This is a genomic window from Larkinella rosea, from assembly GCF_003858635.1.
Lineage (GTDB): Bacteria > Bacteroidota > Bacteroidia > Cytophagales > Spirosomataceae > Larkinella > Larkinella rosea.
Genome location: NZ_RQJO01000016.1, coordinates 1 through 57,671, shown reverse-complemented (window position 1 = coordinate 57,671; position 57,671 = coordinate 1). Strand labels below are relative to the sequence as shown.

Sequence of the window (57,671 nt, the reverse complement as noted above, 5' to 3'; positions counted from 1 at the left end):
ATGAAAAGGCTGAAAACATGGCTGATGCTGGGATTGTGCTGCTTGGGAATTTTTCACCTTTTACGGGCTGCCGATACGCCCGCTCTGGTCATTAAATCTGAAAAAGTAGTTCGGCCCGATGTTCTTTTTGAACGGTTTACGAGCAACCGAAACGGGCTGCCCGATAATCGAATTCGCTCGATTTATCAGGACAGCAACGGTTTTTTATGGGTAGGTACCATGAACGGGTTGTGCAAATACGATGGGTATACCTTTAAAAAATATTATAAGTCAAAAAAAGCAAACAGCATTTCCGGGAATTGGGCGAATGCCATTTGCGAAGATGACGCGCATAACCTGTGGATTGGCACGCTGGAAGGACTTAACTATTTCGATACCAAACAGGAAAAATTCATCCCTTTTTCGTCACTTGTATCGGACCAATCGGTTGCTTTTTACCAGGAAATTCTCACGTTGTTAATCGATAAAACCGGTAAACTCTGGATTGGAACGAAAAAAGGGTTGGCAAGTTACGATCCCATTCGCAAGCAATTCAAAACGTTTCCCAACTATCCCTTCAATACGCACATTAGCCGGATTATTCAATCCGAAGGGGATGCTATCTGGATTGCCACCAATGATGGTGTTGTCCGGTATCATTATAAAACCGATCGGTATGAAAATTATAAACTGGATGTCAAACCCAATGCTTATGGTGAACGACTCTGGGCTTTACTGGAGCATAACCGGCATGTATACATTGCGACGGCTGCCAATGGATTATTGAAACTCAGTTATGATGCTGCTCAGCAGAGATACGGTGCTGTCAAGCCGGTGAATTTATTCAACCGGCAAACCGAGAACCTGAGCAATACCCAGATCTTTGACATCTGCCGCTCAAAAACCAACGATATCTGGCTGGCTACTGCGCGGGGGCTGGCAAAAATAGAACAGCCGGAAGGCGAGTTTCCTCAGCTCCTGTTTTACAAAAACAACCCGACGAACAGCCATAGTTTGAGCGAAAATATGGTTTTTAAAGTCTTTATCGATAAAACCGATGTGCTCTGGTGCGGCACCGAAATGGGGCTCAATAAACTGGATTTAAATACCCTGCCGTTCCATTATTATTCATTCACCAATTACCAGAACCAGGATCAAATCAGGAGCATTTATACACCGGATGGCAGGATGATTTATTTCGGAACGGCTAAATCCGGTTTTTATACGTACGATGCCCGTTCCAACCTCACCAAAAGTTATCAATACCAGCCCGAACATTCGCTGTTGAACGCAAATCGCTCCGTGTTTATCGATAACGGCATCGCCTGGATCGGAACGCTGGGCGGACTGATCCGGCTGACGGATAAACCCGAACTTGTTGAGGAATTAAGAGGAATGGCGGTTTTTGCTTTTTTAAAAGATTCGAAGGAAAACTTCTGGATCGGCACGAATAAAGGCTTGTTTTTAATTCAAAAAAATGGGTCAAAAAGCCGGTTTTTGCCCCAGAATAACCGGGTGGGCAGCATCCGCTCCCGATTCATCCGGTCGTTGTACGAGGATCATCAGGGCCGGATCTGGGTCGGTTTCGACGACAAAGGCATTACCTGTTTTGATCCCGCAATCGGTTTATTTACGGACTTGTTCGATACCAATACAACCACAAAATTTATCGGAAGCACGGTCCTTTCCATCACCGAATATCCCCGAAATACGCTCTGGGTCGGCTCGGAATCCGGCCTGAATAAACTGGTTTTGCAACGGAGCCGGAACGGACGGATTATCGGTGCGGTAAAAACGTACGTCGAAGAAGACGGATTGGCGGATAAATCCGTGAACGGAATCATTCGGGATGATGACGGTTTCTTGTGGCTGACAACGATTAAAGGTTTAGTGCGGTTCGACCCCCGGCGGGAGCAGTTTCATCATTTTTTAACCAGCCTCAATTTTAGCCCCAGCTGTTTTCATAAATTGCCTGATAACCAATTTGTGATTGGTGCTGCCGACGGTTTTGTCTGCTTCAATCCGAAAGCGATTTCCCGTGATAATTATCCGCCGGATGTGGTTTTAACGGACTTGAAATTGTTTAACAAAGACGTTACGATCAATACCGAATTCAATGCTGAAATTATTTTAAATCAATCGATTGCCAGTACGGAAGCCATAACCTTAGGCTATAAAAACAATGTTTTTACTTTTGGTTTTGCCGGTTTACATTATTCCGTGCCTGAGAATAACCGTTACGCCTATAAAATGGACGGATTTGATCAGGATTGGGTATATACCGGAGCCACAAACCGTTCGGCTACGTATACAAACCTGAATCCCGGAACGTACCTCTTCAAGGTTAAATCCGCCAATAGCTTTGGAAAATGGAACAACAGACCGCGAATTATCAAGGTAACAATTCTGCCTCCGCCCTGGAAAACCTGGTGGGCCATAACCGGTTATATCCTGGTTTTTAACCTGCTCTTATTCATCTTCATTCGCTACATTATTGTGCAGTCGAAGCAGAAACAGCAGATCCGGTTTCATCAGCTGGAGCGCGAACAACTGGAGACACTGAACAAAATGAAGCTGTCGTTCTTTACCGATATTTCCCACGAGTTTCGAACGCCTTTGTCACTGATTGTTGGTCCGGTCGAAGATTTATTAACCTATGGCCAGACTTCGCCTTCCGTTAAGCAGAAACTGCAACTGGTGTTTCGAAACTGTAAAAAAATGCTTTCGCTGGTCGATGAATTGATGACTTTCCAGAAACTGGATCAGGGAAAACTGAGACTGTCATTCGCGGAAATCAATACGGTGCCATTTATCGAAGAAATAACCGCCAATTTTAATGAGCTGGCCGATCATAAAAAGATCAATTTTCGGGTTTATTCTGAATCGGACAATTATCCGGTTGCGATCGATACGGGCAAAATGGAAATGGTTATGAATAATTTACTTTCCAATGCGTTCAAATTTACGCCGGTTGGCGGTAGCATTCGCGTTGTGATGGACACTGTTTCTGAATTGACCGGAGCGATGGTTCCGAATAAAAACGAGGACAATGGCTGGTTTCGGATTGCCATTAACGATAACGGAAAAGGTATGAATCAGCGGGAAATCGAGCATATTTTTGAGCGGTTTTTTCAAGCCGATCCCACCAGAACCGGGTCGGGCGTGGGCCTTTCGCTGTCGAAAAACATCGTGGAGTTACACGACGGAACCATTACCGTTGAAAGCGAACCGGATGTTTCAACCACCTTTACGATTTATTTGCCGCTGATGGATGGTTATCAACTGGCCGAAAAACCGGTAGATCAGTCGGGCAGTGAAAGCCAATTTGTGGTCGAAGAGCCGAAAAAGAGCGATCAGATGGTGACGGTTCCGTTGATGAACAAGCTACTGGACGAGGACGAAAACGAAAAGCCGACGCTGCTGCTGGTGGATGATAATTACGAAGTCCTGGAGTTTCTGGACTTGCTCTTCAGGGATGATTACCAGACGCTTAAAGCCGAAAATGGCGAGGAAGCGCTGGCCATTATCCGGAAACGGGAACCCGATCTGATCATCAGTGACGTGGTGATGCCCGTGATGGACGGCATTGAGCTGTGCCGGATCGTGAAAGGACAGGTGTCGACCCTGCACATTCCGGTTATTCTGCTGACGGCCCGATCAACGGTGGAGGATGCGATCAAGGGCATTGAGTGGGGCGCCGACGATTACGTGCCTAAGCCTTTCCGACCGGATTACCTCCGAATCCGGGTCGAAAAACTGATCGAAAAACAGCGGAAATTGCTGGAAAAACTGCGTTCAAACGCCATTCTGATGCCCGACGACCTGAGCCACAATCCGCTTGACGACGTGTTTCTGCAAAAAGTGATCGGCTGCATCAAACAGAACATGGGCAACGAAGAATTCAGTGTGGAAGAACTGGGGACGCAGGTCGGGATGAGCCGCAGCAACCTCTTCCGGCGGATCAAAGCCATTACGGGCCAGACGCCGGTGGAAATTGTCTGTTATGTCCGGCTGAAACATTCGATGGAACTACTGCTGGGCCGCAAATTGAACGTGTCCGAAATTGCGTACGAAGTCGGATTCAAAAGCTCTTCTTCGTTCAGCAAGTCGTTCAAGAAACAGTTTGGTAAATCGCCTTCGGATTACCTGAACGATATTTTGGCCAATAAACTGAATTAATCGAAACCGGTTTTATTTACAGCAGCAGATACAGCAGGTAGACCAGGATACCCGTCATGAGGGCGTAGGTAGCTCCCAGAATGGTCCAGTGTTTTACGCGTTTATTCGCCATTTTTTGTCTGGTAAATTCAATAGAAAATCAGTTTTCAATACGGTATAAAAATAGTGTAGCGCGTGTTTGGGCGTTATTCCCTACGTGTCAACGATGTGTCTATTTGTTGCAGAACCGGTTTTTACGTCAACCGCCTTCGCTAACCCCCCCTTCGCGCATAATTCTATACCAGCCAACCGGAATTCTGTAATGGCTATTCTTGTTCTATCGGTGATATTTGCCGTGTCAAATCACAGCAATAAACTCATGGAAAAGACCACTTTCAAAACCAATATCAAGTGCGCCAATTGCGTAGCCACCGTTACGCCTTACCTGAACAAAGCCGTCGGGGAAGCCAACTGGCAGGTCGATACGCTGACGCCGGATAAGCTGCTGACCGTTGAAGGTGCTTCGGTCGAACAGGTACAGGAAGCCCTCCGGGAAGCCGGTTACAAAGCCGAACCGGTATGAGTGCGCAACCCAACACCGCCGAACGACCCGCCCGGGCCGGAACCAAAACGGTTCGGAAAACTTACCCCGTTCTGGAAATGTCCTGCGCGGCCTGTGCGGTCAGTGTGGAGTCGATGCTGAAAACGACGCCGGGGGTTTCCGACGCGGGCGTCAACTACGCCAACCAGCAGGCCTGGGTCGAGTTCGATCCCAAAACCGTCTCGCAGCAGGAGTTGCAGACGGCCATTCGCTCCATCGGTTACGACCTGGTGATCGACGCGGAAGATCCACAGGCAGTTCAGGCAGAAGCGCAGCAGCGCCAGTACGAATCGCTGAAAAACCGCACGATCTGGGCGGCCGTTTTGTCGGTTCCGCTGGTCGTTATCGGCATGGTTTTCATGGCGATGCCGTATGCCAACGAAATCATGCTGGGGCTGTCGGCGCCGGTGGTTTTTGGGTTGGGCCGCACATTTTTCGTCAATGCCTGGAAACAGGCCCGGCACGGCAAAACCAGCATGGATACGCTGGTGGCTTTGTCGACCGGTATTGCATTTCTGTTCAGTGCGTTCAATACGCTCAATCCGGAATTCTGGCACCAGCGCGGCATTCACCCGCACGTGTATTTCGAAACCGCTGCGGTGATCGTTACCTTTATTTTGCTGGGAAAACTGCTCGAAGAACGGGCCAAATCCAATACCTCGTCGGCGATTAAAAAGCTGATGGGTTTGCAGTCCAAAACCGTTCGCGTGGTGGAAAATGATGCGGAAATCGAAATTCCGGTGGCGTCGGTGCGGGTGGGGCAGGTGATTGTGGTGCGGCCCGGTGAGAAAATCCCGGTCGACGGCGTCGTGGTGGCCGGTTCGTCGTTCGTGGACGAGAGCATGATTTCGGGCGAACCGGTAGCGGTGGAGAAAAAACCGGATCAGGCGGTTTTTGCCGGAACGATCAACCAGAAAGGCAGCTTCCGGTTTCGGGCCGAAAAGGTGGGCGCGGATACGGTGCTGGCGCAAATTATTCGCATGGTGCAGGACGCGCAGGGCAGTAAGGCGCCGGTGCAGAAACTGGTCGATCGGATCGCCGGAATTTTTGTGCCGGTCGTGATCGCGGTGGCGCTGCTGACGTTTGCCGCCTGGATGATTTTCGGACCCGCCGAAAACGCGTTTGCGCAGGCGCTGTTGACTTCGGTCACGGTGCTGGTGATTGCCTGCCCGTGTGCGCTCGGGCTGGCCACGCCCACGGCGATTATGGTGGGCGTGGGCAAAGGCGCGGACAACCAGATTCTCATCAAGGATGCCGAAAGCCTGGAACTGGGTTACAAAGTCAATGCCGTAGTATTGGACAAAACCGGTACGATTACCGCCGGAAAACCCGCCGTCACGAATCTGGAATGGCAAGTAGCCGAAACCGTTCACTTGTCCTCCCTTTTATACGCCCTGGAAAGCCAGTCGGAACACCCGCTGGCCGATGCCGTGGTGGAGCACCTGAACGGTTTAGTGGTAAAAGGCGCGAAGCTGGAAACGTTCGAAAGCCTGACCGGGCGCGGTGTTTCGGGCCGTTACGAAGGGACAACGTACGTAGTGGGAAACCGCCGTTTGCTCGATGAACACGGGATTTCAATCTCTAAATCGGTGGAACAGCATGTTCAACAATGGCAGGAGGATGCGCAAACGGTGGTGTATTTTGCCGACGAAAAAGCCGTACTGGCCGTCCTGTCGATTGCGGATGTGATCAAGGAAACGTCGAAAACCGCCATTCAAACGCTGAAAAACCGAGGCATCGAGGTGTATATGCTGACCGGCGACAACCGGCAAACCGCCGGAGCCGTTGCCAAAGCCGTGGGGCTGACCGATTTCCGCGCTGAGGTCATGCCGTCCGATAAAGCGGCTTTCGTGCAGGAATTGCAAAACCGGGGCAAGGTGGTGGCCATGGTGGGCGATGGCATCAACGACTCCCAGGCGCTGGCGCAGGCCGACGTGAGCCTGGCGATGGGGCAGGGTTCCGACATTGCGATGGACGTGGCCCGGATGACGCTCATTACCTCCGACCTGAATCGGGTTCCGAAAGCGCTGGAATTGTCGCGCAAAACCGTGCAGGTCATTCGCCAGAATCTCTTCTGGGCGTTCATTTACAACCTGATCGGCATTCCGATTGCCGCCGGGGTTCTCTTTCCGATCAACGGTTTTCTGCTCAATCCGATGATGGCCGGGGCCGCGATGGCGCTCAGCTCGGTGTCGGTGGTCAGCAATAGCCTGCGACTGCGGAATGCGCGGTTGTAAGAATAAAAAAGTCGAAATCAACCCCTGGTTTTAACCGTGGGATTACGAAACATTTTCGCGAAATTATACAACCGTTTTAACGGTTTTGGTGATCAACCGAAACCGTTAAAACGGTTAAACACGACCAAGGGGTACGTTCAGGGCCCCACGGTTAAAACCGGGGGCTATCAACTAGTTGTTTTAACCCCCCACTGTTCTACAATCTTTCCCTGGCTCAGTCGGTATACGTCGTAAAACGTAACCGGTTTTTGATCGAGCTGCCCGTCGGCCTGAACAACTACAAAATTGCCTTCGCTGATAATTCGGAGCACATTCTGAACGACAAAACCGTCGCCTTTCTGTTGCCAATACTGTCGTAAACCGTCCGGTCCGTTGGCGATTTCCGGAATGTGCTGAACGAGATCCGACGCCACATAATCACTCAGAAACTCGATTTTCCGGTTTATCAAAATCCGCTCGTAAAACTCCGCAACGGTTTTTTTATTCGCTTCCGTTGCCGGTAAATCTTCGATTTCGACGGCTCCGTCCAGCATGGGATGGCCGTTCAACGTCGTTTCAGGCTGTTTCTGCATGGCGTCCCAATGCTCAACCACCTGCCCGTTTCGCAACCGGAACAGATCAATCACCGCCATCAACTGGCCGGCCATTTCAAAACTCATGTTGGTCACCACCAAATCATCTTCCGCAATGAGCCGCATGAACGGTTTGGTCGTAGAGGCTGGTTTGGGTAGTTGTTTCATGGCCGCCAGGGCCTCCAGCAAGCCCGCTTTCCCCGGTTTGACCATTGGGCTGTGCTGAATGTAGTCGTCGGCAATGATCTGGTTGGCGAATTCGAGATCGCCGTTGGCGACGGTGCGCCGGTAAAAATCACGAATGATCTGCTTGTTTTCTGCTATGGTTTGCATGGTGATGCGCTTTTGGGAAACGGTTTGCGAGTACGCAACGGTCGTCATGGAAACCGCGACGCACAGCAAAACCGGGATGAAACCGTTTGTTTTCATCGATAAAAAAGAAAGGAATGGAATGAATGGTCAGGCAATAAGAGCCTAAGGCCCCACTGAAACGTGGAGCGCAACTGAAAACAACCTACCGGTTTTCGGCGGGCGTTTTCGGAGAAGGTCGGTATGTGATGATTCGAATAAGCAGTGCGGCAAAGGTAAACGCTAATTCAATCGATTCCAACCGGATCGTGCGAAGAGTGGCCGTCTTCAGAACTTACGGAGTTCCCTGGATAAGGGCAGCATCACTGCCGGAAGGGGGGCGACTGATGCGAAACGAACGCTCAAAAAAGCTCGCCGAAGCGACGGAAACGGTTTTTTGCGTCAGATCGCGGTCAAAGGGGCGGTTGAGGTTGTTCCCGGCCAGGTCTTCCAACCGTGCTTCGATCCGCAGGGTGTAACGCCCCGGTTTCCAGTTCTGCGCCGGTTTGAAGCGGGCGGTTTTTTCTTCGTCACCGATGTGCCACTTGCCCGTAATAGGTTTGCCATCATTCCCGATCACATGCAGCGTTTCGGTCAATAAACTGTAATCGAGCGGTTCGCCAAACGTTATGTCCAGCGGCTGGTTTCCGTCCGCTGCGGGCGGTTTGATCTGCCAGCGGTTGGGGTTGGGCGAAAGGCTATCGCGCGGAATGGTAACGAACGCCTTCGTGAACGCTTTTGCCAGTTTCGCACCCTGCTGATCGGGCCAAAGTGCCGATACAACGAGCTGATACTGAAGGGACTTTTGCAGGGGCGCACCGAGCCGTTTGTTGGGCTGCAAATCGCGTTTGATGCGGCCGGGATCAAGCCACAGCGTCAGCATCGTGCGGTCGGGGTTCCAGAGTTCGGGTTGCAGGTCGAGGAAAACACCGGGAACCGTGTCGGTGCGGTTTTTCAGTAAAGCCACGTATTTCGGCGATTGCCCTTCGCGCATGGGTCGCGAAAACCGCAGGTAGATTTTGAGTAAATTATCGGGCAAGGAATCCTGCGACGGATAGACCGCGAGCAGTTCGGGCGCGTCTTTCGGGTCGGCCAGCGGTATCTCAAAACCGTCGAGCCGTTGGTTTCTCAGCCAGACTTCGTACCGCAGACCGCGCGTAAACGGAATCAGCGGTTCAAAAATAACGGCGTTGTCCGCCAACTGGTACTCGCCCAGAATGGCGGGTTGCGCACCGGTTTTGGCCAGCCGAACGCTTAGCAATTGGCTTATTGAATCGAGCGAAAAAGAAGCGAGTCGATTTTGGGGAATGGCAATTCCGGTCGCACGGTTGTTGTTCCAGCGTACGGTAATTCCGGTTGTTTCGGCGGTTTTCTGGCAGGCGAAAAAACCGATAAACACAAAAAAGATCAGGCCCTGCATCATGCACAGCCTGATCCTGATTCGTTGATACGTCTTACAAATACCGGTCACTGGACGTCCACAGGTCAAGATTACCGTTCGATCGGCGTTGCAGCATCACCATTCGGGTGTCGTCGAGTTTGTCGAGTTGGATGACGTTGGTCACTGGCAACGAAACGAACTGGACGCCCGCCGTGGCAAAACTTTCTTCCACCGGCGTGGTCAGCGAGCCCTGATAACCTTCAATGTTTTTGTATTTCACTTTAAAAACCGGTCGGCTGGAATTGGCCATGACCAGAAACGAGTCGTCGCCTTTCTTCATCGTAACGATGTCGAGCGGGGAATTTCCGCTGCCCATTTCGGCCACCGTCCGGCCTTTCACGTGGTTGCCGGCTTTCAGCTCATCCATCGGGAACAGCACGAGGGGCGTGCAGGTATAACTGGCCACCAGGTACTTTTTGCCTTTGATTTCGGCCGTCGTGAAGGTTTTGATGGGCGACAGGGTTTCGTATTTGCCGTGGGCCGCGTGGTAAATCTCGAGCGATGCCTGATCCTGTTTGTCGGTAAACGGAAACGGAATGCTGCGGAACGTCGAGTTGAATTCCTGGCCCGACAAGCCGCTCACCAGCACTTTCCCATCGGCAAATCCCATGTCGGAAATGGCGGACACCCGGATCGATTCGCCCCGGCGGTCTTTGGCATCGGCCGACGGCAGGTTGTTCAGCGCGAGGCTCGAAAATTCGACGTTTTTGGTCGAAACCGGCTGAATTTTATCTCCTTCCACCCGGAGTAAAACCGGGGTGCCGTCGCTGTGCTGAACGGCGATGTAGGTTTTTTTAGAAACCGGATTGACGGCAATGTCCTGAATGGTAATGTTTTGCACTTCGGTACCCAGCAGGGCGGCAATCTTCTGATCGACGTTCTTGATTTCAACCGGAGCGGCCTGGCCGGTCACCGCGGCATCTTTGGTGTCGATGGCGAAGATGGAACCGCCTTTGGCATCCCCCACGAACAGAATTCCGTTCGGGCTAAACGTCAGCGCATTAATCGACTTGATTTCGGGCGTTCCAACCGTCAACCCATACGGTTTTTTCGTCCGCGTGGTGGTGGCCAGCAAAACGATTCCGGCAAAACCGACCGCCAGCAGAAAATACATTTTTTTCATGTCACGAAAAGGTTAGTGATTCGAACGATAGTGTCAATAGCACTCTGGTAGTAAGGGAGTTGTAAGTTACATAAAGTTTCGATACGATAAGTATGTCGGATCGGTTGCGTGGGAGTTGTGATCGGAACGCGGATTGAACGGATTTTCACGGATACAATCAGTTTTGATCCGTGAAAATCCGTTCAATCCGCGTTCCGGTCTAACGATGCGCCAGCCGATCGGCATCCACCGCCGTCAGCAACGAAGTCAGGCCGTTCTGTTCCGTAATTTTCCGGTGCGTTTCGGGATAGCGGATAAAAGCCGTCTGGTCGCGGAACATGAGCCGGAGCAGTTCACCGTAGAGGTGCATTTTGTTGTGATCGAAACCGTACCGTATCTGGACCTGCTGGGTGGCCTCAAACTCCTTGTTGCGGCCGCGAACCGCCCGGTCTTTGCCGCCGTAATTGCCCGTAATATCCAGCATCGATCCCGGAAACAGATCCATCAGCGCCCGTGTCCCGGCTTCGTCGACCAGCCCCCGGATCTCCGCCCGCGTCGGCACCCATTCGTGCAGGGTCACATCGCCCCGTTCGAACAAAAGCCGCATTTCCTGCCGATCCATCCGGCCTACCTGCGTAAAACCGTGGTAAAAGTTCACGAGCCGGTTTCCGTAGCGCACCGTTGCCTGCACCTGATCTTCGAGTTCGGTTCCGTCGCGGAGGCAGACCTGCGCGGCTTCCACCTGGCCTTCGCCCAGCCAGCCTGCAAACAGATCGAAGAAATGAACGCCGTGTTCAATGAAAATACCGCCACTCAGCTCGCGGTTCCAGAACCAGTGCTGGGGCGACAACCCTTCGTCGCCCGCGTAATTCTCGAAATAACCGTGCAGAAATTCGCCCAGTATTTTCTTGTCGATCAGCGTTTTAATACGATCAAACATCGGATTGTAACGCTGCATCAGGTTGGTCACCATCAGCAAACCCTTGCTTTCAGCAAATGCCACCATCTCGCGGCCCTGTTCAGCATTCATGGCCAGCGGTTTTTCACAAATCACGTGTTTTCCGGCTCGGAGGGCCTGCATCGACTGTTCGTAATGCAGAAAAGGCGGGGTGGCGATGTACACGATGTCGAGGTCTGGCTGGGCCAGCAACTCGTCGATGGTACTGAAGTTGGTGGCTCCAAACCGGTTGGCGGCCCGGACTGCTTCCTCGCGCTGGGAACCGGCGATGCCAATGAGCTTGACGTGAGGAGTTTGGAGGAAATGCTGAGTGGCAAAAAGGCCAAAACCGCCGAAACCAATGACGCCTAAACCGAGTTCTTTCAATTCACTCATACCGTTTCTAATTGGGGAAAATACAGGTTGTACCTAACTAACTACATTCGGGCGCAACTGTTGAAAGGATTTCGGAATGAAAAGCAGATAATGGGTTTTTCGTCAATTTTATCCAACCACCCGTGCCTTTCGGAATCGAATTTTGGCGGTTCATCATTTTTTTATCCTATATGATGAGGGGAAAGCCGACCTTTGCTGTCATTCAACAACTACAGTGAACCTACCTTTGTTTCTCAATACTGCAGCCAATCTATGAAACAGTTCTTACACTCTTTTTTTCTGATGATGCTGGCGTGTTCGGCCGTTCTGGCGCAGCCAGCGCCCGATGCGGTTTCGGCCAGCCGACGAACGAATGCCCAGGCGACGGTAAGTGGTTACATCAAGGATGCCGCCAACGGGGAAGGATTGATCGGCGTTTCGGTGTTCGTGAAAGAAACCGGCTCGGGTATCACCACCAATTCCTACGGCTATTATTCGCTGACCTTACCGCTCGGCACGTACAACTTGGTGTATACCTACGTCGGGTTTACCAAACAAAACCGCACGGTCGATCTGACCAGCCAGAACGTTCGGCTGGATATCGAACTGAAAGAAGAAGGCCGTGATTTGCAGGAAGTTACGGTTTCGACCAAGCGCGAAGACGATAATGTTAAAAACATCGAAATGAGCGTGAACCGGGTCGAAATGAAAACGATCCAGAAAATTCCGGCGCTGCTGGGCGAGGTCGACGTCATTCGGAGCATTCAACTGCTGCCGGGCGTTTCGACGGTCGGTGAGGGCGCAACGGGTTTCAACGTGCGGGGCGGTAACGTCGATCAGAATCTCGTGTTACTCGACGAAGCACCGGTTTACAACTCTTCCCACCTTTTCGGTTTTTTCTCGGTTTTCAATCCCGATGCGGTGAAAGACGTGAAGCTGGTGAAAGGCGGGATTCCGGCGGTGTACGGCGGGCGGATTTCGTCCATTCTCGACGTTCGGATGAAGGAAGGAAATTCCAAGAAAACCACAGTTTCGGGTGGAATTGGCCTTATTTTCAGTCGCTTAACCGTTGAGCAGCCGCTGTTCAAAAACAAGGAAGGAGAAGCACGGGGATCGTTTATTATTGCCGGTCGCCGGTCGTATGCCGACGTGCTGGCCAAACCGTTTCTGTCCGGCGACCTGAAAGGCTCCCGGTTTTATTTCTACGACCTGACGGCCAAAGCCAATTACCGCATCAACGCCAAAAACACCATTTATGCCTCGGGTTACCTCGGTCGCGACGTGTTCGGGGCCGATTTCGGGTTTAACTGGGGAAACACCACCACCAGTTTGCGCTGGAATCACGTGTTCAGCGACAAGCTGTTTCTGAACACCACGGCTTTCTACAGCAATTATGACTACCTGTTGGACAGCGACTTAAAACGCAAAGATCCCAAAGACTTTTTCAACTGGAAATCGGGCATTGTCAATTATAGCCTCAAGCCGGATTTTACGCTGTTCCTGAAAAACAACACACTGACGTTCGGTGGTCAGGCCATTGTCTACGATTTTCAGCCGGGAATTGCCAATGCCGCCAGCGGGGGTGAGGTGCGGACGTTCGGTCTGGAAAATAAATATGCGCTGGAAAGTGCATTGTACATCGGTAACGAACAACTGGTTTCCAAAAAACTGCAGCTGCAATACGGCCTGCGGTATTCGCTCTATAACTACATCGGCCCCGGCGAAGCGTACGAATTTCAGACTGGTGTTCCGGCCGGTCAGCGCCGGTTTCCGGTTTTAACTACGAAATACGACCGTGGTGAACCCATCAAAACGTACGGTAACTGGGAGCCCCGGTTTTCGGCCAAATATGAGCTGAATGACGTTAGTTCGCTGAAAGTGAGTTACAACCGGCTGGCGCAGTACATTCACCTCGTTTCGAACACCACGGCTTCGACCCCGCTGGACGTCTGGACGCCATCGACCAACAACATCAAACCGCAGATTGCCGACCAGATCGCCGGGGGGTATTTCCGGAATTTGGGCAAAACCGGTACGGAATACGAAGTGTCGGTTGAACTGTATTACAAATGGCTGCAAAATCAGGTCGATTACATCGATGGCGCGGATTTGCTGCTGAACAAATACCTCGAAGGCGACCTGCTGAACGGCAAAGGCCGGGCTTACGGAGCCGAATTTTTCGTGAAAAAGAACAAGGGCGATCTGACGGGCTGGGTGAGTTACACATTGGCCAAAACCGAACGGTTTGTGGACGGTATCAACAATAACCGCTGGTTTCCAACGCGTTTCGACAAACGGCATACCGTCAACGTTGTCGCGCTGTATGACCTCAACAAACGCTGGAGTTTCTCGGCCACGTTTGCGTTTGCGACCGGCACGCCCGGCACATTCCCGACCAACGGCTATATTTTCCAGGGCTATCTGGTGCCGCACAACGCTGAAAATTCGCGCAACAACTACCGGATTCCGCCGTACCACCGCTTAGACCTGGCTGCCACCTTGCAAAACCGCAAGAAAAAACCGACGCAGAAATGGGAGAGCAACTGGGTGTTCTCGGTCTATAATTCGTACGGTCGCAAGAATCCGTTCTCGGTTTTTTTCCGGCAGGCCGAAGACAAACGGACGGTGACGATGAACGGCGAGCAGGTTCAGATTCCGGTGGCCGAAGCCGTGCGATATTCCGTTTTTGCCACGCTGATTCCCTCCGCGACGTATAATTTCAAATTCTAAGCGCCATGAAAAACAATCATATATTCGGTTTTTCGGTCATTCACCTCATCCTGCTGGGCCTGCTCGTGCTGGGTCTGACGTCCTGCGAAGATCCGATCGACATCGATCTGCAAACCGGCCCGACACAACTCGCCGTCGATGGCTGGATCACCGATCAGCCCGGTCCGCAAACCATCAAACTGACGAAAACCACCGGTTATTTCGACGCGTCTCAACCGCCACCGGCTTTGGGGGCGACGGTTATTGTGGCTGATGAAGACAGCGTCATTCGCGAATTTATCGACGTAAAGAAGAATGGCAACTATGTCTGGACGCCCAAAAACGGTGAAGTTTTCGGGAAAATCGGGAAGAAATACCTGCTGGGCATTCGTTACGAAGGACAGGAATACATTTCGATTTCTCAAATGAACCCGGTTCCGGCCATCGATTCGCTGGTTTTTCGGGAAGAAAAACCCAATCCGTTTGAGAGCCGGACCGGTTTTCGGGCGGAGTTTTACGCGACGGATCTGCCGAAACAGACGGATTATTACTGGATTCGGTCGTACCAGAACGGCAAACGGCTCGATGGCACCCAGAACATCGTCGTTTCCTACGACGGTTCGTTCAACGGTTCGGCCAACACCGATGGTTTGCTGTTTATCCAGCCCATCCGGACATCGATCAACCCCGACAGTCTCTATAACATGAACGATTCGGTCAAAGTAGAAGTATTGTCCATCACACCGGAGGCATTCTACTTTTTCCTGCAGCTGAGCACCCAGATCAACAACGGCGGTTTGTTCGCGTCCCCACCTGCCAACGTTCCGACCAACGTCATCAACCGGGACGCCAAAGGCCCGAAAGCCGTCGGTTTCTTCGGCGTTTCGGCGGTGAGCAGCAAAACCGTTAAAGTGGAAAAAGCGAATATCCGGGCGAAGGAGGATTAGCCTGCGGTTTTTGCAAAAACCGCAGGCACCGGTTTGTGGTTAAGGCAACATGACGCCGACATCCTTCAACTGGGGCTATGCCTGTATTAATCTGAGCCTTCAGGCCCGCAAGATCACCACCAACCGGGGTATGATCAAAAAGACCTTTGCCGAAAAAGGCCTGGCGTATGCCTCCGAACTGGCGCTGAAAAACGTGCAGGACTTACTCGTGATCGTTGATTGGAACATTGAGCACGGTTTTAAGCTGTTCCGCATTTCGTCCGACCTGTTTCCGTGGGCGTCAGAATACCGCATTGCCGAGCTGCCGGATTTTGCCGAAATTCGGGCTACGCTGGAAGAAATTGGCCGTCGGCCCATTCGCCTGACCACGCATCCGGGGCCGTTCAACCAATTGGCTGGTCAGGGCAATGTGTTGACCAATACGCTGAAGGACCTGGAATACCAGTCGGAATTGTTCGACCTGATGGGGCTTACCCCTTCCCACTGGAACAAAATCAACATTCACGTAGGCGGAACTTACGGCGATAAAACCGCCACGCTGGCGCGGTTTGCGCGCAATTTTAGCCTGCTTTCGGCCAACCTGCGCGCCCGGCTGACGGTGGAAAACGATGATCGGCCCAGCCTTTATACCGTGTCCGACCTGCTGACGGTATACGAAGCCGTCGGCATCCCGATTGTTTTTGATTATTTCCACCATTCGCTGAACCCCGGTTACCAGACCGAAGAAGAAGCGTTCCTGACGGCCTACGCCACCTGGGATGTCCGACCGGTTTTTCATTATTCGGATTCGCGCCAGCATTGGGAGGACCCCCGCGCCCGCCGGGAAGCCCACGCCGACTGGCTCTATTCGTCCGTCAATACCTACGGGAAAGAAGTGGATATCGTCTTCGAATCGAAAATGAAGGAACTCGCGGTCCTGCGGTTGCGGGGTGAAGACCCGGACCTGCCGCCCGCCGTTCAGAAGCTGATGAAGCAGCAGGCGGAGTGAAAGCGGAAGTCAAAACCGCCACCGCACCTGCACTTTCACCTCGCTCTTGTGCGGTTTGGTGATTTCGTCCAGATCGGAACCGACGGTTTCCTGTTTCCGGAAATCGGTGCGGCTCCAGCGCAACCAGACGTCCAGGTGCTTGTTTAAGGTATACTGAACCAGCAGGTAATTGCGGATGCCCCGGTTGGCGTAGGCCGGAATCGAAAACGTCGATAACACATCCCGCTCGTAAACGTACTGTCGGCTGTCGTAATCCGCGGTACTGAACCACGCCAGCCGCCCGCTGAGGGACAATCGCCCGAAATCCGCCGTGGCGTCCTGCACAATCGCTATTCCTCTGGAGGGCGAAAAACCGGTGTATCGAAAACCGCCCCACTGAATCCGGGTCCGGAACGACCACACGCGCGAAGGGTTGTATTCGGCGTTGAGCGCGTAGTTTTTCCGAACGGTTTTAACGGTTTGTTTGGTTTTGCTGAGCGCCGTCGGCAGGTTTTTTTCCTTGTGTTCTTCGTGGTAAATCCCGTAAACCGACCATTTTTTGGTGGGCGACCAGGTGGCTTGCAGCAGGTAATCGTACCCCTGCGACGGGTTATCGACCAGGTATTTCCACCACGGAAACCGGTAATAATCAACAAAAGTGCCCAGTGTCAGTTTGCGGTAAATCACGTAGCGTAAACCGGTATAAATGCCGCGCTCGTTGCTGTTGCGCGTGTTTTCGCCGAAAGCGTTGGCGTAAAAACTGTGGAAATTCCGGGCGTAATACCGCCCCAGAAAAGCCGCATCCAGGCGTTTGGTCAGGCTGGCAACGGCACCCCCAACGGCGCCGATTCCGCCACTGGACGAACGGGCCGCTTCCCCGAAAAGGTTGATATTCTGATAGATATAACTGCCGTGCAGACCCAGAACGGTATTTTGTTTTCCCGTAAATTCGTACCGATTGTAGGGCAAATCACGTTTTTGCAGGGTTTTGTCGAAAACCGTATGCAAAACCGTCGCGCCCAGTTGCAGCCGCTGGTCGGTATGGTAGAGCACATGCAGGCCCAGATTCTGTTCCCGCAAACTGGCGCGGTCGGCGAGTTCGGCAGTGGTTCGGTGGAGGCCGCTGGTTTGCAATGAACTGATTTTATCTTCCTGATTTTCAGTATCGATTACTACATTTCCATCGCGTCGGTTGCGGGCGGCCAGGAGGGTAATGTCCCAGTTTTTGCTAAGGGCATACGTCGCGGTCAATCCGCGCAGAAAACCGTATTCACTCAGGGAAGAATACGGACGTCCGCCCAGCGACGGTCGGCGAATGCCCGCGACGGTTTCGGTTCCTTTGCCCAGCGAAAAACCGGACGCCAACACCAGTCCCTGACCAATTTGCAGTTGGTAATCACCCAGCAGGACGTTCCGCCAGCGACCCCGGTTCTGGATCTGGGCGTGAAACGAAATGTAGTCGATCCCGTACTGATAACTCCCCGGTTTCCAGCGCAGCGGCTCGCCGGGGTCCTGTTCCAGCGTCAGACCGAAACTGAAGGCGCGCGGGCGGCTGTAGCGATACCGGACATACCATTGCTGCCGGCTGCCGTCGTAGCGCCGGGGCGAATTGCCATTTTTGTCGGGTTCGCCCGGAGTGAATCCTTTTTGCGGTTCCAGCACACGTTCGACGCGCAGGATCAGGTAATGATCGGTTGGGTTGCGGACCGAAAGGGTGCGGTTTTGGGCGTCGACGGTTACAAACGGGAGCAGTCGGCGGATGGTTGGCAGGTCGAAATCCGGGACGGCCTGGAGTTCATAAATCGACAGAAAAGGACCGAAGGTCGTGCGGTAGTTAAACAGGCTGTTGAGCTGGCGTTCGGTCAGCAGGTAGGTGGCCGAAAGTTCGTCGCGGGTGGCGGTGTTGAGGTCGAGCGGATTGGCGTAGAGTTGGTACAGATTCTCGGAAACCGCCTGGTAATCAATGCCCTCGGTCTGAACCGGAAATAGATTCTGGATGAATGCGCTGAGGTTGGTTTCCTGCCGGCGGTATTCCTGCGCAGCGGCCACCCGATTCATCAGCAAAAAACCGGTGAGTAGCCAAACCGTAGAAGTAGATTTCAATTCGTCGTCGCGGTGGGAGAGGCTGCACAGATACCGGACAGCCCGTTTCGGCCGAAAGTCCTTCTTTCAGAACTTAGACGACAAACACCCCGCGAAGACACACTGCGGGAGCGGTTTTGACGAAAACCGCTCCCGATTATTCTTTTTTGATTACTTCAAGTAAATCCTGCAAACTTTTCTGTTGCCGTTTGTTCACCTTCGGGTACTCGATTTTCAGGGTTTTCAGTTCTTCGACCAGAATTTTGGCCACAATCAGCCGCATGTTTTTCTTGTCGTCGGCCGGAATGACGTACCAGGGCGCTTTTTTGCTGGCGGTTGCGTTGATGGCGTCTTCGTAGGCCTGCATGTACTGGTTCCAGAAACCGCGTTCCACGACGTCCTGATCGTCGAATTTCCAGTTTTTCGACGGGTCTTCGATGCGGTCGATGAGCCGGTCGGCCTGTTCTTTTTTCGAGACGTTCAGGAAAAACTTCAACACCGGAAAACCGTTGCGGTTCAGGTATGTTTCGAAATTGCCGATGTCCTTGTAGCGTTGTTTCCAGACTTTGTCAAGGTCGGCGGTGCGTTCGTCGGGTAGACGCTGGGTTTTGGTCAGGATTTCGGGATGCACTTTCACCACCAACACCTCTTCGTAATAGGAGCGGTTGAAAATACCGATGGTGCCGCGTTCGGGCAGTTTGATGAGATTGCGCCAGAGAAAATCGTGATCGAGCTCCTGGTCGGTGGGCCGTTTGAACGAATGAACCCGCAAACCGAGCGGATTGACACCCGAAAAGACGTGCTGAATGGTGCTGTCTTTTCCGGCAGCATCCATGGCCTGAAAAATCGTAACCAAACCGTAGCGGTTGTGAGCGTACATTTTCTCCTGCAACTCGTTGAGTTCGGTGGTCAGGCTGGCGAGCAGGGTTTCGTAGTGCTCCTTGTTTTCGTAGAGATCGTCGATTTTGGTGGGGAAATCGGAAATGGAAAAGGAACCGTTTTCCGAAGAACCGGCAAAACGAAATCGTTCGGTTTTTAGATGCAGGGGCTCGTTTGTATTATTCAAGGTCTTTTGTGTTAGTTTACGGTTTTATGTACCCACGGACTGGTAGTTCGTGTTCAGTTTCAGGATGAAAGATCAGGTGTAAGTGTACCTGGATTTTCACGGACTGGCAGTCCGTGGTACTATAACGAACCGTCTTAAACCGGATTCTGTTCAGTAAAAACCGCTGGACTGGTTCATTCGTATGTAGGGAACTCGCTTTTGTTATACCTGTGTAAAACTTTCTGCTTCGTACTATGTTCAAATCATCGAATTTAAAACGCCTGACAACCTGGCTGATGGCTTTGCTGCCACTGGTTCCGCTGTTGTCATGCGGTCAGTCAAAACAACAATCATCCGATCGAAAATCCAAAGTTATGAATACGAACAACCCCGCAACAACGCCCGCAGGAGCCGAAAAAGCAACCTTCGGTACCGGCTGCTTCTGGTGTACGGAAGCCATGTTTGAATCACTGGACGGCGTTTATGATGCCGTTTCGGGCTACGAAGGTGGCACCAAGACCAATCCGACGTACAAGGAAGTCTGTACCGGAAATACCGGCCACGCGGAATGCGTTGAAGTTACTTATGATCCGAAGAAAGTTACGTATGCCGAGCTGTTGCAAGCCTTTTTCCGGAGCCACGACCCGACCTCGCTGAACCGCCAGGGTGCCGACGTCGGAACGCAATACCGCTCGGTGATTTTTTACCACAACGACGCGCAGAAACAACTGGCCGAAACCGTGAAGAAAGAACTGAATGCGTCCGGTGCGTACGACAAACCGATCGTAACGGAAATCAGCCCGGCGTCGACGTTCTACGAAGCCGAAGCGTATCACCAGAGCTACTTCGCCAACAACCCCGAACAAGGCTATTGTTCGTTTGTGATTGCGCCGAAACTGGACAAATTCCGCAAGGTGTTCAAAGACAAGCTTAAAAGCAGCGACAAGGTGACGTCAAGTCACGAATAAAAAATAGTTCAAAAAAGGCCCCGAAAGGGGCTTTTTTCGTTATTCAACAGCTTATACGATCACCTGATACGGGCAGTATTGCGGAAGATGCGTTACGACCAGCGCCGGAAACTCCTGTTGAAGGTAAGTCGCCAGATTCCGGGCACCCCATTCCTCCGTGACGCCATGATTGACGGTAATCGTCGGGAAATCGAGTTCCTGGGCATGAACTCCCATCCGCACATGATTGTAATAGTCCTCCGTGATGATACCGACCTCCGCACCCAGCTCCCGAAGTTTGACAATGTTGGTCGTGACACCGGTGCCCGTTCCGATTCTGGTAATCACCCGTTCCGTGTCGCCGGAAACCAGTACGCCGTTTTGCCGGAGCGGTTTTATCTGTTTCAGGATGTGTCGGGCGAGGTCGCCGATGGTAAGAGGGGCTACCTTGGTTACATAAAAAGGGTACGCATCCGCGATGATGTTAGTACCGATATGCAGCGCTTTCTGCCAGCTCGCGCGCATGCCCAATCCCGGAAAGCTGTCCCAGAAGTCGTGGCAGCGATAGACCACGAGCCCCGCTTTCCGAATTAGTTCGAACTTAGGCATCTCCGTTGGCAGGGCAAACTCGATTTCGGGCTTCATCGAACTGTTATCCGCCTGAACACAAATCGACTCGTGGGAAATGAGTAAATCCGCCCCTATTGAAATGGCTTTCTGAACCGCATCAAGGCTGGCTTTCCAGGCTACCGCTACCTTGCGAACGGGCCGGGCCGGATCTCCCGCCTTGAACGTGTCCGTTGTTTTGTCCCAGTTTACCCGCCCGGCGGTATCCGTCTTTTTAAAATGATTGGCAATATCCGTACAGGTCAGGGGCCCATTTTTTGGAGCATGGGGGGCGGCTTCCGCCCGAAAGGGGAGAACCGCAGACAGCGTTGCTCCGGAGCCCAACAGCAGAAACGCTCTTCTCGACAACTCATTTTCCATCACAGTTTTCATAGGACAAGCGGTTTTTGAGCGGATTTGAGAATGCCAGTTAACCTGGCTTTTATGAAAAGACGCGTTTTTGACGAAACATACTCTTTGCATACGCCAGATTGTTTCCACCGGTAAAATACACTACTTTGGAGAGGTGTATCCGCTCCGGTGGAGCCTTTGAATTAATCTGCAGGTTCGTATTTTGCAGTTACTTTCCTTTTATCTGTTTTTGCGAACGCTCACGCTGCCCCTATGATTACTGGTTCCAACGCGCATTTGCTATTGGTTGAAGACGAGCCCAAGGTTGCAACATTTATCCGAAAAGGGCTACAGACGCAGGCTTACACGGTCGATGTGGCGTTAACGGGGGAGGAGGGAAAAGCATTTTTTGCCAAAACTGCCTACGACCTGATTATTCTGGACGTAAATCTGCCCGACATCAGTGGTCTGGATCTGGCCGAGCACATTCGTCAGCAAAACCGCCGGGTACCGATTTTGATGTTGACAGCCCTGGACACCACGGCCGATAAATTGCTGGGATTTGAAGCGGGCGCCGACGATTACCTGGCCAAACCGTTCGATTTTCTGGAATTGCTGGCCCGGCTGAAAGCCCTGCTGCGTCGGGCCGGTACGACGGAAGACGTGGATCGGGTGCTGCGCGTGGCCGATCTCGAATTGGATCTGGACGAACGTGTGGCCCGGCGCCAGGGGCAGACCATCGACCTGACCGCCCGCGAATATGCCCTGCTGGAGTACCTGATGCGGAACGCCGGGCGGGTGGTGTCGCGGGTGGACATTGCCGAGCAGGTCTGGGACATCGGCTTTGACACGGGGACGAACGTAATTGATGTGTACGTTAGCTATTTACGTGCGAAAATCGACAAAGATTATCCCACCAAACTGATCCATACGCTGATCGGAATGGGGTATGTGCTGAAAGAAAAATGAGCCTTCAAAACCGCCTGACCCTCTTATCGACCGCCATCGTTTCCGTTTTGCTGGCCCTGTTCTGCCTGTTTTTGTACCTGGTAGCGGAACAGTACCGGAAAAAAGAATTTCTGAACCGGCTGCGGGCCGAAGCGATCACGGCGGGGCATCTGCTGGTGGGCCGGGAAAAGCTGGGGCCGACGCTTTATAAATTGATCGATAAAAACCAGTTGACGGTTTTGCCGCAGGAAGAAATCATTATTTATAACGCGAATAATCAGTTGATTTACGAAAGCGGCACGGATTACCTGACCGTGACGCCGAAGATTCTGAGCCAGGTTCGGGAATTAAAAACGACCCAATGGCGGAATAAAAACCGGGAGGTCGTGGGAATTTTGTTCCGGGAAGGAACCGCCCCGTTCGTCATTTTTGCTTCGGCGGTCGACACCTACGGCGTGCGGACGATGGAAAATTTAGCCCGGCTGCTGGGCGGGGGCTGGTTCTTGATGACGGGTATTATGCTGGTGGCCGGCCGGTATTTTATGGGCCGCATTCTGGAACCCATCAGCCGGATCAATCACCGGATCGACGAGATTACGGCGTCGAACCTTTCGCTGCGACTGCCCGAAGGCGAAAATGCGGACGAGTTGACCCAACTGGCACAGCGGTTCAACCGGATGCTGAATCGGCTGGAAGAGGCTTTTCAACTGCAACGCTCGTTTGTGTCGCATGCTTCGCACGAACTTCGCACCCCGCTGACCGCCATTACCGGACAACTGGAAGTGTCGCTGCTGGCCGACGATGAACCCGATGAACTTCGCGCAACCCTCCGCTCGGTTCTGGATGACGTTCGGGGACTAAACCGCATGTCCAATGGGTTACTGGCGCTGGCCAGTGCCAGCATGGACTCGTCTGCCGTACCGATGGGGCCCGTGCAGATCGATGCGTTGCTGGAGAAGGTTCAGCAGGACGTTCAGCGACTGCAACCCGATTATACGGTTCACCTGCACATCGATGTCGGAAATATGGCGCCGACCGACTGGCAACTGACGGGCAGTGAACCGCTGCTGCGGACGGCTTTTTTCAATTTGCTGGATAATGGCGGGAAATTTTCGACCAATCACACGGTTACGGTTACGTTGTCGACACTGGGTAAATCGGTGGAAATCCGGGTTCATAATACCGGTTCCGTTATTCCGGCCGACCAGCTATCGGCCATTTTTGTCCCCTTTCAGCGGGGGCGTAATGCCAGCGGATTGCCGGGTTACGGAATCGGGCTTCCCCTGACGGACCGGATCGTCCGGCTGCACCGGGGCCAGCTTCAGGTCGAGTCTTCGGACGAATCCGGCACAACTTTTAGGGTTTCGCTCCCCCGCTAACTGCATTTCTAACCGCGTTCTAATGCCGCTCTAACACGAGCTTAACACCGGCTTTTCATCTTTGTAGTACCAATCGGAACGTCGATTCCCGGTGAATCTGAACTTGTACGGTTGCGTAGTTTAAACAGATAAAAAGCCATGAAAACATACATTTTTGCTCTTGCTCTCAGTGGATTAACGGTTTTGACGGTGGCGGCTCAGGATGACGTCAAATCCCGGAAGGATGTCACCTATTCGACGCATAATTACAAACACCCCAACAAGGCGGCTGCCGCCCGGAAATGGGCCGACCAGAAAGGAACCGGCATCACCACGCCCGGTTTCGACAACAAAACCGTAGCCAATTACAAGCAGCCGGTTCCCAACCCGGAGCCGGTTGACGGATTGCTCGTGCCGCATACCGCTGAGGAAAATCTGGCTGACCGGAATTATAAAATTCAACGTTTGAATGTGGCGGCTCCGACTGCCACACCAACGGAAGTGGCGGGTGATGTACGGCCAAAGAACCTTCCAGCCGAAAACGACTAACCCGAACCCAGCTGCCTGTCAGCCTGGCGGTTTGTAGCCTTTCCGTTAGGCTGACCAAGGCGGTTTTCTGTTTCAAGATGTAAAAACTTCACTTATTTGCCAATTGTCCAGGAGTCGTTCAGCTTGTTGAAGACTCCGTTTCGAAGTGGAAAACCTTCCGGTTTTAGCGCAGATTGCCCAGGCGGCATGGCGCTAAAATCAGAAGGTTTTCTTTTTGTTGATCAGAGCAGAATCTGGCTATGCTTTTGGGCCATTATCACCGCCGGTTTTTATCCCAATACGTTTAAATTTGCCCGTATTGTTCATGAAGTAAAGCGTTCAATCCAGGTATTCCGCCCGGCTTGCGGCAGATTAGTAACGTGGAGTCGGTCGTAGGCGAGGGAACCAGATTGTCATTCGGTTGCCGGTTTACGTAAAGTTCATTTTAGTGCGTTTGCGTAGAACTAATGACGTTTTGAACATGATTTCTTTATATTAGGGTTGAATTACGAGCCGTCTCCCTAAAATATGACTAATAATTCGATTACACTGCTTGAAAAGCACTTCGGACGCGTAGGTTGCGCGTTGTTGACCTGGGTTCGACGAGTGAGGGGAGTGGTGGTAAAAGAGCGTCGGGTGGACCAACCTTGCCGGAAAATTGTTTTTGTAAAATTCATTGAACAGGGTGCGCTGGTTCTTCACCAGAATACCTTCCGGGAAGCCGCCGATACCTATGGCGCGGCAAACGTTTATCTCTGTACGTTTGCGGCCAGTGCCCAATTGATCGATATTCTAAATGTTGTACCCCGCGAAAACCGGATTACCATTAACGAGAAAAGTCTGTGGTTATTTACCAAAGGGTTTGTGCAGGCCCTGATCCGGATTCGAAAGCAAAACATCGACACCGTCATCGATCTGGAGTTCTTTTCGTGCGCTACTGCCATTTTCTGCTACTTAACCGGTGCGACCAAACGGGCTGGTTACCACCGGTTTAAGGGCGCACAAAATTACCGGGGCGACCTGTTTACCCACCGGCTCAGTTATTCGCATTATGTTCACGTAACGGCCAGTAGCTGGTGTTTGCTGAAAAGCTTGGAACGACCGGTGGCAAGTTTGCCGGCTTTGGATGTTCCGGTCAGTACGCGGCAGACCGAAATCAGTTTTACGCCGAATCAGCAGGATTTGACACGATTCAGGACGTTGCTGGGCGAAGATGCCGAAAATCCGGCGCCAATCCTGATTGTCAATCCGAGTTTGAATGACGTGTTGCCGCTGCGCAAATGGCCCGCCGAAAACTTTGCCGCCTTTGTCAAAAAATTCCGGGAGCGGTTTCCGGAGCATGTGCTGGTTTTTACCGGCCGGGGCGATGAGCGCGAAAAAACCGATCGGTTTATTCACGAGTTAGGCGAGCCGCAAGCGATCAATTTGTGCGGAAAAACGGAGCTGAGGGACATTCTGACGCTGTATAGCCGCGCCCGGTTGCTGGTAACGACCGACAGCGGCCCCGCGCACTTTGCCGCCATGACTCCCGTGCATACGGTCGTGTTGTTCGGTCCGGAAACCCCGGCGCTGTATGCCCCCCTGTCGGAACGGACGCACGTTATGTACAACGCGTTGCCGTGCAGCCCCTGCTATAACGTCTACAACAACCGCGTGTCGACCTGCCCGCGCAACCTCTGCATGCAAACCATTTCGGTCGATCAGGTGATGCAAACCGCCACGAAGATTCTTGAGAAAGAACCGGAACCGGTTGAACGGTCCTGGAGTCATTCGCGGGAATGACTCCAATACCGATAGCTTACTTTTTTTTCCGAACGTAGACATTGTTGCTGATCGACTCCAGCCGCACGTCCGGCCCCCCGCCGTTGACGGTTCCTTCCAGCAAATAGCCCACGATCGGGTTCTGCTGTTTTTTGTTTTTGAAATCGATCGTTAAATCGGAATACACTTCGCCGGTGACGGTTTTCATCGACAGATTGGCTCCCTTGGTGCCGAGCCAGTTGAGGTCCACAAAACCGCTGATGGATTTGGCAAACACATCCTCACTGGCGCCCTCGATGTCGATGTTGCCGTTGATGGATTCGACGCGCAGTTTGGCTTTACGGGGCAGAAAAACCTGGTAGTTGATCGTGCTGCATACGTAGGTATTCGTTCCGTTGTAGTCGGTGCGCCAGACCGATTTTTTGTCGCCGGGACAATCTTCGGCCCGCCCTTGTTTGATCAACTCCCGGTCGAAGTCGGTTTTGAGTTTGATTTCACTGGGCGTCGATCCCGATTCCACCAGCAGCGCGTCGTTTAGCCGCCCGCCGTTGATGGTGACCGCAATCCGAACGGACACCTCCGCTTTGTCCCAATACCGGATCTGGATGCTGTCGGCAAATCTCAGGTTCAGATTAACGAGTTGATCCGGGGTGAACGGAAATTTTTTGTCAATGATTTTCTGGGCAAAGACGGGGCTGAAGACCAAAACCGTCAGGAGCAAAAAGAGAAGTTTTTTCACCGTCGTAGAAACGCGTTAAAACGCGTTTGTTTTTGGTTTAACGCGTTTATTTCTGCTTGCGGATGTAGATGTTGCTGCTGATGGTGTTGAGCTGCATTTCAACTCCGCCACCATTCGCCGTGCCCTCGATGTGGTTGCCACCGCCGACCCGGGCCATGCCGTCTTTGGAGCTTTTCAGGCCGAGATCAAAATCGGTATACATCTCGCCGTTGATCGATCGCAGCTTCATATTGGCTTTCGTACTGGCCGGTAGCGTGATGTCGACGGCTCCCGAAATGGTCGTGATCGAGGTCGGTTTTTCCTGACTCAGATTCGTGAACGTGATATTTACTTCGCCGTTGGTGGTGTTGGCCACCACGGGGCCGGTCACGCTTTTGAGCGTAATCGGCGAGTTGGTGGTACGGACTTCCAGATCACCGTCTACGTTACTGATCGTGACGGTGCCATTCCGCCAGTTGACCTGCCGGAACAGAATCGACACTTTTTTCGGAACCCGGATCGTGTAGTCGATGTCTTTACGGGTCGCTTTTTCGATTTTCAGGCCATTATTTTCCGGCGTTACGGCCAGACCGATCCCGGAATTATCCACCGCCGAATAATACAGCGGTTTGAGTCCTTTGGCGCGTTCCGGTGGTGCATCCAGGCCCGACGACGCCCGAATGATGACTTCATCTCCGTCGTACCCTTCAATTTTATATTCCCCGGCGTCCATTTCGATGACCACTTTCCGGTCTTTGGCATTGGCTAATTTCGCCTTATACTCCTGGGCATTGGCATTCAAAAGGCACGATAAAGCCGTGACAATCAGCAGAGCGATTTTTCTCATTGGTTTGGTCTTGAAAAAGTGGAAAACGACAGTTAATTAGTAGTGTGTTTACTGTTTATCGATTCTGTAATAAGCCACAATAGGTTTATTATCATTGATTTATCTATGTCAATCACAAAATCGCTTATGAAGCTGAGCGGTTTTGCGTCTGCGTCAGGCGGTTGAGCCCTTCTTCCGCTTTCAGCCGGACGGCTTCCAGAATCTGGCGGTTTCGGGCCAGGCGCTGCATTTCGTCGATGGCCCGTTTTTCCTGAATGGAAACCAGCGTTTCGATGAGCATGATCTGGAGATACGGATCCGTCTGAATCTTCAGCGATTGGATCAGCGCTTCCCGTACACCCGCTTCGTCCGACAGCCGCGTCAGCGCCTGACAGGCTGCCAGCCGAACGTTGACGTTGTCGTCAAAATTCAGCGTATTGATGAGCAGTTGCGTGATGTCCTGATTGGCTTCCGGCAGCTCGTAACTCTGATTAACCGCCTGAATCCGCTCGCTGGCCGATGTCTGGGTCGACTGATCGAACTCCAGCACCTTTTTGATTGCCAGCGCCGATGACGTTTCGTTCGAATTGACCGGATCCGAAAACCGGTTGCTGTAATACAGTCCCCCGATAAAACCGCCCGCCAGCAGGGCCACGCTGGCCGCAATCCGCAGGCTCCAGGTCATCAGGCTGCGAATCCGGCCTTCCGAGCCCAATCGATCGGTCCATTGGTTGGTAACCGTCAGTGACGGCTGTTCGGCCCGGGTTTCCGCATAGTAGCGAAATGGCCCGGCCTGGCTCTCCAGATGAGCGGGAACCGACGGACCCCGGAAAAAATCCCGTAACTGTTTTTCTTCATCCAGCGAACTTTCTCCGGCGTAATATTTCTCCAGCAGCTTTTCAATATCCTGCTTCATAATCGTTGGTTTTCAGGTAACTGTCCCGGACACGTTGCCGGGCTCTCGAAAGAATCACCCGGATGTTGTTGACGGTTAACCCCGTTACTTCTTCAATTTCTTCAAACGAATATTCCTCCACATCGCGCAGATGGAGCACCAGTTTTTGCGGTTCCGGCAGCTCGCCGATAATCCGGCGCAAGACGCTGGCTGTGTCTGACAATTCGGTCTGCTGGTAGGGCGAAACCCCGGCGGCCTGAACGGCAGTCAGGTCGGCATTGTCTTCGGTAGTTCGGTTGGCGTGCGATTTCAACTTATCCAGACACAGGTTCCGGGTCATTTGAACCGCCAGTGCTTCCACGCTTTGGTACGTATCCAGCTGTTGTCGTTTCGTCCACAATTTCATCAAAACCTCCTGCAACGTATCCTCCGCTTCTTCGCGATTGCGCAGAAACAATTTGGCCACGCGAAAAAGCCGGCCCTGAACGGGGAGTACTTTCTGTTTGAAGGCTTGTAAATCCATTTCAATCACAAAGACGACTGGGACCGCCATTCATTACAGCGGTTTTTCAAAATTTCTGATTTTTTATCACCGACGGATGCCGGGTCGGTTAACAAGGGTGCGGTTTTGACGTGAAACCGGTCGGGTGCATCGGTCAACTAGAAATAATCCTGTCGAATAATTACCTTTCCGCAGCCTTTAAATTCGTGTTATTACATGTAATAGGGTATGGGCATACGTAGAACTACTTGGTACCGAAAATGAAATAAGGGTTACTACTACGAAAATTTAAGGGAATTCTACCCGATTTTACTAGAAATAAGAACAACTGACCGTTCACCACTTGTAAGAAGTGAATAAACTCCCTTATTTTGGCTCAAGTTTCACATCTAACTCATTCATACTAATGAAAAAATTACTCTCCTCAATTCTCGTAATGACCCTGCTGCTGGTAGGGACTAAGTCGTTCGCTCAATATCAACAAGGTGATAAATTGCTCAATGCCGGTATTGGTTTGTCCAGCTACTACGGTGGTGGTCTGCCAATCGGGGCTTCGTTTGAAGTGGGCGTTACCGACGAAATCAGCGTGGGTGCTCAGCTTGACTTTTACACCTGGGGTTACAACTACGGTGGTTACAAGTGGCGGTATACGTTTCTCCCGATTGCGGTTCGCGGTTCTTACCACGTTAACGAATTGCTGAACCTGAACAATGATAAATTAGACTTGTATGGTGGCCTGGCATTAGGCTACTACATCTCGAAATACAGCGACAATTCAGGCTACACCGGTTTCTACGACAACTCGTATGGCAACCGGGTTCTGTTTGGTCTGCACATTGGTGGCCGTTACTACTTCAAACCGAACGTCGGTGCTTTTGCCGAAGTTGGTTACGGGGTATCAGCCCTGAAATTGGGGGTTACCTTCAAGTTCTAAGATATCCGGTTTTAAAGAAAAAGCCGTCAGGAGCAATCTCCTGACGGCTTTTTCTTTAAAACCGGATGAGAATAAAGAGGAGAGACAAGAGAATAAAGACACTTTTGATTTGTCTCTTGTCTCACCTCTCTACTCTTTACTCTCTTTCAACCCCTTCACCCCCATATTCCAGAGCGTAAAGGCATAAATATCCGCCATTGTCTCGATGTTTTTCTTCGTATTGCTGGCACCGTGGCCGGAATTGGTTTCGATCCGGATCAGCGCCGGATTCGGGCCTTTGTATAATTCCTGCAAGGTGGCCGCATACTTGAACGAGTGCGCCGGAACCACGCGGTCGTCGTGGTCGGCGGTGGTGATCATCGTGGCCGGATAGTTGATTCCGGCCTTAATATTATGGATGGGTGAATACGCGTAAATCGCCTTGAACTCGTCGGCGTTGTCGCTGCTGCCGTAGTCCGATACCCAGCCCCAGCCGACCGTGAATTTATGAAACCGTAACATATCCATCACGCCCACCTGCGGAATGGCCACCCGAAACAGATCGGGCCGCTGGTTGATGACGGCTCCCACCAGCAAACCGCCATTGGAACCGCCCCGCAAGGCCAGTTTCTGCGGAGAGGTGTATTTCCGGGCAATCAGGTATTCCGCAGCCGCAATGCAGTCGTCGAACACATTCTGTTTTTTCAGCTTCATGCCCTGTTCGTGCCAGGTTTCGCCGTATTCACTGCCGCCCCGCAGGTTCACGGAAGCATAAATTCCGCCCTGTTCCAGAAACGGAATCAGCAGCGCACTGAAACCGGGTGTCAGGCTGACGTTGAAACCGCCATACCCGTATAACATCGTCGGATTGGTTCCGTCCAATTTCAGGCCTTTGTGATACGTCAGGAACATCGGCACGCGGGTACCGTCCTTGCTCTTGAAAAACACCTGTTTGGTTTCGTAATCCGTCGGTTTAAAATCGACTTCCGGTGCGCGGAAAAGCGTCGTTTTTTTCGTTGCAATGTCGTAGCGGTAAATCGTTGGCGGAAAAGTGAACGAGGTAAACGTATAGAACACGAACTGGTCGTCTTTTTCGCCCCCAAAACCGCCTACGGTACCCAAACCGGGCAACTGAACTTCATTTTCGAGTTTCCCGGCCAGATCATACACGTAAATCCGGGAGGTAACATCCTTCAGGTAGTTCACGAACAACTTACCACCAGCCGTATTGGCGTGGTCCAGTTTCTCCGGTTTTTCGCCCACGAAGTCAGTCATCGCACCGGTTTTCGGATCGACCTTCGACACCTTATAGTTGGGTGCGCCGTTGTTGTGGTAAGCCAGCAACTGATCGCCCACGTTGTCGATTACCGTATAGTTATATTTGAATCCTTCGAAAAGGCGTTTGAACGATTTGTCACCGGATTGGGCGTCTTTGTACCAGATTTCGGAGCCGTCGGTGCCTTCGGAAATGTTCAGAATTAAAAACCGCTCGTCTTCGGTCGTCTGTGAAAAGAAATACCGCAACGGATGGGTTTTGTCTTCATAAATCAGTTCATCGGCCGACTGCGCGGTTCCCCGCCGATGGAAATACACTTTCATGAATTCATTTTTGGACGACAATTCCTGTCCGGCCGCCGGTTTGTCGTAGCGGCTGTAGTAAAAACCATCGCCCTGCCAGGCCGCGCCCGTAAATTTCACCCATTCGAGTTTGTCGGGCAGCGACTTCAGCGTCTGCATGTCCATCACGTAAATTTCCTGCCAGTCGGAACCGGCTTTCGACAGGGCGTATGCGGCATACCGCCCGTCTTTCGACAGGTTGAAGCTCGTCAACCGCGTGGTGCCGTCGGCGGCCAACTTGTTGGGATCGATCACCACTTCGGGCGCGCCGTTGAGTCCTTTTTGGCGGTATAAAACCGACTGGTTCTGCAGGCCATCGTTTTTGTAAAAATAAAACCAGTCACCTTTGCGCCCCGGCGCCGAATAGCGCGGGTAGTTGATGATCTGTTCGAGCCGTTTTTCGAGTTGTTTCCGATACGGAATCTGTTCCAGGTACCCGAACGTGACGGCATTTTGGGCTTTCACCCAGGCCCCGGTTTCGGCCGAGCGGTCGTCTTCGAGCCAGCGGTACGGATCGGCCACTTTGGTGCCGTGGTACTCGTCGGTCTGGTCCGTTTTGCGGGTTTGCGGGTAGTTGAATGAACCGGAAGAGGGATTGGATTGGGCCGTGGCCCCGGAAATTTCAAGCATACAGCACAGACCAAAAAGGATGGATTTAAACTTCATACGTATCGAATAGGTTAAGTAAAAAACCGGGTAATAAAGTTCAGCATGTGGCAAACCGTACACCAAAATACGATTTGGGAATAAGTTAACCAATTAGGTGACTGGACTCGCCGATGAGTGGTCTTAAGAGATGAGTATATCCAGATAGGTTTCTACTTAGTGGGTTGTTCCTGCAAACCGGGAACGGAAAGAGGAGCCGCGAAAGGCAAAAACCGGTATATTAGAACCCGCTAAAACGTATTCCGGCCAGTTTATACCTTACACCAAACGATAATCTATGCCAAAAAATTTACTTTCATTGTATGTGCTGATCGGGTTTCTGCTGCTGGGTATGACCAACTTACAGGCACAGGTCGTTATTTCGTGGCCGCAAAATGGCCTGGTTTTTCAGCGTGGGCAGGACAATAAAGCGAGCGTCAAGTTCATTGTCACGGCCACCGATGGGCAGGCGATTTCGTCCCTGCAACTGCTGTTTTACAAGTATTCGCTGGCCGGAGGAACACAGGGGCCGCTCGATCCGGCAACCGGAAATGCGCAAAGCTGGACAACCGTACCGGTTTCGAACGCGGGCACGTGTCAGGTAACGGCTCAGGTCAGTATGGCCGGTGGCATGTACAAGGTTCGGGCAAAGGACAGCAACGGGCGGGAAACCGCCGATTTTGACGTGGGCGTTGGGGAGGTTTTCGCCATTGCCGGTCAATCGAACGCTTCCGGAATTATTAATCCCAACAGCCCGGCCTACGAAACCGGTAATGCCACTTTCGTGCGGTTTTTCAACGAAAAAGACCAGAGCAATAATTTACAGGGATTTGAGGAAAATGACCCGGGAAAATGTTCGGGCTGTCCGCTCAGTACGGTTTCGTTTCAATGGTATTGGGGCGGTTTGGGCAATAAGCTGATCCAGACGCTGAATGTTCCGGTGGCGTTTTACCAGAACGGTTTTTCATCGACCAGCGTGGTGGAATGGCGCAACAGCAGCCAGAACCGGAATACGCCGTTCAGTGACGGTCGGCCCCGGTTTTTGAACGGTTTTCCGTACCGAAATCTAAAGAATTTTCTGACCGGTCGGGCGCGGCAAACCGGTTTACGGGCCATTCTGTGGCACCAGGGCGAGAACGACCGGCGCGACGATGTAACGACGCCGAATGGCTCCCCAACGAACTCGACCGGCAGCTTTCCGCGGGCCATGCGGTATTACGACGTGCGGACCAATTCGGTGAACACCTCGGAGAACGACGGCGATGTATTGAACGAACTGATCGGGCAAACCCGTACGGATCTGGGGGGCGATGTGCCGTGGGTGGTTGCCCAGGCCAGCCATCTTCGCAGCATAGCTGATCCGCTGGTTCGGGAAGGGCAGGTTAAAACGATCGGGTATGCGAGCCACCAGAACACCAATCCTTCGGCGGCCCCCAAAGCATACGGCGATCCGTTTGTTTCGCCGTATGGCCGCGCCAATATTTACACCGGGCCGAATACCGATCAATTTGGCGATTCGTACCGGAATCCGGACCCGGATAAAACCCACTTCAATACGGCGGGCCAGATTGCGGTGGCTGAGGAATGGAATAAGGCCCTGACGAATGCGTATAACGGGCAGAATTTTTTCAATGTTTCAGCCCCCGTGCTCAGCAAAGGCGAAACAACCGGTGTACCCACCAATGTCAATTGCAATACGACCACTCCGCCGGTTGTTACCGGAAACTTCGACGGCTATCTCTACGGGGCTGACTGTGAAACGTTCCGGGGCTGGGCCTGGGATGCCAATAAAGCCAATACACCCATTTCGGTGCAGATTTTAGACGGGGCCAACGTCATTGCAACCTTGACAGCGGATGAGTTCCGGCAGGATCTGGTCACGGCGGGCAAGGGCGACGGTCGGCATGCGTTCCGGTATTTCATTGACAGCAGCCTGAAAAATGGCGTCAAACACACGCTGTCGGCGCGGGTCACGGGCAGCAGTTTTGTCCTGAAAAGCGGTCCTAAAGTGATTGAATGCGCCGGAACCGGCACCCCGCCACCGGCCAATAATCCACCTCAACCGCCAGCCGTTTCACCCTTGTCGGCCCGGCAGGGCGTCGCGTATTCAACCACCTTACCGGTTTTCACCGATCCGGATGGCGAAACGCTGACCTACGGGTTGTCGACTCTCCCGGGCGGTTTGAATTTCAACGCCGGTAGCCGGGTTATCAGCGGGAATCCCAGCGTCAACGGATCGTTCTCCCTGACCTACACGGCCACCGACCCACGGGGCGGTACCGGAAGCACCACAGTTGCATTGACCATTCAGCCGCCGGTTAGCCAACCGCCGTCTTCAACGACCGTAACGGGCGATTTCGAAGGGTTTCTGGATAAAGTGGAATGCGGTACCATGCGGGGCTGGGTCTGGGATCGGACCAAACCCAACACGGCGATGAAGGTTGAATTCTTTGCCAACGGCGTTTCGATTGGCACGACGGACGCCAGCATTTACCGGCAGGATCTGAAAGATGCGGGCAAGGGCAACGGCGCACACGCCTATAGTTTTACGACGCCCAGCAGCCTGAAAAACAATGCCATATATCAGATCAGTGCTAAAATCCAGAACAGCAGTTACGTTCTGAAAGGTGCCCCCAAATCGTTGCAATGTCCGAGTTCGGCGGCCCGGCTTTCGGCGGGTGTCGACGACGGGAAATTGAGGGTAACGGTTTTGGGTAATCCGGTAAATGAAACCGTTGCGATTGAAATCCGGGGTGCCGAAGGTCAGTTCGTCAACGTGCAGCTCCTTGATCTGAATGGCCGCATCCTGACGGAACAGCAGGTAGAAGAAGCCGGAGCCGTCGAACAGCAGCAGTTGGCAGTCGGGCGTCAGCTGACCGGATTGTTGCTGTTGCGGGTAACGAGCGGTCAGCAAGCCGTTACAGTGAAGGTGTTGAAAGAGAAGTGAGACAGTAGACAAGAGAATTTAGACAAGAGAATTTAGACAAGAGAACTGCGACAAGACAAGGGAGAGATAGACACATGAGGGTTACCCTGTCTCAGCTCTCTTTTCTCAATTCTCTTGTCTTTCTCGACCTGATAATCACAAAATTTTCCGTGAAAAGTTGCGTAATAGTGTGGGAAACGGGTTAAAAACAGGAATTATTTGTCTGGTAATTGGGTGCTTCGACAAGTGTGTTTACCAGCACAATTTGCAGGTTACCGATCTATCAGCTAATTTACCATGATGTTTCCGTTTTCGGTGACAAATGAAACTAACCCGTATCTTGTTCCTGCTCATCTGGCTGGCTGCCTTTGCGTTGCCAGACACGTCAGGAGCCACGAAAGACCCGCTGGATCTATCCCTTCGGATTGATCACATTGGTGTTGATGATGGCCTGACGCAAGGTTCGGTGTATCATCTGCTGACCGATAGCCGGGGGTTTCTGTGGTTGGGAACCCAGGACGGGCTAAACCGGTATGACGGCACTCATTTCCGGCATTACCGCCCGAATCTGAACGATTCCACGGCATTGGTTGGCGTTAATGTCTCCGGAATCGTGGAGGATCGGAATGGCAATTTATGGGTCGGCACGGAATACGGCCTGAACTACTACGACCGGGCCACGGATCGCTTCACCTGCATTTATTCGTACTCGAAAGACAAAAAACCGCTCAAGAGCAAAACGATTCCATTCTATGCCAATGGGCAGGAAGTGCTCTATTACAGTGAGACGGAAGGGCTCGTTTCGCTGACAATCAAGACCTTGCAGAAGCTGGTTCTCGATCCGGGCGTCCGGCCCACGCACGAATACGATCAGCTTAACTCAACGGTTCGGACTCCGCTGGGCGATGTCTGGCTTCACGCGCCCACCGGTTTGATTCGGTATAATCTCTACGAACGCAAGGCGCATTATTATTTCAGTAATCATTCGCTGAACGAAGCCGGTCCGGCGATGGGCGTTTTTTCGTTCCATTGCGATACGGCGGGGATTGTCTGGCTCGGAACCGCAGCCGGTTTAATCCGGTTTGAGCCACAAACCAGTCGTTATCAGTTATTTACTCCGGACGGTGGTCGTTCTCTAACGTCGATTTACACCATTGCCGAAGACCACGACGGCCGGTTATGGCTCGGGACGCAACGCAGCGGCATCTGGCTTTTCGATAAATCCTCCACCCGGTTTCGCCAGGTGGGCGGTTTTACCAACAGCTCCCGGCATTTGTCCGACTACGAAATCTGTAAAATCTACATTGATCGACAGGGCATTATCTGGGCCAATACGGACCCCGACGGCCTGGCTCGCATTGTGCCGGGAACCACGTTCTTCGGCGGCATGGCGGTTTCCAAAAACGAACCCCACGTTAACAAAGACCCCACCACGCTCAGCCATTTTGTTGTACGCGGATTTCTGGAAACCTCGCCCACCGAATTGTGGATTGCCACAGAACGAAGCCTGGACGTACTGGATCGCCCCCGAAACCGGATCATCCGGCGCTACCTGACGCAGGCCAAACGCAGCGACCTGCCGTCCCGGACGCTCATCAAATGCCTGTATAAAGACCCGCAGGGCCGGATCTGGGTCGGCACGAACGGGGGCGTTTTTACCTATAATGAAGCGACGTCGACCTTCAGCAAAATTCCGCTGCCGGGCTCACCCAATAGCAAGGTAGTCGAAAACTTTGTCCGCCGATTGCTCGCCATCGACGACAATACGATGCTGGCGGCCACCGAAGACGGTCTTTTTCTGCTCGATGTTCGTCAGAAGAAGTTTACGTTGTTGCCAAGCATGGCCAACCATAATATTTTTAGTCTGGCCCGCGATCGTGCCGGACGTTACTGGGTTGGCACCTACTCGGCCGGTTTTTATTGCTTTGAACGACCGCCGATTGGCCGAAATACCCAGCCGCAGCGGGTTGTGAAAGGGCTGGATGGCTACACGGTTCTTTATTTTTATGAAGATCCGGTTCAGTCCATTACCTGGATGGCGACCGACAAAGGCCTGGCAGCTCTGGACAAAAAAACGGGCCATATCCGCATGTATGATCAGCAGCACGGACTGGCCAATCCGTTCGTCTACGGCATTTTGCCCGATCATCAGAACCGCTTGTGGATGAGCACCAACCGGGGGCTGGCCTTCTTCAACCCCACGACGAAAAAGTTCAAGAATTTCGACCTGTCCGACGGGTTGCAGGGATACGAATTCAACGGTAACGCGTACTTCCGGACGCAGGACGGCGAGTTGTTCTTTGGGGGCGTCAACGGCTTTAACCGGTTTTATCCGGAACAATTCCGGACGAGTTCGTACATGCCGGCGGTTCATATTCACAAAATGAGCGTCAACGAAGTGCCTTATCAATCAGAAGGTTACATTGGCGAAATGGCCCGGATCGAACTGCCTTACAATCAGAATACCGTCGCGCTCGAATTTACAGCCCTCGATTATTACAGCGATGGGCACAATCAGTATCAGTATCAATTGGTTGGTTATGACGAACAGTGGGTGCAGTCCGGGTCCGATACCTACGTGCGATACGCCAATTTGCCGCCGGGAACGTACACGTTCCGGGTCAAAGCCGCCAACAAAGACGGGCAGTGGAGCCCCAAAATCAAGCGACTGACGGTGGTTATTCAGCCGCCGTTCTGGCAGCGGGTCTGGTTTCTGGTGTTGCTGGGCGTACTGGTTGGTACGGTGGCACTCTACTGGCTCCGTCGGCGCGAAAACCGCATTCACCGGCAACACCAGCGGAACACGCGGCTGGCGGTTGAGTTGCAGGAACAGATCAAGAAAAACCTGGCCCGCGACCTGCACGATGAAATTGGTACCCAACTGGCCACGCTCAAATTGTACGTCGGCCGGCTGGTTGATCCGCCGGGCCATCCTGCCCGAACGGTTTCGCTCGGCGACCACGCCCGGCAACTCATCAGTGACATTATTGGCAACATCCGCAACCTGCTGCGCGAGCTGAGTCCGCGAACGCTCGAACAATACGGTTACGCGGCTGCCGTGGAAGAATTGCTTTCCCGCATCGACAAATCGACCCTCGAAACGCACTTCTGGGCCGACGAACTGCCGTCGCGGCTGGAGGCTGAAACGGAATTGATGCTGTACCGGATTACGCAGGAGCTACTGAACAATACCCTGAAACACGCCAACGCCCGGCAGGTCAGCATTCGCCTGGTGTATGAAGAACCGTTGCTGAAACTTTATTACAACGACGACGGGCAGGGTTTCGACTACCGGGAAGCCCGGCGCGGGCTCGGAATCGGCAACATCGAGTCGCGGGTAGCGTTGATCAACGGGAACATCGAATGGCAATCGGCTCCCGGAGAGGGCACCCGGGCCATTGTAATGCTGACGTTCCGATCGACCAACCGGTTTTTGTCGTTAAACCGCCTGGAACGGTCGTTTAAGAAAGTGACGGCTTTGTTTTGAGTGCGTCTCAACTTCAGTATGAAAAATCTACACATTAACGGCCGGGTCTGGCTGGAAGCACAGGAGCGGTTTTTCGGAATCGGACGAATGGAACTGCTGGAGCGGATTCAGCGTACGGGGTCCATCAACCAGGCGGCCAAAGAGATGAAGATGTCGTATAAACGCGCCTGGGATCTGGTTCAATCCATGAACAGCCAGGCTGATTCGCCTTTGGTCAGTACCCAAACCGGTGGGGAAAAGGGAGGGGGGGCCATCGTGACCGAAGAAGGACTTAAATTTCTGACGTATTACCGGGGACTTCAGGATCGCTTCCAGCAATTTCTGGCGCAGGAACTTCGGCATTTGCCCGCCTGATCAGGTACCAATCTTCCGGATTAATTCCATTCTACGACCAGCCTGGTCCGACAGCATAGCCGATCTTTTCCACGAGTTTGGCACGTTAATGGGCCAATTTCATTGCTTGCGCATCAAATTCATTCGTTTTTTAATAAAAAAATAATGCTGATCCGTCAGCGTACCAATAACTCATTAATGTATGAAAATGCATCAATAAATGCTTGTAATTGACACCAGCTATCGCACCGGTTTTATGCGCCGGAAACACCCGATCCGGTAACCAAATTAAACGGTGGCTGATCCTGGTCCGAAAGCGCATTTATAGATTTTCTGAATGGTCATCTTTCGGGCAGGATTAGCGGTATTTATCTGAATTTCGGAAAATAGAATGGCAGGCGGGGATGCGATAAACGGGTTGTTTACCAGGTTATTGGCTTCGGTTTAGCTCCAAAGAAGGAATCGCTCCGGCCGGTTTTTAGTCCGGCGAATTTGATATTTAGTAAGAGGTTCCAGCAGGAAATGAATGGACGGAAGTTGGTATATCGTGAACGTCTCCCGCGCTTAAGTGGCCTGCCTGTGCGCAATAAATCATGGGATTTGTAATGATTTATTGAGAGAAAAGAGTGCTTTTATTGAATATTTTAATCCATGTTTAATCTTTCAAATTGAGTAACGGACCGGAAATGCGTATTTATCTCTAATCGTAATTATGACACTATTTTTGAGTATCCCGGAAATGATTACTCCATTGAATTAAAAATTATATTTAATTTAGCAGGAGTAATCACCTGAAGTATGTCCAAACTTATTCAACTCACAACTCACTCGTCAGAGAAGGGAGACCTTACCGTTTTTGAAAAAATACTACCTGGTGAAATTAAAAGGGCTTTTTACATCTATAATGTAGCTTCAGTATCCCAACAACGGGCGTTACACGGCCACCGGAAAGAGTCGAATGCCCTGATTGCCATTACGGGAGAGTGCCGGATTTTTGTGACCAACGGAATCGAAGAATCATATTATAACCTGAATAAACCCAGTGAATGCCTGGTGATTGAACCCGGCGATTGGCACATTATTGACCAGTTTACGAAGGAAACCGTCCTGCTGGTGATGTCGAACGAGACATACGACCCCTCCGACTACTTCTTTGACCGTCCATGATTCCACATTTAGACCTCAAACAGGTAAACAAACCGTATTCGGAATCGCTGCAGGCAGCCGCCAGCCGGGTTCTGGCTTCGGGCTGGTATGTGTTGGGGCGCGAAGTGGAGACGTTTGAGAGGAATTTTGCCGACTATTGCGGGGTAAAACATGGGATTGGTGTTGGCAACGGACTCGATGCTATTCATCTGATTTTCAGGGCACTGGACTTTCCGGCGGGAAGCGAAATCATTATCCCGGCGAATACCTACATTGCGACGGTTCTACCCATTACCGCCCTGAGTCTGGTACCGGTTTTTGCCGAACCGGACGCGCGCACCTACAACCTGGCCGCTGCTCAAATTGAACCCCTGATTACCGAAAAAACCCGGGCCATTGTGGTGGTTCACCTCTACGGGCGCTGCTGCGACATGACTCCCATTCAGGAACTGGCCGCAAAATACAACCTGAAAATCATCGAAGACGCGGCCCAGGCGCACGGAGCAACGTACCAGAACCGGAAAGCGGGGAACCTGTCCGATGCGGCAGCCTTTAGTTTTTACCCCACCAAAAACCTGGGCGCTCTGGGTGATGCCGGAGCGGTTTTGACCAATGACGACGCGTTGGCCCATCGGGTAAGGCTGTTGCGGAACTACGGCTCCGAGCAGAAATACATCCACCAGATTCAGGGAATGAACAGTCGGCTGGACGAATTGCAGGCGGCTCTCCTCGGGGTGAAATTACCGCATCTCGACGCTGACAATCGGCGTCGGCAAGCCATTGCGACCCGTTATCTGGCCGAAATTAAGCATCCGACGCTCAGTTTACCCCCGTCCGATCACATTCACGAGGATGTCTGGCATCTTTTTGTGGTTCGTCATCCGCAACGGGATGCATTTATGTCGTATCTTCATCAGAAAAATATCGGTACGGTTATTCATTATCCGGTAGCTCCCCATGAGCAGGACGCTTACGCTGACTACCGGCATCTGGAATTACCTTTGACCGAACATCTACACCGGGAAGTGTTAAGTTTGCCCCTCAATACCGTGCTGACGAATGTTGAGGTGGACTATATTATTGAAACAATCAATAACGCCCCCAATTGATGCTACTCTCTGTCATTATCCCAGTCTACAACAGTGAACGCACCATCTTTCCGCTGGTGGAATGCCTCACGTACGAGTTATCCGCGTATGATTTTGAGATTGTGCTGGTCAACGACGGCAGCCGGGACGCGTCCGAAGACATCTGCGAAACCCTGACCCAAACCTTTGAACAGGTTCAGTTTGTTTCACTGCGCAAAAACTTTGGCGAATTTCACGCCGTCATGTGCGGTTTGAACCACGCGCGGGGTGAATATTGCGTCATTATTGACGACGATTTTCAGAATCCACCGCAGGAAATCATCAAGCTGTTGCGCGAAGCGCAGCAGGGCGATTATGATGTGGTTTATTCACAATACGACAAAAAAGAACACGTCTGGTTCCGAAACGTGGGCAGTTGGCTGGTCAACCGGCTGACGACCTGGCTGCTCCGGAAACCGTCCGACCTGTACCTGTCGAGTTTTAAATTGCTGCGGCAGGAAATCGTTCAGGAAATCATTCAGTACAACGGCCCGTATCCGTATCTGGACGGCCTGATTTTCCGGACCACGCGCAACGTGGGCCGCGTAACCGTACAACACGAAAAACGCCAGGAAGGAGGCTCCAACTACACCGTCCAGCGGCTGATTTCCCTTTTTCTGACGATTCTTTTTGGTTACTCCGTTCAGCCGCTCCGGTTGTTGACCACGCTGGGGATCTTCATGATTGGCTTCAGCGTTGTGGCGGGTCTGGCCGAAATCGTCGGTTCATTATTGACCCAACACCTGCCCCTGACCGACCATTTGATCTGGCTTACGGTTTGTCTCTGCGGGGGCATTCAGCTTTTTGGGATGGGCTTACTCGGCGAATACGTCGGTCGGCTTTTTATGATGCAGAGTGGCCTGCCGCAGTACGTCATCAAATCGGAACATTTCAACTATGATCGGAAATCGGGACGAGTACGAAAGTATGTATCAAGCAGAGCGTAAATTATGGTGGTATCGCGTTCTGCACAACAAAGTAATTCGTCAAATTCAAACCGTTTTTCCGACTGATCAGTCCATTCGCATTCTGGATGCCGGTTGTGGCACCGGCGGTTTGCTCGATGCCCTCCGGCAGGCAGGGTATTTGAATACCCTGGGTTTCGATGCTTCGACCGATGCGGTTTTCTTTTCCCGGGAGCGAAATCTGCCGGTTGAACTCCATAATCTGTTGGATATCAACTCTTTTCATCCCAGTGAAAGCTTCGATGTGATCATCTGCGACGACGTGCTGTACTTTTTCAATGACGAACAGATTCGGCATATTCTGGGCGTCTTTCGGCAACGACTGCGTCCGGGCGGTATTTTTATCAGCAACAACAATGCCTTTCCGGCCCTGCGCGGCACCCACGACATTGCCCTGAACATCTCCCGGCGGTTTGTGAAAAAAGAACTGGCGGATTTTGCGGGACAAACCGGTTTTTCGTTGAAGCAGGTTTTTTACTGGAATTTCCTGCTGACCATTCCCATCTGGGTTGTCCGCAAGATTCAGTTGCTGGTCTGGCGACTGAATCCGGCCCGGCCGGTTCATTCCGATGTCAATCAGCCGCCCCACTGGCTTAACACCCTGCTGCTCAACATTCTCCGTCTGGAGGAACGGCTATTCCGAAAACCGCTTTTTGGCAGTTCGCTTTTCACCGTAATGCGCTGATGGAAACCGTTGTTTACGCCCTTCCTTTCCGGCTTTTCATCGGATTTCTGCTGGTGGGCTGGAGTTTCATACTTGGGTGGAAAGTGCTTTTTCGCGATTCATTTCCGAATCTTTCCGGGCGTGCTTTGTGGGTAATTTCATTTTTGCTTTTTATCGGCATTCGAATCCTTTACGCGCCGGATCGGGAACAGAATATTGATACGAGCACCTGGATGGCAACGGCCTTGACCGTCGGAAAAGCCAGCGATCCGCTTTACACCTTACTCAACTATTCCGACGGCCGCCCGCTGGCAGTTTTGCCGCTGGCGATTGCCGAACTAATCGGCATTCCGCTCGATTACCGGCTGACCGATCTAATCGGCGTTCTGCTTTGGTGCATCACGCTCTGGTTATTCGGGCGAATCCTGAAAAAGTACCTCGCCGAAGAAATGACGTTGGCGTTGATCTGGCTTCCCCTGCTGCTGCTGAGCATGGTCTGGAATGATTTTGCCAGTTTCAATACCGAAGTCACCGGCAATTTGTGGCTAATCCTGGGTCTTTCCGGGCTGCTGCGTATCCGTGAAAAACCGGTTTGGGCGGTTGCAGGCATCGGATTCTGGCTGGGCTGTTTGCCATTCGTGAAGTTCCAGACCGTGCCGATGGGCGTCGTTCTGGGCTTACTCGGTGTCTGGAAACTCTACCAGGCCCGGCGGTTTTCGGCTTTGCCCGCCTTGCTGATCGGAGCTTTGTTACCGGTTTTGCTGTTAACGGCTTATTACGCCGGGAAAAACGATCTGGACTCGTTTTGGGGCGATTATTTCAGCAATTATTTCGTTTATTCCTACACCACCGAATACTCGGATTTGTCGCCTGGGGAGCGGTTTTCGCCGGTCCGTATCGTTCGTTATTTGCTGCATTCGTACCAGTTTTTCCTGTACTGGATTGGGATCTTCGGGGCTATTCTGGTCGGGCTTTTCATGCAAATTCGCCGACCGGTTTTAGTTGCGACCGATCAAAAAGAGCGGTTTTGGTTCGGGCTAATCTGGCTGGTGGCCAGTTTTTATGCGGTTTTGCAGGCGGGGAATAATTACACCCATTACCTGCTATTTCTGGTTTTTCCCAGCTTGTTTCTACTTTCCGTTCTGTGTAGTACGTTTGATGTGGCGATTACGCAAAAAATCATTCTGGTAATTCTAGGAACGGTTTTGGCGCAGGCTTCGATCAACTGTTTTTTCCGAAAACCGCTCGACATTCACCCCGGCGAACCGTTGTTCCAGCGGATTTCGGCCGAAATCCAAAACCGCAGCCAGCCGGACGACGGTCTGGTGCTGTGGGGCTACGTCGACCGTCTCCACGCCTATTCCCGCCGACCGATGGGCTACCGAAATTCCAATGCGTTCTGGGTCTATTACCCGACCTCGACACAAGCTTTCCGAATGAAGGAATTTCTGAGCGATCTGGAACAAAACAAACCACGCCTATTTGTGGACGTGATGACGCCCCGCATCTCCATGTTTGCCGACAAAGCCTACCAATTCGAAAATTATCCGTTGGTTAAAAACTACATCAGCCAGCATTATCAGTTGGTGAAAACGATTGAGGATGTGCGAATTTTTGAGCGGAAACCGGCCGCGATCACAAACTAACCGCCTGCTGCCCTTCCTTCAACGCAACGGTTTTTCCTTTCCATTTCAGCGTTCCGGTCAGGCCTTCGGGCAGCGTAATGGTGCCTTTTAATCCGCCGGTGGGGGTTTTGTCGAACCGCACGGCAATCTCTCCCGCCGGGTGCGGCATGGCGCCTTCCGCAAATTGCAGATTGCCGAGGTAGGGCGTAATGACGACCGTTTCAAAACCGGGTGAAGCGGGATTGATGCCGCAAACCGTCGACAGAAATTCGTAATTCGGGGCGGCACTCCAGGCATGGCAGTCGGAGCGGGTCGGTTCGGGGTTTTCGGCGAAAGTCGTCAGGCCCAGCGCCAGCATGTCGTGCCAGGGTTTCAGCATCGGCAAGAACTGATCGGCCATCCCAGTTTTTTTCAGCGCCTGAAACAGGTAGAATTTGAAGTAAAACGTCGCCTGAATCAAACTGGGATCGCTCATGATTTTCTGCATCAAGACCTTTTGCTGCGCCACCGGCACGGCGTCGGTCAGAATGGCCCAGATGTTGGCGTGCTGGCTGAAACCGGTTTTGTCGGGCGTGTCGGCCATCAACCCCCGGCCCGCGTCCCAGCAGCGGTCGTAGACATTTTTCGCCAGCCGGATGCCCACCAGGCGGTAATGTTCGGCCTGCTGGTTTTTACCGTAGTGATAAAACAGTTGCGAAATCCGCTGCATGGTGTAGGCCTGTTGCAACGTCAGAATGGCCGAACCGCCTTTCCGCGCACCTTTCGGTACTCCGCCCATGCCTTCCTCCGGGGCGTCCCACTTCGACCAGTCGACGAAATTCCACCATTCCAGTGGGCCGTTCAGGCCGTTGGTCGCCAGCCGTTTTTCGTGCCAGTCCAGCACACTGACAATACCGGGCATCATGGATTCCACGAATTTATCGTCTTTGCGGTGCATCCAGTAATCGTAAACCATGCTGACCCAATAGAGTGAAAACGGCGGAATGACCTGAAAATCAGCACTCGGGTAGCGGCTTTGCGTCAGACCGTCGTTGAAGCGACTGTGGTCGAAATCCGCGATGGCTTTCCGCATCAGCCGGTCGTCGCCCGTCACGTAGAGCGAAATGAACGACTGAATGCGGGTGTCGCCGGTATACTGAAACTGTTCGTAATATGGACAATCGTAATAGGTTTCCCCGGCGCAAAGCCGCGCCGTCCGCCAGCCGACGGCCCAGATGTTCTTCAGGCTTTCGTCGCTGCTGGCAAACCGGGCTTTTTCCTGAAACGGATAACCCGTAAAATGGCCAATCAGGTCGTGGATTTCCAGCGGTTCGCCTTTGGTTTCAATGGTGATTTGTACGTACCGGTAGGTGCGGAACAGCAACGGCCGGAAGGTGCGTTTCTGCTTGCTGCCGTCGCCGATGAACTGATCCTCAAAGCCGTATAATTGCTTGCCTTCCACCTGGTTGCGGTTTCCTTTCTGCCGCTTTTCGTCCATCATGGCTTCGGCGTAGGCCAGCGTGATGACGGCATCTTTGCCCCGGCTGACGGTCAGTTCCGGATACGCATTGGTCAGGTAACCCTGATCGAGCAGGATAACAGCTTTGTGGTTGCGGTGAACGGTAAAGGCGTTTTTCCCCTGTAAAAAATCATCGTCTACATCGACGCCTTCGGCCCGCCGAACGGTCGTGAGCCGGAGCGGAGTTTCTTCCATCAGCGGGATGGTGCGCGGCACCAGATTCCAGTTGCCGTCGGTTCCCAAACCGCGCGGTTTTGCGGGCCAGCCGACCGGTTTTGCGGGCAACCAACCGGCGTCGTCGAAGGTGGTTGCTTCCCAGCCCCAGGGATATTTAGCCGCATCGACCCGGTCGCCCGCGCCGATGACGATGTACGTCCGCAGTTTCGGAATGTCGTTGATCACCGGCGAATAGGCCGGATTCTGAAGAATTTTCCAGGTATTATTGGTATTGACCACCTGTTCGGCGTCGCCTTCGCCCTGCACGATAAACCCAAACTGGTAGTTCATCTGCGCAAACGGCGCGTATTCGGCCATGTAGGTCACCACGGCGGCCAGGGTATTTTTGCCGGCATTCAGGTAGGGCGCAATATCGACGGTTTCGTAATTCCAGTTTTGGAGATCGCTGCGGGCCGGGCCGGAAACCACGGCTTTGCCATTGACAAACAGCCGGTAGCGGTTATCGCCGGAAACGTTGATCACGAAGCGACCCGGTTTTTGCGCCAGCTCAAAACTCTTGCGGAAATGATACACGCCATAAGCCCGAATTGGTGCCGTCGGGTGGCCAATCCACTGCGCTTTCCAGAAATCGGTTTGCCAGCGGGACGGTTCGCCGATGCGATTGGGGGCAACGGGTGCAGGGGTTTGGGCAAAGGAAAAAGAAGTGAAAAGGATGAAGCAAAAAAGCAGCCTGGTTTTCATAAAAGCGTGAGCTGGTCAGAATCAGCCTGCAAGATAAGGACAAATCCGGGCTATCGTGTTCTGTGCCTACCCGTTGATACGCTGTCGGCATCGAATATTTTACCGGAAGAAAACCGGTTTGACAAAATTGGGAATTTATCGGTCACTAAAACGTGACTTTTGTGATGATAACCAACCTTTTGCTTTGTAATAATCATAAAATTGTATCTATTTTAATACCTGATTGACCGGATTTGTTTGTGTGCGATTGCAAGTCTCAACGTGTACGGAAAAAGTATGATTAAAACGTGTACTCTTTTTATCCTGATTGTGTTTTGGGCGACACTATCCTGTGAAAAAATGCCTTATTCTTCCTCCGACCACATTGCCTGGGCCGACAGCGTAGCCGAACGAGCCACCAACCTCATGGATGGAAAAGATGCGGCTGTCTCCCTTCATTATCTGGATTCGGCATATCAGGCATTGCCCAATCCCGGCCTGGGCGATTTATGGAAAAAATACAATGTCAAAGCCAGCTATTACAAGCATTATGACCATAATCTGGTCAAACGGCGAATGTATGTGGATAGCATGCTGGCCATTCTGGAAAAGGCAAAAACCGCCTACCGGAATGAATATGCTCACTCGCTTTATGCGCTGGCCAATTTGCTGGAGGAAGAAAAGAAATACAACCAGGCCTTCAAGCAGTATTACGATGGCAGAAACTTCTCCAAAGGCATTCTGGACAATTGCAGCATGAGCGATTTTACGAGTGCTCTGGGCGTGATCCGGTACCGGCAGGAGCAGTACCGACAGGCGATTCCCTATTTTAAACAGGCTTACGACGAAGTTGCTTCGTGTTCGAATCCGATTTTTCAATACGGTTTTATTCAGCGCCAGAGTGTTCTGAATTCGATTGCCCTGTGTTTCGAAAAATCCGGCCGGCCGGATTCTGCCGTGGTCTACTACAACCGGGCGCTACACTTTATCAAGGCGAGCCTCAACCAGTACCCTCACAAGCGTGATTTTATTACCACCGCCCGCGCCGTTGTGGAAGGAAATCTGGGCGGAGCTTATGCCAAATTGAATCAATTTCAGGAAGCCGAAGCGCATTTGCTGACCAACATCCGGCTCAACGACCGGCCGGGATTTTCGATTGAAGATGCCCAAACCGGTAAAATCAAGCTGGCCCGCTTATACATCAACCACAATCGGTTGCCCAAAGCGAAACCGTTGCTCGACCGGCTGGGAGCGGACCTGGCGTCGGGTCGTGGCAAAAGCATTTCCCACGGTGCTATCTGGGAAAATTGGTACCAACTGAAAGGACTCTATTACGACAAAGCGGGTGATATTGCCGGCGCTTACCGGTTTTCAACGAAATACCACGCCTACCGCGACTCCCTGGATCGGCTGGATGCCGGACTTAAAAAAGTGGACATGGATCAGGTGCTTCGGGAGCACGAGCAGAAATACAGACTTTCGATGCTGGAGAAAAGCGGTGAACTGAAGACGAGTTATGTGATCGGCCTGTCGGTTTTTCTGGCCATGGCCCTGTGTCTGATTTTCGTCATCTGGCTTTTTTACCACCGCTCCCGCACCAACGTCAGGAACCTGACGGAACTCAACAGCCAGATGCAGCGGACGCTTTCGGCACTCGAAAACAGCCAGCGGGAAAATGCCCGGCTGATGAAAATTGTGGCCCACGACCTGCGCAACCCGATCGGAGCGATGTCGTCGATGGCGGAGATGATGCTGGACGACGATAACCGGGGCGACGATGACCGGGAGTTTCTGAAACTCATCAAAGATTCCGGCAACAACTCGCTGGAACTGGTCAACAACCTGATGCACATGGATGGCTCGTCGAAAGAGCATTTCAAACGGGAAGAGGTCAACCTGGCCGATCTGGTTCAACAGTGTGCCGATATGCTGGCGCATCGGGCCGCCCAAAAGCAACAGCAGATCCGGTTACAGCTTAAACCGGCCGTGCTTCGGCTTAATTACGAAAAGATGTGGCGCGTGGTGAGTAACCTGCTTTCCAATGCCATCAAATTCAGTCCGGTGGGCTCCGTCATTGACCTGTCGATCGAAACCGGTCCGAAATGGGTTCAATTAAGCGTCCGGGACAACGGGATCGGCATCCCACCGGAAGTTGGTGATAAAATTTTCGATGTCTTTACCGAATCGAAACGCAAGGGAACTGCGGGTGAAGAATCGTTTGGCCTCGGTCTGTCGATTACCAAACAGATTGTGGAAGCCCATGCCGGGAAAATCTCGTTCGAAAGTGTTCCGAACCAAGGTACTACGTTTCGGATCAGGCTTCCGGCAGAGTAAGGACCGGTTTTCAAATCCGCTCAATCAACTCCGCTACCTTCCGCACCGGTTTTCCGGTGATGTGGTCGATGATGGCTTTCGCGTGGTCGCGGCCGTTTTCGATGAACACTTTTTCGGTGTAAATGCCCGCCATGACCGTCCCGCAAACGTATAAACCCGGCACGTTGGTTTCGAAGGTTTCCTTGTCGTAGGTCGGCACCTGGGTTTCGGGATTCAGCGTCACACCGCATTCTTTCAGTAAGTCGGCGTCGGGAATATAACCGGTCAGAATCAACACAAAGTCGGCGGGGAGTTCGCTTTCTTCGCCCGTTTGCAGGTTGGTGGTGCAAACTTTCCCCGGTTCGATGCGCGTCACGCAGGTGCTGAACCGGGTGTGAATTTTTCCTTCTTTCACCCGGTTTTTGACGTCCGGCACCAGCCAGTATTTGACGGTTTTCCGAAAATCGTCGGCGCGGTGCACAATCGTCACGTGGGCATCGGCGCGGTATAGTTCCAGAGCCGCTTCCACCGCCGAGTTCGACGCTCCGACGATAACGACGTTCGTGAATGAATACGGAAACGGTTCGTCGTAATAATGGGTGACGTGCGGCAAATCTTCGCCCGGTATGTTCAGCCAGCGGGGTTTGTCGAAATAACCCGTTGCCAGAATGATTTTACGGGCCTGATAGGTTTTATCGTTGGTGGTAAAAACCGTAAACAGCTCTTTGGGTTCGGCTTCCTCCTCGTCGGATGACTGGTAGCGTGTAACGTGTTTTACTTCCGTGAACAGCTTGAAATTCAGCTTATAATAACCGGCTACCTTGCGGTAATACTGCAGGGCTTCGGTCCGGTTGGCTTTGACGCCCGCAATCGGAAACGGAATGCCGCCAATCTCGATGTTTTCGGCCGTCGAAAAAAACCGCATCATTTTCGGATACCGTCGGATCGACTCCGTTAGGCTGCCTTTTTCCAGAATCAAATGACTTAACCCCGCTTTGGATGCTTCGATTCCGGCCGCCAAACCGCACGGCCCCCCACCAATGATAATCACGTCGTACATAGTCGTTACCCCCTTGTGTCAGATTGCTAAGTTAAGAATACCAAATTTAGCCAAAGAAGTTCTGATCCCCGGGCTTTTTTCCCTATTTAAGCCCTGACAGCGGTCGAAGACCCCGTCGGCGGCTTTAAAAAATCAGCAAAATAAAGCGTTGATAAAGGCAATAAATTCTCAACCGGCGACGACATAGCGGCTTTGCGAATGGGATCGACGAACACCCCCGGTTTTTATTTCCTCAGAAATGGCTTAAATTTGATCATACAGGCAAACCGTGCGGGATGGATTTACCAGCCGGTTATTCGTCTGTAGGAATGAATTCCCGTAAAGTATGTCATCTGTACTTATTCTTTTTGCGCATCCTGCCTTAGAAAAATCCAGAACCAACCGGCTTTTGCTGAAAGCCTGTCAGTCGGTCGAGGGGGTCACGGTGAATGACCTCTATGAAGAATACCCGGATTTTGACATCGACGTCGACCGCGAACAGGAGTTGTTGCTGGCTCACGATATCATCATTCTGCATCACCCGTTTTACTGGTACAGCTCGCCCGCGATGGTGAAACAGTGGCAGGATCTGGTGCTGGAACACGGCTGGGCTTACGGGCGGGAAGGAAATGCGCTGGTTGGCAAAAAAATGCTGAACGTGATTACGACCGGCGGCCCCCGGAGAGCCTATGAGGAAGAAGGCTATAACCGCTTTACGCTGCGGCAGTTTCTCGCTCCGTTCGATCAGACGGCTTTTTTGTGTAAAATGATCTACCTGCCGCCCTTTGCCATCCACGGAACCCACCGGCTGACCGAGCCGGAAATGCGGCAATATGCGAGCCAGTATAAAAGCCTGCTGACGATGCTGACCACCGATCAGATCGACATCGAAGACGCCCGAACGCGTCAGTATATGAACGAATTTATTATCGATTAACCGACCTTATGAATCAATCCGTACTTCTTCAGGCCATTGTCTATTTAGCTTCCGGGGTCTTTTTTGTTCCAATTGCCAAACGCTTGGGGCTGGGCTCGGTGCTGGGCTACCTGCTGGCGGGCGTCATGATCGGCCCTGCGGTTTTAGGCTTAGTCGGCAAAGAAAGTCACGATATTATGCATTTTGCCGAATTCGGCGTCATCATCATGCTGTTTCTGGTCGGGCTGGAGCTCGAACCCGAGCGGCTCTGGAAACTGCGCATGCCGGTGTTGGGCATGGGCGGTTTGCAGGTGCTGCTCACGGCGGTGCTGACCGGCGGCCTTGCCCTGACGACCGGTTTGCCGTGGCAGCCGTCGCTGGCGCTGGGCATGATTCTGGCGATGTCGTCGACGGCCATTGTGCTGCAAACGCTGAATGAAAAAGGGCTTATGGCAACGGCGGCCGGGCAGAATACCTTTGCGGTTTTGCTGTTTCAGGACATTGCCGTGATTCCGATTCTGGCCATTATGCCGCTGCTGGCTACTTACCCGGTCGCTTCGGCGGCCGATCACCACGCCCATGCGGCACTGATCGACAGCCTGCCCGGCTGGCTGCGGCCGTTTGCGGTGGTGGGCGCGGTGGTCGGTCTGGTATTGGTGGGGCGGTATGTGATGGGACCGGTTTTTCGGATTATCGCCCAAACCGGTTTGCGGGAAGTATTTATTGCCACGGCCCTGCTGATGGTGGTGAGCATTTCGGTGCTGATGGAAATGGTGGGTTTGAGCCCGGCGCTGGGTGCGTTCGTTGCGGGTGTAGTGCTGGCCAACAGTGAGTACAAGCATGAGCTGGAAAGCGACATCGACCCGTTCAAAGGCTTGTTGCTCGGGTTGTTTTTTATCTCGGTGGGAGCCGCCATCAATTTTGACCTGATCCTCGAAAAACCGCTGCTGGTCGTCGGAATCGTGATCGCCGTGATGATGGCTAAAGCGGTGGTATTAGCGGTTTTAGGGAAAATATTTAAACTAAAAACCGATCAGAATCTGCTGTTTGCGCTGGGCCTTTGTCAGGTGGGCGAGTTTGCGTTTGTGCTCTTTTCATTCGCTTCGCAGAACGGTATTTTGTCGAAGGAAATAGTGGATATGATGACGGCAGTCGTGGCCATCAGCATGGGCCTGACCCCGCTCGTTTTTCTGGCCAACGAGAAACTGTTGTTACCGCGAATCGGTACGAAAGAAACCGAAGAAAAAGAGCAGGATGCCATTGAGGAAAAAAACGCGGTGATCGTCGCCGGTTTTGGTCGGTACGGTAACATCGTCGGGCGGTTTTTACGGGCGAATAACATCGGGACGACGGTGTTGGATTTTGATTCGGACCGGGTCGATATTTTGCGAAAACTGGGCATGAAAGTGTATTACGGCGATGCGTCCCGGTATGATTTACTGGAATCGGCTGGTGCTGCGGATGCTAAACTGATGATTATTGCGCTGGATTCGCCGGAAAAATCGCTCGATCTGGTCGAAACCGTCAAAAAGCATTTCCCGCATCTGAAAATATTGGTAAAAGCCGTCGACCGCGACGATTCCTACGAATTTATGGAGGCCGGTATCACGCACATTTACCGCGAAACCATCGACAGTTCACTCCGGATGGGCGTCGATGCGATGACGCTGCTGGGCTACCGGGCCTATCAGTCGCAGCGGGCCGCCCGCCTGTTTCTGAAACACGACGAACGGAACATGGGCGAACTGGCCGCGCTCCGGCACGATCGGAAACAGTACTTCAGCAGTGCCCGGCAACGCATTCGGGAGCTGGAAGAACTGCTCAGTTCGGACGAAAAAGACCGCTGGCTGAAAGACGTCGAAGACGGCTGGGACCCCGAAACCTTACGGAACGAAGTCCGGCAAATGTTTCCCTGAAGAGTAGCGTAACGTTTCCACGCTCAACGACAAAATTTCTTGCCATTTCAGTCAGTTCTTTTGACTGATTAACAGTATATTATCCTCTCGTTTCGATTTTTTTTTGCGTTGAACCACTGACGCTTTACCCCTTACCCGGATAAAGAATTAAGCGGGTGGAAAGCCTGTGCTTTTCAGCCTGTATATTTCTTAAAAAACCTATTCCCATGACGTACGAAGAATTCCGCAACCGCTACCATTACGAACCCGGCAAGCTTAGTTCGCCGGAAAACGACGAAGATTTCGGACGCCTTGGTGAAGGCGGTTTTGGTTCGGTTTTCAAAGGCTGGGACACCATCGAGAATCAGTGGGTGGCCATCAAGGTTTCGAATGTCCGGACCGAGCAGCGCGATCTGTCGCTCAAGCGGGAGGTCGAACTCGCCAACCAGATTCCCCGGCACGCCAACATCGCCCGCTACGAAGTCTGCGAGCGGTTTACGACCGTCTTTGGGGTTGTCGACATGGCCGTATTGAAATACTACAAAGAAGGCAATCTGGCCGAGCTGCTCCTGAACAAGACGCTGACGCAGTCCGAAAAGGACGATATCATTACCGGAATCCTGAGCGGTTTGGCGCATTTACACCGCCACCAGATGGCCCACCGCGACCTGAAACCGCAGAATATTCTGGTTGCCCGCACGCCCTACGGCAAGTACGTGCCGCTAATTACGGATTTTGGGCTGAGCAAGATTGTCCGGCCCGACGACAATCTGGTGATGTCGATGGCCTTCCTGAATTCGACCATCGCGGGTTCGGTTTACTACATGGCACCGGAGCAGTTGAAGAATGGCCGGATGCATTTCAACGTCGATCTGTGGGCTTTCGGGGTGATTCTGTACGAACTGATGACCGGCAAAAAACCGTTCATTGCCGACAGCGAAGCCGGTTCAGAAACCGAACGAATCCAGATCATCCAGCGAATCAACGAGGTTGCCATTCCGGCGCAGTTCGACCGGATTCCGGAACCGTACCAAACCGTAATCCGGCAATGTCTGGTACACGACATCGATCAGCGGGTTCAGAAAGCCGAGACGCTGTTACGAATCCTTTCGCCTTTGGAACCGGAACCGATTGAGCCGCCCGTTATTTTACCACCAGTTGTCACTGCCTACGACGAACAACGTTCGTTCAGCGAAGGCTATGCCGCCGTTCGGATCGGCCCCCGCTGGGGCCTGGTCAATACCGCCGGAACGCTGGTGGTACCCGTCGAGTTCGATTCGATCACCGACATTGAAGATAAAAAAGCGCTGGTTCGAAAACAGGGACAGGCATCGCGTATCCTGGTCAACGGAGATACGTACCAGTTGGTGCAGCCCGGTCAACCCCGTCAGGAGGCCCGTCCAATGCCTGTTCCTCCTCCGCCCGTAGTCTTACCCGCACCGGTACCTTTGCCCGGCCCGGCCCCTCTGCGAAAAGATGCGTATTTCCCAATACCGCCGGTGCTTCCTTCGTCCGGTGCGTTGCGGCAGGCCTACATCGTGGTGGCCGTCGGCATTGGCTTGATTCTGTTCGGATTGCTGTTGCTGAGTATGGTTTCGAACGGTGTGTTTTCCTCCAATAGCGACTCCGGTTATGGAAGCTACAATGCTGAGCCGAACCCAAACGAATCGAGCTCAGGTCCTGAAAAACCGGTTTTTGGCGGGTTTGTGAGTACGCAACTGGTGAAAGGACAGGATTTTACCGTCGAAGTGCCGCGTTCCATGCAGTCGGTCACCAACCTGCGCGACGGTGCGGAAGTTCAGTATTCGAATCCCGGCCAGGAGTTGTATCTGGTGGTTTTTACCGAACGGGTAGCGGATGTCGAGGCTAATAAAATCTATAATCTCGATCAATACCGGAACTACACGACGATCAACAGTGAAACCTTTCGGACCCGCAGCCAGTCCGACGTAGGTTCCACCGATGAAGGAATGCAGTACATCATCCGCGATGTCGATTACGTGAAAAACGGAAAAAGCATTCCGCTGTACTGCATCAACGGTTTTTACAAGTCGTCGGACAAGTATTACCAGGTTTTTGCCTGGACGCTAAAATCCAACCAGTCGGATTTCGAAACCGATCTGCTGCACATTGTCCGCTCGTTCCGTTTGAGCTAATTAGGTATCAATCAACCATTAACCGAGTCGAAATTATGAATGCTGTTATTTTGGTAAGTGCCGCTAATAACGTCGCGCAAATCGGATTCCTGATGGTCTGCGCCGGTGCCCTGCTGATCAGTGGAGTGCTCATCACCGCCCTCTGGAAAACCTTCGAGAAAGCCGGCGAACCGGGTTGGGCCGCTATCGTTCCAATTTATAACACCCTGACGTTGCTGCGCATTGTCGATAAACCCTGGTGGTGGCTGTTGTTGATGCTGATTCCGTACGTCAACATTGTGATGCTGGTTTGGGTTGCCAATTTACTGGCAAAGCGGTTTGGGAAAACCGAGGGCTTCACGGTCGGACTATTATTTTTGCCCTTCATCTTTTACCCGCAACTGGCCTGGGGAAAAGCCACCTTCCAACGTCCTGCTCAGCCAGCGGTTTGAGTCATTAAAACCGGTCATTTTTAGCCACTATCCCAAAGGATACCGGTATCCTTTGGGATAGTAGTATCTTTTGAATAGTGACTGATTGTAATTTTACCGCAACTAGAACGCAGCACTTCCGGCGAATGACCGGAGGTGTTTTGCACGTAACCAAATTACAATCATGAATACGAAAACGAAACAGATTATCACCGTCATTTTTACGGTTATCGCCAGCGGTATGACGATACTGAGTGGCATTATGAAATTAATGGGCGGCAACGAAGTGGTGGATGGCCTGACCAAGGCAGGTGTCGGGCCGTATATCCCGGTTTTGGGAATCATGGAAATTACGTTCGCGGCCCTGTTCATTTACCCCAAAACCATGAAGCTGGGGTTCATCCTGTTGTCGTGTTACTTCGCCGGAGCGATGGCGACGGATCTGTCACACGATAAACCGCTGGCGAACGCCGGAATGGTGCTGGTGCTGGTCTGGATTGCGGCTTTTCTGCGCGACAAATCGATTTTTCTGCCCACCACCACAAGCTTGCGGGAGCAGGTGTGAGTTAGGAATGATCCATGTAAAATGCGGAACGTCGACTGTAAAGGTGCCCGGTTTTCACCACTTTTATAGTTAACGTTCCGCATTTTACATGGATCATTTTTTTTATTTTCAAACGGCCAAATGAAGGGTCGGATATTACGGCTTAACACTTCCAGAACGACTCGTTCATGTCCATAAAATCCCGCGAAACGAGCCACGCAACAACCTCCAAAAGTCAAATAACAGTCAATCAATCCCAGTCAATTAACTACCGTATTTTTTATTTTGATTGATCAACCGGGTTGATTGACTGCTTCTGATTACCAGATTGTTCTATTTTTAACTATTTGCCAAATGCTCGTTTAATGGACTCATGTGATTATCAATAACTTTTTGGTAATTTGGGTAACATAAGATTTGATTATACAACAGATAAAATGTCGTTTCGAAGGCTGACTGACAAGCAAAACCAATTATATACCTTCATAGACGAACTCCTATGGCAGGAATGGGACCCTATTGGAATCAATGATTGCTTTGAAGTAAGGGATGAATATTCGTCTTATGCTGGCCAGGTCTTTAACTTGGTTATACGTGGGGCAACTGTTGAGGAGCTAGCCCAGAAATTACTATCGATTGAGCAAGAGATGATGGGATTATTGGGCAACATAGAGAAGAACTCAGAACTAGCAAGAAAGGTGATTAGAGCCGCTGAAGAAGTTGCTGATTAACATAAAAGCACTTACAGAACCTCTGTAGAAGAAATGCAATTTCTATATCAACCCCTCATTGGTATTTGGTAAAGAAAACGTCCTTATTTTTTCTCGCTTGTGAATACTTTTTCAAAATCTTCCAACAAACCCAAACTTTTTACTTCTGAAAACTTGAACAGAAACTTAAACGAGAAGTATATGCCAAGTAAGGCACCTGCACTTAAAACCACATTTTTTATACTTGCGGGCTCCTTGGAAGTAACAAATGAATAACAGATTATACCTGCCACAAAAAGGGGAAAGATCCAGAATGGTATGGTAACTACTTGGTTTTTGGGTGTCAAGGTTATTTCTGTTGTCGAATCATCGATTGGTGAGATTTTGCCCATAAATTTAATTCCACCGCCAGTTGTAGCGATTCCACCTGCTTGGCGTATTTTGAATATACTTTTTTCTTGATCAATGAATTGCCCCTGTATATTAAAGCGTATATCCCACATTACCTGTCCGAATGTCCGGTCAAATACTTGCTGCAATCGTTGGCGAGTCGTTTCTATTGATTCGTAAATAACGAACTTGTAAAGGGGTGATTTAAATTGCTTTTCAATCTTCATAAATTGTTCAGGTCGATGTTGCCAATCGTCAAAAATACTTGGTTACACTCAAATTGTATGTATTCCAGCAGGTGGTTAATTTATACATGTCAATCACGCATGTAGAGAGTGTGAAAGCCCTAAATTCAAATTTAGCTTCAATCTCTTTTAAGTAAATTAAACGTCCGATTCACAACTTATTAACCACTCTCTTATGAACTCATCAAGAATATTGCAGCTTTTTTCATAATTTGAGAAGCATGAGATTTGATTGAATAACTGTATTAAAATATGAGGAATACCACAGAG

General features: G+C 51.9%; 42 protein-coding genes. 27 read left to right on the top strand and 15 right to left on the bottom strand.

Annotated features, from left to right (window positions below; genetic code table 11):
* From EHT25_RS30370 to EHT25_RS30360, 3 genes are all read left to right on the top strand, one after another.
* A complete protein-coding gene (locus tag EHT25_RS30370) occupies positions 1-4,158 on the top strand; it encodes a two-component regulator propeller domain-containing protein (protein WP_185731543.1) in 4,158 nt (1,385 codons plus the stop codon).
* Positions 4,159-4,516: 358 nt separating this feature from the next.
* Entirely contained in the window at positions 4,517-4,720 is a 204-nt protein-coding gene (locus EHT25_RS30365; RefSeq protein WP_124879214.1) for a heavy-metal-associated domain-containing protein, read from the top strand.
* Positions 4,717-6,975 carry a heavy metal translocating P-type ATPase gene (locus EHT25_RS30360; RefSeq protein WP_124879213.1) on the top strand — a complete coding sequence of 753 codons (2,259 nt, stop codon included), beginning with the start codon at positions 4,717-4,719 and terminating at the stop codon, positions 6,973-6,975. Before EHT25_RS30365 ends, EHT25_RS30360 begins: the two co-directional genes overlap by 4 nt.
* A gap of 167 nt (positions 6,976-7,142) precedes the next feature.
* Here EHT25_RS30360 and EHT25_RS30355 read toward each other — a convergent pair whose 3' ends face one another.
* From EHT25_RS30355 to EHT25_RS30340, 4 genes are all read right to left on the bottom strand, one after another.
* Positions 7,143-7,976, bottom strand: coding sequence for a nuclear transport factor 2 family protein (locus tag EHT25_RS30355; RefSeq protein WP_229311854.1), 834 nt, complete (start codon positions 7,974-7,976; stop codon positions 7,143-7,145).
* Between the two features lie 214 nt (positions 7,977-8,190).
* Complete coding sequence (locus EHT25_RS30350) at positions 8,191-9,318, bottom strand: Ig-like domain-containing domain (protein WP_124879212.1); 1,128 nt, start codon at positions 9,316-9,318, stop codon at positions 8,191-8,193.
* A gap of 31 nt (positions 9,319-9,349) precedes the next feature.
* Entirely contained in the window at positions 9,350-10,459 is a 1,110-nt protein-coding gene (locus EHT25_RS30345; RefSeq protein ID WP_124879211.1) for a hypothetical protein, read from the bottom strand.
* A gap of 199 nt (positions 10,460-10,658) precedes the next feature.
* Positions 10,659-11,771 (bottom strand): Gfo/Idh/MocA family protein, encoded by a 1,113-nt coding sequence (locus EHT25_RS30340; RefSeq protein WP_124879210.1) that lies wholly within the window; start codon positions 11,769-11,771, stop codon positions 10,659-10,661.
* A 252-nt stretch (positions 11,772-12,023) separates the two neighbouring features.
* On the opposite strand from EHT25_RS30340, the gene EHT25_RS30335 reads away from it, so the two are divergent.
* Genes EHT25_RS30335 through uvsE form a run of 3 tightly spaced genes read left to right on the top strand, consistent with a single transcriptional unit; the run spans position 12,024 to position 16,394 of the window.
* A complete protein-coding gene (locus EHT25_RS30335; RefSeq protein ID WP_124879209.1) occupies positions 12,024-14,480 on the top strand; it encodes a TonB-dependent receptor in 2,457 nt (818 codons plus the stop codon).
* Positions 14,481-14,485: 5 nt separating this feature from the next.
* Positions 14,486-15,406, top strand: a complete 921-nt coding sequence (locus EHT25_RS30330; protein WP_229311853.1) for a DUF4249 domain-containing protein — start codon at positions 14,486-14,488, stop codon at positions 15,404-15,406.
* A gap of 49 nt (positions 15,407-15,455) precedes the next feature.
* On the top strand, positions 15,456-16,394 hold the full coding sequence (uvsE, locus tag EHT25_RS30325; RefSeq protein ID WP_124879208.1) for a UV DNA damage repair endonuclease UvsE: 939 nt from the start codon (positions 15,456-15,458) through the stop codon (positions 16,392-16,394).
* A 9-nt stretch (positions 16,395-16,403) separates the two neighbouring features.
* Here uvsE and EHT25_RS30320 read toward each other — a convergent pair whose 3' ends face one another.
* Together EHT25_RS30320 and EHT25_RS30315 are read right to left on the bottom strand one after the other, a co-directional pair.
* A complete protein-coding gene (locus EHT25_RS30320) occupies positions 16,404-18,476 on the bottom strand; it encodes a ComEA family DNA-binding protein (RefSeq protein WP_310588788.1) in 2,073 nt (690 codons plus the stop codon).
* Positions 18,477-18,612: 136 nt separating this feature from the next.
* On the bottom strand, positions 18,613-19,521 hold the full coding sequence (locus tag EHT25_RS30315; protein ID WP_262707862.1) for a polyphosphate kinase 2 family protein: 909 nt from the start codon (positions 19,519-19,521) through the stop codon (positions 18,613-18,615).
* A gap of 353 nt (positions 19,522-19,874) precedes the next feature.
* Here EHT25_RS30315 and msrA point away from each other — a divergent pair, with 353 nt between their 5' ends.
* Positions 19,875-20,468, top strand: a complete 594-nt coding sequence (gene msrA, locus EHT25_RS30310) for a peptide-methionine (S)-S-oxide reductase MsrA (protein WP_124879207.1) — start codon at positions 19,875-19,877, stop codon at positions 20,466-20,468.
* Positions 20,469-20,519: 51 nt separating this feature from the next.
* Here the strand turns inward: msrA and EHT25_RS30305 are convergent, their stop codons facing one another.
* Positions 20,520-21,446: a Nif3-like dinuclear metal center hexameric protein gene (locus EHT25_RS30305; RefSeq protein ID WP_185731542.1), complete on the bottom strand. Its 927-nt coding sequence runs from the start codon at positions 21,444-21,446 to the stop codon at positions 20,520-20,522.
* 231 nt (positions 21,447-21,677) lie between these two features.
* Here EHT25_RS30305 and EHT25_RS30300 point away from each other — a divergent pair, with 231 nt between their 5' ends.
* From EHT25_RS30300 to EHT25_RS30285, 4 genes are all read left to right on the top strand, one after another.
* Complete coding sequence (locus tag EHT25_RS30300) at positions 21,678-22,373, top strand: response regulator transcription factor (protein WP_124879205.1); 696 nt, start codon at positions 21,678-21,680, stop codon at positions 22,371-22,373.
* Positions 22,370-23,731, top strand: coding sequence for a HAMP domain-containing sensor histidine kinase (locus EHT25_RS30295; RefSeq protein WP_124879204.1), 1,362 nt, complete (start codon positions 22,370-22,372; stop codon positions 23,729-23,731). Before EHT25_RS30300 ends, EHT25_RS30295 begins: the two co-directional genes overlap by 4 nt.
* A 138-nt stretch (positions 23,732-23,869) precedes the next feature.
* Positions 23,870-24,259: a hypothetical protein gene (locus EHT25_RS30290; protein WP_124879203.1), complete on the top strand. Its 390-nt coding sequence runs from the start codon at positions 23,870-23,872 to the stop codon at positions 24,257-24,259.
* 507 nt (positions 24,260-24,766) lie between these two features.
* On the top strand, positions 24,767-26,020 hold the full coding sequence (locus EHT25_RS30285) for a glycosyltransferase family 9 protein (protein WP_124879202.1): 1,254 nt from the start codon (positions 24,767-24,769) through the stop codon (positions 26,018-26,020).
* 16 nt (positions 26,021-26,036) lie between these two features.
* Here EHT25_RS30285 and EHT25_RS30280 read toward each other — a convergent pair whose 3' ends face one another.
* From EHT25_RS30280 to EHT25_RS30265, 4 genes are all read right to left on the bottom strand, one after another.
* A complete protein-coding gene (locus tag EHT25_RS30280) occupies positions 26,037-26,738 on the bottom strand; it encodes a DUF4097 family beta strand repeat-containing protein (protein WP_124879201.1) in 702 nt (233 codons plus the stop codon).
* A 46-nt stretch (positions 26,739-26,784) separates the two neighbouring features.
* Complete coding sequence (locus tag EHT25_RS30275) at positions 26,785-27,564, bottom strand: DUF4097 family beta strand repeat-containing protein (RefSeq protein WP_124879200.1); 780 nt, start codon at positions 27,562-27,564, stop codon at positions 26,785-26,787.
* A gap of 124 nt (positions 27,565-27,688) precedes the next feature.
* Complete coding sequence (locus EHT25_RS30270) at positions 27,689-28,459, bottom strand: HEAT repeat domain-containing protein (RefSeq protein WP_124879199.1); 771 nt, start codon at positions 28,457-28,459, stop codon at positions 27,689-27,691.
* Complete coding sequence (locus tag EHT25_RS30265) at positions 28,443-28,991, bottom strand: GFO_1088 family ECF-type sigma factor (RefSeq protein WP_229311852.1); 549 nt, start codon at positions 28,989-28,991, stop codon at positions 28,443-28,445. The genes EHT25_RS30270 and EHT25_RS30265 overlap by 17 nt, the downstream gene beginning before the upstream one ends.
* 355 nt (positions 28,992-29,346) lie before the next feature.
* Here EHT25_RS30265 and EHT25_RS30260 point away from each other — a divergent pair, with 355 nt between their 5' ends.
* Positions 29,347-29,874: a hypothetical protein gene (locus EHT25_RS30260; RefSeq protein WP_124879198.1), complete on the top strand. Its 528-nt coding sequence runs from the start codon at positions 29,347-29,349 to the stop codon at positions 29,872-29,874.
* A 129-nt stretch (positions 29,875-30,003) separates the two neighbouring features.
* On the opposite strand, the gene EHT25_RS30255 is transcribed toward EHT25_RS30260, so the two are convergent.
* Complete coding sequence (locus tag EHT25_RS30255; RefSeq protein ID WP_124879389.1) at positions 30,004-32,100, bottom strand: prolyl oligopeptidase family serine peptidase; 2,097 nt, start codon at positions 32,098-32,100, stop codon at positions 30,004-30,006.
* A gap of 313 nt (positions 32,101-32,413) precedes the next feature.
* Between EHT25_RS30255 and EHT25_RS30250 the strand changes: the two genes are divergently transcribed.
* From EHT25_RS30250 to EHT25_RS30215, 8 genes are all read left to right on the top strand, one after another.
* A complete protein-coding gene (locus tag EHT25_RS30250) occupies positions 32,414-35,062 on the top strand; it encodes a putative Ig domain-containing protein (RefSeq protein WP_124879197.1) in 2,649 nt (882 codons plus the stop codon).
* A gap of 301 nt (positions 35,063-35,363) precedes the next feature.
* A complete protein-coding gene (locus EHT25_RS30245; protein ID WP_124879196.1) occupies positions 35,364-38,528 on the top strand; it encodes a ligand-binding sensor domain-containing protein in 3,165 nt (1,054 codons plus the stop codon).
* Positions 38,529-38,546: 18 nt separating this feature from the next.
* Positions 38,547-38,882, top strand: a complete 336-nt coding sequence (locus tag EHT25_RS30240) for a winged helix-turn-helix domain-containing protein (RefSeq protein ID WP_124879195.1) — start codon at positions 38,547-38,549, stop codon at positions 38,880-38,882.
* 777 nt (positions 38,883-39,659) lie between these two features.
* Positions 39,660-40,028, top strand: a complete 369-nt coding sequence (locus tag EHT25_RS30235; RefSeq protein ID WP_124879194.1) for a sugar 3,4-ketoisomerase — start codon at positions 39,660-39,662, stop codon at positions 40,026-40,028.
* Positions 40,025-41,116: a DegT/DnrJ/EryC1/StrS family aminotransferase gene (locus tag EHT25_RS30230; RefSeq protein ID WP_124879193.1), complete on the top strand. Its 1,092-nt coding sequence runs from the start codon at positions 40,025-40,027 to the stop codon at positions 41,114-41,116. The genes EHT25_RS30235 and EHT25_RS30230 overlap by 4 nt, the downstream gene beginning before the upstream one ends.
* Positions 41,116-42,081 carry a glycosyltransferase family 2 protein gene (locus EHT25_RS30225; RefSeq protein WP_124879192.1) on the top strand — a complete coding sequence of 322 codons (966 nt, stop codon included), beginning with the start codon at positions 41,116-41,118 and terminating at the stop codon, positions 42,079-42,081. The genes EHT25_RS30230 and EHT25_RS30225 overlap by 1 nt, the downstream gene beginning before the upstream one ends.
* Positions 42,062-42,784 (top strand): class I SAM-dependent DNA methyltransferase, encoded by a 723-nt coding sequence (locus EHT25_RS30220; RefSeq protein ID WP_185731541.1) that lies wholly within the window; start codon positions 42,062-42,064, stop codon positions 42,782-42,784. Before EHT25_RS30225 ends, EHT25_RS30220 begins: the two co-directional genes overlap by 20 nt.
* Positions 42,784-44,409, top strand: coding sequence for a hypothetical protein (locus EHT25_RS30215; protein ID WP_124879190.1), 1,626 nt, complete (start codon positions 42,784-42,786; stop codon positions 44,407-44,409). The genes EHT25_RS30220 and EHT25_RS30215 overlap by 1 nt, the downstream gene beginning before the upstream one ends.
* On the opposite strand, the gene EHT25_RS30210 is transcribed toward EHT25_RS30215, so the two are convergent.
* The gene (locus EHT25_RS30210) at positions 44,399-46,804 is read right to left on the bottom strand and encodes a family 78 glycoside hydrolase catalytic domain (RefSeq protein WP_124879189.1); all 2,406 of its coding nucleotides are present in this window, start codon (positions 46,802-46,804) and stop codon (positions 44,399-44,401) included. The two genes, EHT25_RS30215 and EHT25_RS30210, sit on opposite strands and share 11 nt — an antisense overlap.
* A 339-nt stretch (positions 46,805-47,143) precedes the next feature.
* Between EHT25_RS30210 and EHT25_RS30205 the strand changes: the two genes are divergently transcribed.
* Positions 47,144-49,117, top strand: coding sequence for a tetratricopeptide repeat-containing sensor histidine kinase (locus tag EHT25_RS30205; RefSeq protein ID WP_185731540.1), 1,974 nt, complete (start codon positions 47,144-47,146; stop codon positions 49,115-49,117).
* A 10-nt stretch (positions 49,118-49,127) separates the two neighbouring features.
* Here EHT25_RS30205 and EHT25_RS30200 read toward each other — a convergent pair whose 3' ends face one another.
* Entirely contained in the window at positions 49,128-50,156 is a 1,029-nt protein-coding gene (locus EHT25_RS30200) for a YpdA family putative bacillithiol disulfide reductase (RefSeq protein ID WP_124879187.1), read from the bottom strand.
* A gap of 325 nt (positions 50,157-50,481) precedes the next feature.
* On the opposite strand from EHT25_RS30200, the gene kefF reads away from it, so the two are divergent.
* The 6 genes from kefF to EHT25_RS30170 all read left to right on the top strand — a co-directional run bounded on the left by kefF (position 50,482) and on the right by EHT25_RS30170 (position 56,787).
* Complete coding sequence (gene kefF / locus EHT25_RS30195) at positions 50,482-51,072, top strand: glutathione-regulated potassium-efflux system oxidoreductase KefF (RefSeq protein WP_124879186.1); 591 nt, start codon at positions 50,482-50,484, stop codon at positions 51,070-51,072.
* An 8-nt stretch (positions 51,073-51,080) separates the two neighbouring features.
* The gene (locus EHT25_RS30190) at positions 51,081-52,967 is read left to right on the top strand and encodes a monovalent cation:proton antiporter-2 (CPA2) family protein (protein ID WP_124879185.1); all 1,887 of its coding nucleotides are present in this window, start codon (positions 51,081-51,083) and stop codon (positions 52,965-52,967) included.
* A gap of 206 nt (positions 52,968-53,173) precedes the next feature.
* Positions 53,174-55,102: a serine/threonine-protein kinase gene (locus EHT25_RS30185; protein WP_124879184.1), complete on the top strand. Its 1,929-nt coding sequence runs from the start codon at positions 53,174-53,176 to the stop codon at positions 55,100-55,102.
* A 35-nt stretch (positions 55,103-55,137) separates the two neighbouring features.
* Positions 55,138-55,533: a DUF5684 domain-containing protein gene (locus EHT25_RS30180; protein ID WP_229311851.1), complete on the top strand. Its 396-nt coding sequence runs from the start codon at positions 55,138-55,140 to the stop codon at positions 55,531-55,533.
* Between the two features lie 163 nt (positions 55,534-55,696).
* Complete coding sequence (locus tag EHT25_RS30175) at positions 55,697-56,077, top strand: DoxX family protein (RefSeq protein WP_124879183.1); 381 nt, start codon at positions 55,697-55,699, stop codon at positions 56,075-56,077.
* Between the two features lie 416 nt (positions 56,078-56,493).
* Positions 56,494-56,787: a hypothetical protein gene (locus tag EHT25_RS30170; RefSeq protein WP_124879182.1), complete on the top strand. Its 294-nt coding sequence runs from the start codon at positions 56,494-56,496 to the stop codon at positions 56,785-56,787.
* Positions 56,788-56,870: 83 nt separating this feature from the next.
* Here the strand turns inward: EHT25_RS30170 and EHT25_RS30165 are convergent, their stop codons facing one another.
* Positions 56,871-57,383 carry a hypothetical protein gene (locus tag EHT25_RS30165; protein ID WP_124879181.1) on the bottom strand — a complete coding sequence of 171 codons (513 nt, stop codon included), beginning with the start codon at positions 57,381-57,383 and terminating at the stop codon, positions 56,871-56,873.
* Positions 57,384-57,671 lie beyond the last annotated feature (288 nt).

Bases quoted from the DNA above. Each gene is read 5' to 3' on its own strand.
- EHT25_RS30370 (WP_185731543.1), top strand. From the start codon at position 1: ATGAAAAGGCTGAAAACATGGCTGATGCTGGGATTGTGCTGCTTGGGA.
- EHT25_RS30365 (WP_124879214.1), top strand. From the start codon at position 4,517: ATGGAAAAGACCACTTTCAAAACCAATATCAAGTGCGCCAATTGCGTA.
- EHT25_RS30360 (WP_124879213.1), top strand. From the start codon at position 4,717: ATGAGTGCGCAACCCAACACCGCCGAACGACCCGCCCGGGCCGGAACC.
- EHT25_RS30355 (WP_229311854.1), bottom strand. From the start codon at position 7,976: ATGAAAACAAACGGTTTCATCCCGGTTTTGCTGTGCGTCGCGGTTTCC.
- EHT25_RS30350 (WP_124879212.1), bottom strand. From the start codon at position 9,318: ATGATGCAGGGCCTGATCTTTTTTGTGTTTATCGGTTTTTTCGCCTGC.
- EHT25_RS30345 (WP_124879211.1), bottom strand. From the start codon at position 10,459: ATGAAAAAAATGTATTTTCTGCTGGCGGTCGGTTTTGCCGGAATCGTT.
- EHT25_RS30340 (WP_124879210.1), bottom strand. From the start codon at position 11,771: ATGAGTGAATTGAAAGAACTCGGTTTAGGCGTCATTGGTTTCGGCGGT.
- EHT25_RS30335 (WP_124879209.1), top strand. From the start codon at position 12,024: ATGAAACAGTTCTTACACTCTTTTTTTCTGATGATGCTGGCGTGTTCG.
- EHT25_RS30330 (WP_229311853.1), top strand. From the start codon at position 14,486: ATGAAAAACAATCATATATTCGGTTTTTCGGTCATTCACCTCATCCTG.
- uvsE (WP_124879208.1), top strand. From the start codon at position 15,456: ATGACGCCGACATCCTTCAACTGGGGCTATGCCTGTATTAATCTGAGC.
- msrA (WP_124879207.1), top strand. From the start codon at position 19,875: ATGAATACGAACAACCCCGCAACAACGCCCGCAGGAGCCGAAAAAGCA.
- EHT25_RS30305 (WP_185731542.1), bottom strand. From the start codon at position 21,446: ATGAAAACTGTGATGGAAAATGAGTTGTCGAGAAGAGCGTTTCTGCTG.
- EHT25_RS30300 (WP_124879205.1), top strand. From the start codon at position 21,678: ATGATTACTGGTTCCAACGCGCATTTGCTATTGGTTGAAGACGAGCCC.
- EHT25_RS30295 (WP_124879204.1), top strand. From the start codon at position 22,370: ATGAGCCTTCAAAACCGCCTGACCCTCTTATCGACCGCCATCGTTTCC.
- EHT25_RS30290 (WP_124879203.1), top strand. From the start codon at position 23,870: ATGAAAACATACATTTTTGCTCTTGCTCTCAGTGGATTAACGGTTTTG.
- EHT25_RS30285 (WP_124879202.1), top strand. From the start codon at position 24,767: ATGACTAATAATTCGATTACACTGCTTGAAAAGCACTTCGGACGCGTA.
- EHT25_RS30275 (WP_124879200.1), bottom strand. From the start codon at position 27,564: ATGAGAAAAATCGCTCTGCTGATTGTCACGGCTTTATCGTGCCTTTTG.
- EHT25_RS30270 (WP_124879199.1), bottom strand. From the start codon at position 28,459: ATGAAGCAGGATATTGAAAAGCTGCTGGAGAAATATTACGCCGGAGAA.
- EHT25_RS30265 (WP_229311852.1), bottom strand. From the start codon at position 28,991: ATGGCGGTCCCAGTCGTCTTTGTGATTGAAATGGATTTACAAGCCTTC.
- EHT25_RS30260 (WP_124879198.1), top strand. From the start codon at position 29,347: ATGAAAAAATTACTCTCCTCAATTCTCGTAATGACCCTGCTGCTGGTA.
- EHT25_RS30255 (WP_124879389.1), bottom strand. From the start codon at position 32,100: ATGCTTGAAATTTCCGGGGCCACGGCCCAATCCAATCCCTCTTCCGGT.
- EHT25_RS30250 (WP_124879197.1), top strand. From the start codon at position 32,414: ATGCCAAAAAATTTACTTTCATTGTATGTGCTGATCGGGTTTCTGCTG.
- EHT25_RS30245 (WP_124879196.1), top strand. From the start codon at position 35,364: ATGAAACTAACCCGTATCTTGTTCCTGCTCATCTGGCTGGCTGCCTTT.
- EHT25_RS30240 (WP_124879195.1), top strand. From the start codon at position 38,547: ATGAAAAATCTACACATTAACGGCCGGGTCTGGCTGGAAGCACAGGAG.
- EHT25_RS30235 (WP_124879194.1), top strand. From the start codon at position 39,660: ATGTCCAAACTTATTCAACTCACAACTCACTCGTCAGAGAAGGGAGAC.
- EHT25_RS30230 (WP_124879193.1), top strand. From the start codon at position 40,025: ATGATTCCACATTTAGACCTCAAACAGGTAAACAAACCGTATTCGGAA.
- EHT25_RS30225 (WP_124879192.1), top strand. From the start codon at position 41,116: ATGCTACTCTCTGTCATTATCCCAGTCTACAACAGTGAACGCACCATC.
- EHT25_RS30220 (WP_185731541.1), top strand. From the start codon at position 42,062: ATGTATCAAGCAGAGCGTAAATTATGGTGGTATCGCGTTCTGCACAAC.
- EHT25_RS30215 (WP_124879190.1), top strand. From the start codon at position 42,784: ATGGAAACCGTTGTTTACGCCCTTCCTTTCCGGCTTTTCATCGGATTT.
- EHT25_RS30210 (WP_124879189.1), bottom strand. From the start codon at position 46,804: ATGAAAACCAGGCTGCTTTTTTGCTTCATCCTTTTCACTTCTTTTTCC.
- EHT25_RS30205 (WP_185731540.1), top strand. From the start codon at position 47,144: ATGCCTTATTCTTCCTCCGACCACATTGCCTGGGCCGACAGCGTAGCC.
- EHT25_RS30200 (WP_124879187.1), bottom strand. From the start codon at position 50,156: ATGTACGACGTGATTATCATTGGTGGGGGGCCGTGCGGTTTGGCGGCC.
- kefF (WP_124879186.1), top strand. From the start codon at position 50,482: ATGTCATCTGTACTTATTCTTTTTGCGCATCCTGCCTTAGAAAAATCC.
- EHT25_RS30190 (WP_124879185.1), top strand. From the start codon at position 51,081: ATGAATCAATCCGTACTTCTTCAGGCCATTGTCTATTTAGCTTCCGGG.
- EHT25_RS30185 (WP_124879184.1), top strand. From the start codon at position 53,174: ATGACGTACGAAGAATTCCGCAACCGCTACCATTACGAACCCGGCAAG.
- EHT25_RS30180 (WP_229311851.1), top strand. From the start codon at position 55,138: ATGAATGCTGTTATTTTGGTAAGTGCCGCTAATAACGTCGCGCAAATC.
- EHT25_RS30175 (WP_124879183.1), top strand. From the start codon at position 55,697: ATGAATACGAAAACGAAACAGATTATCACCGTCATTTTTACGGTTATC.
- EHT25_RS30170 (WP_124879182.1), top strand. From the start codon at position 56,494: ATGTCGTTTCGAAGGCTGACTGACAAGCAAAACCAATTATATACCTTC.
- EHT25_RS30165 (WP_124879181.1), bottom strand. From the start codon at position 57,383: ATGAAGATTGAAAAGCAATTTAAATCACCCCTTTACAAGTTCGTTATT.